Origin of the sequence: Pantoea latae (assembly GCF_002077695.1) — a bacterium.
Taxonomy (GTDB): domain Bacteria; phylum Pseudomonadota; class Gammaproteobacteria; order Enterobacterales; family Enterobacteriaceae; genus Pantoea; species Pantoea latae.
On sequence record NZ_MWUE01000016.1, the window covers coordinates 112,660 to 167,276 of the forward strand.

The 54,617-nt window shown below is 61.1% G+C and carries 57 protein-coding genes, 1 tRNA gene, 1 other RNA gene and 1 other annotated feature (1 of these 60 running past the window's edge); of the genes, 27 read left to right on the top strand and 32 right to left on the bottom strand.

What is annotated here, in order from left to right; all coding sequences use genetic code 11:
- Window positions 1-140: 140 nt before the first annotated feature.
- Entirely contained in the window at window positions 141-479 is a 339-nt protein-coding gene (glnK, locus tag B2J69_RS10955) for a P-II family nitrogen regulator (RefSeq protein ID WP_033752690.1), read from the top strand.
- Window positions 480-512: 33 nt separating this feature from the next.
- Entirely contained in the window at window positions 513-1,799 is a 1,287-nt protein-coding gene (gene amtB, locus B2J69_RS10960) for an ammonium transporter AmtB (RefSeq protein ID WP_081139323.1), read from the top strand.
- Window positions 1,800-1,891: 92 nt separating this feature from the next.
- Here the strand turns inward: amtB and tesB are convergent, their stop codons facing one another.
- Window positions 1,892-2,755: an acyl-CoA thioesterase II gene (tesB, locus tag B2J69_RS10965; protein ID WP_081139324.1), complete on the bottom strand. Its 864-nt coding sequence runs from the start codon at window positions 2,753-2,755 to the stop codon at window positions 1,892-1,894.
- A 189-nt stretch (window positions 2,756-2,944) separates the two neighbouring features.
- On the opposite strand from tesB, the gene B2J69_RS10970 reads away from it, so the two are divergent.
- A complete protein-coding gene (locus B2J69_RS10970) occupies window positions 2,945-3,502 on the top strand; it encodes a YbaY family lipoprotein (protein ID WP_081139325.1) in 558 nt (185 codons plus the stop codon).
- Window positions 3,503-3,535: 33 nt separating this feature from the next.
- Here B2J69_RS10970 and B2J69_RS10975 read toward each other — a convergent pair whose 3' ends face one another.
- Window positions 3,536-3,847 carry an MGMT family protein gene (locus tag B2J69_RS10975; protein WP_081139326.1) on the bottom strand — a complete coding sequence of 104 codons (312 nt, stop codon included), beginning with the start codon at window positions 3,845-3,847 and terminating at the stop codon, window positions 3,536-3,538.
- A 163-nt stretch (window positions 3,848-4,010) separates the two neighbouring features.
- Here B2J69_RS10975 and ffs point away from each other — a divergent pair.
- Window positions 4,011-4,107: signal recognition particle sRNA small type (gene ffs, locus B2J69_RS10980), an RNA gene on the top strand.
- A 126-nt stretch (window positions 4,108-4,233) separates the two neighbouring features.
- Here the strand turns inward: ffs and B2J69_RS10985 are convergent.
- From B2J69_RS10985 to B2J69_RS10995, 3 genes are all read right to left on the bottom strand, one after another.
- Window positions 4,234-4,452, bottom strand: coding sequence for an HHA domain-containing protein (locus tag B2J69_RS10985; protein ID WP_081139327.1), 219 nt, complete (start codon window positions 4,450-4,452; stop codon window positions 4,234-4,236).
- A 23-nt stretch (window positions 4,453-4,475) separates the two neighbouring features.
- Window positions 4,476-4,853 (bottom strand): Hha toxicity modulator TomB, encoded by a 378-nt coding sequence (gene tomB / locus B2J69_RS10990; protein WP_081139328.1) that lies wholly within the window; start codon window positions 4,851-4,853, stop codon window positions 4,476-4,478.
- A gap of 148 nt (window positions 4,854-5,001) precedes the next feature.
- Window positions 5,002-5,355: a hypothetical protein gene (locus B2J69_RS10995; protein ID WP_081139329.1), complete on the bottom strand. Its 354-nt coding sequence runs from the start codon at window positions 5,353-5,355 to the stop codon at window positions 5,002-5,004.
- Between the two features lie 351 nt (window positions 5,356-5,706).
- Between B2J69_RS10995 and B2J69_RS11000 the strand changes: the two genes are divergently transcribed.
- From B2J69_RS11000 to B2J69_RS11010, 3 genes are read left to right on the top strand one after another with little or no spacing between them, the layout of a single operon-like run.
- A complete protein-coding gene (locus tag B2J69_RS11000; RefSeq protein WP_407944740.1) occupies window positions 5,707-6,363 on the top strand; it encodes a metal ABC transporter ATP-binding protein in 657 nt (218 codons plus the stop codon).
- On the top strand, window positions 6,360-7,199 hold the full coding sequence (locus tag B2J69_RS11005; RefSeq protein WP_081139331.1) for a metal ABC transporter permease: 840 nt from the start codon (window positions 6,360-6,362) through the stop codon (window positions 7,197-7,199). Before B2J69_RS11000 ends, B2J69_RS11005 begins: the two co-directional genes overlap by 4 nt.
- Window positions 7,200-7,211: 12 nt before the next feature.
- Window positions 7,212-8,090, top strand: a complete 879-nt coding sequence (locus B2J69_RS11010) for a metal ABC transporter substrate-binding protein (protein ID WP_081139332.1) — start codon at window positions 7,212-7,214, stop codon at window positions 8,088-8,090.
- A 43-nt stretch (window positions 8,091-8,133) separates the two neighbouring features.
- On the opposite strand, the gene ykgO is transcribed toward B2J69_RS11010, so the two are convergent.
- The 4 genes from ykgO to B2J69_RS11030 form a co-directional block, all read right to left on the bottom strand.
- Window positions 8,134-8,274, bottom strand: coding sequence for a type B 50S ribosomal protein L36 (gene ykgO, locus B2J69_RS11015; RefSeq protein WP_071997379.1), 141 nt, complete (start codon window positions 8,272-8,274; stop codon window positions 8,134-8,136).
- Window positions 8,275-8,276: 2 nt separating this feature from the next.
- The gene (locus tag B2J69_RS11020; protein ID WP_081139333.1) at window positions 8,277-8,537 is read right to left on the bottom strand and encodes a type B 50S ribosomal protein L31; all 261 of its coding nucleotides are present in this window, start codon (window positions 8,535-8,537) and stop codon (window positions 8,277-8,279) included.
- A 136-nt stretch (window positions 8,538-8,673) separates the two neighbouring features.
- On the bottom strand, window positions 8,674-11,829 hold the full coding sequence (locus B2J69_RS11025; protein WP_081139334.1) for a multidrug efflux RND transporter permease subunit AcrB: 3,156 nt from the start codon (window positions 11,827-11,829) through the stop codon (window positions 8,674-8,676).
- A gap of 16 nt (window positions 11,830-11,845) precedes the next feature.
- Window positions 11,846-13,048, bottom strand: coding sequence for an efflux RND transporter periplasmic adaptor subunit (locus tag B2J69_RS11030; RefSeq protein ID WP_081139335.1), 1,203 nt, complete (start codon window positions 13,046-13,048; stop codon window positions 11,846-11,848).
- A gap of 142 nt (window positions 13,049-13,190) precedes the next feature.
- On the opposite strand from B2J69_RS11030, the gene acrR reads away from it, so the two are divergent.
- A complete protein-coding gene (gene acrR, locus B2J69_RS11035) occupies window positions 13,191-13,838 on the top strand; it encodes a multidrug efflux transporter transcriptional repressor AcrR (RefSeq protein WP_081139336.1) in 648 nt (215 codons plus the stop codon).
- On the opposite strand, the gene rsmS is transcribed toward acrR, so the two are convergent.
- Together rsmS and priC are read right to left on the bottom strand one after the other, a co-directional pair.
- Window positions 13,832-13,981: a pleiotropic regulatory protein RsmS gene (rsmS, locus tag B2J69_RS11040; RefSeq protein ID WP_081139337.1), complete on the bottom strand. Its 150-nt coding sequence runs from the start codon at window positions 13,979-13,981 to the stop codon at window positions 13,832-13,834. The genes acrR and rsmS overlap by 7 nt on opposite strands.
- A gap of 105 nt (window positions 13,982-14,086) precedes the next feature.
- A complete protein-coding gene (gene priC / locus B2J69_RS11045; protein WP_081139338.1) occupies window positions 14,087-14,608 on the bottom strand; it encodes a primosomal replication protein PriC in 522 nt (173 codons plus the stop codon).
- A 56-nt stretch (window positions 14,609-14,664) separates the two neighbouring features.
- Between priC and B2J69_RS11050 the strand changes: the two genes are divergently transcribed.
- The 6 genes from B2J69_RS11050 (at window position 14,665) to htpG (ending at window position 20,856) form a co-directional block, all read left to right on the top strand.
- Window positions 14,665-15,054, top strand: a complete 390-nt coding sequence (locus tag B2J69_RS11050) for a DUF454 family protein (RefSeq protein ID WP_081139339.1) — start codon at window positions 14,665-14,667, stop codon at window positions 15,052-15,054.
- A 141-nt stretch (window positions 15,055-15,195) separates the two neighbouring features.
- The gene (apt, locus tag B2J69_RS11055) at window positions 15,196-15,747 is read left to right on the top strand and encodes an adenine phosphoribosyltransferase (protein ID WP_081139340.1); all 552 of its coding nucleotides are present in this window, start codon (window positions 15,196-15,198) and stop codon (window positions 15,745-15,747) included.
- Between the two features lie 139 nt (window positions 15,748-15,886).
- On the top strand, window positions 15,887-17,893 hold the full coding sequence (gene dnaX, locus B2J69_RS11060; protein WP_081139341.1) for a DNA polymerase III subunit gamma/tau: 2,007 nt from the start codon (window positions 15,887-15,889) through the stop codon (window positions 17,891-17,893).
- Window positions 17,241-17,302 (top strand) — a sequence feature (DnaX frameshifting element). Its footprint overlaps the gene before it by 62 nt.
- A 55-nt stretch (window positions 17,894-17,948) precedes the next feature.
- The gene (locus B2J69_RS11065; protein WP_081139342.1) at window positions 17,949-18,278 is read left to right on the top strand and encodes a YbaB/EbfC family nucleoid-associated protein; all 330 of its coding nucleotides are present in this window, start codon (window positions 17,949-17,951) and stop codon (window positions 18,276-18,278) included.
- Window positions 18,278-18,883, top strand: a complete 606-nt coding sequence (gene recR / locus B2J69_RS11070) for a recombination mediator RecR (RefSeq protein WP_081139343.1) — start codon at window positions 18,278-18,280, stop codon at window positions 18,881-18,883. Before B2J69_RS11065 ends, recR begins: the two co-directional genes overlap by 1 nt.
- A gap of 98 nt (window positions 18,884-18,981) precedes the next feature.
- Window positions 18,982-20,856 (top strand): molecular chaperone HtpG, encoded by a 1,875-nt coding sequence (gene htpG / locus B2J69_RS11075; protein WP_081139344.1) that lies wholly within the window; start codon window positions 18,982-18,984, stop codon window positions 20,854-20,856.
- A gap of 326 nt (window positions 20,857-21,182) precedes the next feature.
- On the opposite strand, the gene B2J69_RS11080 is transcribed toward htpG, so the two are convergent.
- Window positions 21,183-22,052 (bottom strand): LysR substrate-binding domain-containing protein, encoded by an 870-nt coding sequence (locus B2J69_RS11080; protein ID WP_081139345.1) that lies wholly within the window; start codon window positions 22,050-22,052, stop codon window positions 21,183-21,185.
- 181 nt (window positions 22,053-22,233) lie between these two features.
- Between B2J69_RS11080 and B2J69_RS11085 the strand changes: the two genes are divergently transcribed.
- The 4 genes from B2J69_RS11085 to B2J69_RS11100 all read left to right on the top strand — a co-directional run bounded on the left by B2J69_RS11085 (window position 22,234) and on the right by B2J69_RS11100 (window position 26,287).
- Window positions 22,234-23,079, top strand: coding sequence for a DUF6024 family protein (locus B2J69_RS11085; RefSeq protein ID WP_081139346.1), 846 nt, complete (start codon window positions 22,234-22,236; stop codon window positions 23,077-23,079).
- A 133-nt stretch (window positions 23,080-23,212) separates the two neighbouring features.
- Window positions 23,213-23,857, top strand: coding sequence for an adenylate kinase (gene adk, locus B2J69_RS11090; RefSeq protein ID WP_081139347.1), 645 nt, complete (start codon window positions 23,213-23,215; stop codon window positions 23,855-23,857).
- A gap of 112 nt (window positions 23,858-23,969) precedes the next feature.
- Entirely contained in the window at window positions 23,970-24,929 is a 960-nt protein-coding gene (gene hemH / locus B2J69_RS11095) for a ferrochelatase (protein WP_081139348.1), read from the top strand.
- A gap of 56 nt (window positions 24,930-24,985) precedes the next feature.
- On the top strand, window positions 24,986-26,287 hold the full coding sequence (locus tag B2J69_RS11100) for an inosine/guanosine kinase (RefSeq protein ID WP_081139349.1): 1,302 nt from the start codon (window positions 24,986-24,988) through the stop codon (window positions 26,285-26,287).
- Between the two features lie 36 nt (window positions 26,288-26,323).
- Here B2J69_RS11100 and ybaL read toward each other — a convergent pair whose 3' ends face one another.
- Window positions 26,324-28,012, bottom strand: a complete 1,689-nt coding sequence (gene ybaL, locus B2J69_RS11105) for a YbaL family putative K(+) efflux transporter (RefSeq protein ID WP_081139350.1) — start codon at window positions 28,010-28,012, stop codon at window positions 26,324-26,326.
- A gap of 451 nt (window positions 28,013-28,463) precedes the next feature.
- Here ybaL and ushA point away from each other — a divergent pair, with 451 nt between their 5' ends.
- Complete coding sequence (gene ushA, locus B2J69_RS11110) at window positions 28,464-30,218, top strand: bifunctional UDP-sugar hydrolase/5'-nucleotidase UshA (RefSeq protein WP_081139351.1); 1,755 nt, start codon at window positions 28,464-28,466, stop codon at window positions 30,216-30,218.
- A 28-nt stretch (window positions 30,219-30,246) separates the two neighbouring features.
- On the opposite strand, the gene B2J69_RS11115 is transcribed toward ushA, so the two are convergent.
- Entirely contained in the window at window positions 30,247-30,681 is a 435-nt protein-coding gene (locus tag B2J69_RS11115; protein ID WP_081139352.1) for a multidrug/biocide efflux PACE transporter, read from the bottom strand.
- A gap of 88 nt (window positions 30,682-30,769) precedes the next feature.
- On the opposite strand from B2J69_RS11115, the gene B2J69_RS11120 reads away from it, so the two are divergent.
- Window positions 30,770-31,639: a LysR family transcriptional regulator gene (locus B2J69_RS11120; protein WP_081139353.1), complete on the top strand. Its 870-nt coding sequence runs from the start codon at window positions 30,770-30,772 to the stop codon at window positions 31,637-31,639.
- Here the strand turns inward: B2J69_RS11120 and ybaK are convergent.
- From ybaK to copA, 3 genes are all read right to left on the bottom strand, one after another.
- Window positions 31,636-32,115: a Cys-tRNA(Pro)/Cys-tRNA(Cys) deacylase YbaK gene (gene ybaK / locus B2J69_RS11125; RefSeq protein WP_081139354.1), complete on the bottom strand. Its 480-nt coding sequence runs from the start codon at window positions 32,113-32,115 to the stop codon at window positions 31,636-31,638. The genes B2J69_RS11120 and ybaK overlap by 4 nt on opposite strands.
- A 171-nt stretch (window positions 32,116-32,286) precedes the next feature.
- Window positions 32,287-33,087 (bottom strand): TraB/GumN family protein, encoded by an 801-nt coding sequence (locus B2J69_RS11130; protein WP_081139355.1) that lies wholly within the window; start codon window positions 33,085-33,087, stop codon window positions 32,287-32,289.
- 68 nt (window positions 33,088-33,155) lie between these two features.
- The gene (gene copA, locus B2J69_RS11135) at window positions 33,156-35,669 is read right to left on the bottom strand and encodes a copper-exporting P-type ATPase CopA (RefSeq protein WP_081139356.1); all 2,514 of its coding nucleotides are present in this window, start codon (window positions 35,667-35,669) and stop codon (window positions 33,156-33,158) included.
- A gap of 137 nt (window positions 35,670-35,806) precedes the next feature.
- Between copA and cueR the strand changes: the two genes are divergently transcribed.
- A complete protein-coding gene (cueR, locus tag B2J69_RS11140; protein WP_081139357.1) occupies window positions 35,807-36,223 on the top strand; it encodes a Cu(I)-responsive transcriptional regulator in 417 nt (138 codons plus the stop codon).
- Here cueR and B2J69_RS11145 read toward each other — a convergent pair.
- From B2J69_RS11145 to tesA, 5 genes are all read right to left on the bottom strand, one after another.
- Entirely contained in the window at window positions 36,220-36,666 is a 447-nt protein-coding gene (locus tag B2J69_RS11145) for an NfeD family protein (RefSeq protein WP_081139358.1), read from the bottom strand. The genes cueR and B2J69_RS11145 overlap by 4 nt on opposite strands.
- Window positions 36,666-37,580, bottom strand: a complete 915-nt coding sequence (locus B2J69_RS11150) for an SPFH domain-containing protein (protein WP_081139359.1) — start codon at window positions 37,578-37,580, stop codon at window positions 36,666-36,668. Before B2J69_RS11150 ends, B2J69_RS11145 begins: the two co-directional genes overlap by 1 nt.
- Window positions 37,581-37,641: 61 nt before the next feature.
- Window positions 37,642-38,499, bottom strand: a complete 858-nt coding sequence (locus B2J69_RS11155; protein ID WP_081139360.1) for a co-chaperone YbbN — start codon at window positions 38,497-38,499, stop codon at window positions 37,642-37,644.
- A 68-nt stretch (window positions 38,500-38,567) separates the two neighbouring features.
- On the bottom strand, window positions 38,568-39,341 hold the full coding sequence (locus tag B2J69_RS11160; RefSeq protein ID WP_081139423.1) for an SDR family oxidoreductase: 774 nt from the start codon (window positions 39,339-39,341) through the stop codon (window positions 38,568-38,570).
- Between the two features lie 30 nt (window positions 39,342-39,371).
- Entirely contained in the window at window positions 39,372-39,995 is a 624-nt protein-coding gene (gene tesA / locus B2J69_RS11165; RefSeq protein WP_174580897.1) for a multifunctional acyl-CoA thioesterase I/protease I/lysophospholipase L1, read from the bottom strand.
- On the opposite strand from tesA, the gene ybbA reads away from it, so the two are divergent.
- The gene (gene ybbA / locus B2J69_RS11170) at window positions 39,963-40,649 is read left to right on the top strand and encodes a putative ABC transporter ATP-binding protein YbbA (protein WP_081139361.1); all 687 of its coding nucleotides are present in this window, start codon (window positions 39,963-39,965) and stop codon (window positions 40,647-40,649) included. The two genes, tesA and ybbA, sit on opposite strands and share 33 nt — an antisense overlap.
- On the top strand, window positions 40,646-43,063 hold the full coding sequence (gene ybbP / locus B2J69_RS11175) for a putative ABC transporter permease subunit YbbP (protein WP_081139362.1): 2,418 nt from the start codon (window positions 40,646-40,648) through the stop codon (window positions 43,061-43,063). Before ybbA ends, ybbP begins: the two co-directional genes overlap by 4 nt.
- 43 nt (window positions 43,064-43,106) lie before the next feature.
- Here the strand turns inward: ybbP and purK are convergent, their stop codons facing one another.
- The 4 genes from purK to ppiB form a co-directional block, all read right to left on the bottom strand.
- Entirely contained in the window at window positions 43,107-44,171 is a 1,065-nt protein-coding gene (gene purK, locus B2J69_RS11180) for a 5-(carboxyamino)imidazole ribonucleotide synthase (protein WP_081139363.1), read from the bottom strand.
- Window positions 44,168-44,677: a 5-(carboxyamino)imidazole ribonucleotide mutase gene (gene purE, locus B2J69_RS11185; protein ID WP_081139364.1), complete on the bottom strand. Its 510-nt coding sequence runs from the start codon at window positions 44,675-44,677 to the stop codon at window positions 44,168-44,170. Before purE ends, purK begins: the two co-directional genes overlap by 4 nt.
- 131 nt (window positions 44,678-44,808) lie before the next feature.
- Window positions 44,809-45,525, bottom strand: a complete 717-nt coding sequence (gene lpxH / locus B2J69_RS11190) for a UDP-2,3-diacylglucosamine diphosphatase (protein ID WP_081139365.1) — start codon at window positions 45,523-45,525, stop codon at window positions 44,809-44,811.
- A complete protein-coding gene (ppiB, locus tag B2J69_RS11195; protein WP_081139425.1) occupies window positions 45,525-46,019 on the bottom strand; it encodes a peptidylprolyl isomerase B in 495 nt (164 codons plus the stop codon). Before ppiB ends, lpxH begins: the two co-directional genes overlap by 1 nt.
- Window positions 46,020-46,236: 217 nt before the next feature.
- Between ppiB and cysS the strand changes: the two genes are divergently transcribed.
- Both cysS and B2J69_RS11205 read left to right on the top strand, forming a co-directional pair.
- Window positions 46,237-47,622 (top strand): cysteine--tRNA ligase, encoded by a 1,386-nt coding sequence (cysS, locus tag B2J69_RS11200; RefSeq protein ID WP_081139366.1) that lies wholly within the window; start codon window positions 46,237-46,239, stop codon window positions 47,620-47,622.
- A 35-nt stretch (window positions 47,623-47,657) separates the two neighbouring features.
- Entirely contained in the window at window positions 47,658-48,755 is a 1,098-nt protein-coding gene (locus B2J69_RS11205) for an AAA family ATPase (protein ID WP_081139367.1), read from the top strand.
- Between the two features lie 26 nt (window positions 48,756-48,781).
- On the opposite strand, the gene ybcJ is transcribed toward B2J69_RS11205, so the two are convergent.
- On the bottom strand, window positions 48,782-48,994 hold the full coding sequence (ybcJ, locus tag B2J69_RS11210; RefSeq protein WP_081139368.1) for a ribosome-associated protein YbcJ: 213 nt from the start codon (window positions 48,992-48,994) through the stop codon (window positions 48,782-48,784).
- Window positions 48,994-49,860 (bottom strand): bifunctional methylenetetrahydrofolate dehydrogenase/methenyltetrahydrofolate cyclohydrolase FolD, encoded by an 867-nt coding sequence (folD, locus tag B2J69_RS11215; protein ID WP_081139369.1) that lies wholly within the window; start codon window positions 49,858-49,860, stop codon window positions 48,994-48,996. The genes ybcJ and folD overlap by 1 nt, the downstream gene beginning before the upstream one ends.
- A gap of 181 nt (window positions 49,861-50,041) precedes the next feature.
- Between folD and B2J69_RS11220 the strand changes: the two genes are divergently transcribed.
- Window positions 50,042-50,118 (top strand) — tRNA-Arg (locus tag B2J69_RS11220).
- 210 nt (window positions 50,119-50,328) lie between these two features.
- Here the strand turns inward: B2J69_RS11220 and B2J69_RS11225 are convergent.
- The 4 genes from B2J69_RS11225 to B2J69_RS11240 all read right to left on the bottom strand — a co-directional run bounded on the left by B2J69_RS11225 (window position 50,329) and on the right by B2J69_RS11240 (window position 53,460).
- On the bottom strand, window positions 50,329-50,928 hold the full coding sequence (locus tag B2J69_RS11225) for a hypothetical protein (protein ID WP_143806275.1): 600 nt from the start codon (window positions 50,926-50,928) through the stop codon (window positions 50,329-50,331).
- Window positions 50,929-51,012: 84 nt separating this feature from the next.
- Window positions 51,013-51,939 (bottom strand): alpha/beta fold hydrolase, encoded by a 927-nt coding sequence (locus tag B2J69_RS11230; RefSeq protein ID WP_081139371.1) that lies wholly within the window; start codon window positions 51,937-51,939, stop codon window positions 51,013-51,015.
- 24 nt (window positions 51,940-51,963) lie between these two features.
- The gene (locus B2J69_RS11235; RefSeq protein ID WP_143806276.1) at window positions 51,964-53,091 is read right to left on the bottom strand and encodes a serine hydrolase domain-containing protein; all 1,128 of its coding nucleotides are present in this window, start codon (window positions 53,089-53,091) and stop codon (window positions 51,964-51,966) included.
- A gap of 132 nt (window positions 53,092-53,223) precedes the next feature.
- Complete coding sequence (locus B2J69_RS11240; RefSeq protein ID WP_081139373.1) at window positions 53,224-53,460, bottom strand: DUF2171 domain-containing protein; 237 nt, start codon at window positions 53,458-53,460, stop codon at window positions 53,224-53,226.
- A gap of 318 nt (window positions 53,461-53,778) precedes the next feature.
- Between B2J69_RS11240 and B2J69_RS11245 the strand changes: the two genes are divergently transcribed.
- Window positions 53,779-54,617, top strand: partial view of a LysR family transcriptional regulator gene (locus tag B2J69_RS11245; protein ID WP_081139426.1) — the 5' portion only. 79 nt of this gene lie beyond the right edge of the window; only the first 839 of its 918 coding nucleotides appear in the window; it begins with the start codon at window positions 53,779-53,781; the stop codon falls past the right edge of the window.

The window sequence follows — 54,617 nt, forward strand, 5'->3', positions numbered from 1 at the left end:
CGCTTTCGCTCTCCTGACCCGAGCCGTACTGCGCTGCTTTTACCTCTCTTTCTGTCCCTGTTTGTATTCCTGGCACAGCCTTTGCTTCTGTCTCTGCGTGTCTGACGCGACTCACTTGTCTACTACCCGGAGGGGATGCAATGAAGCTGGTTACCGTGGTCATCAAACCGTTCAAACTGGAGGATGTGCGCGAAGCCCTCTCCTCTATCGGCATTCAGGGGCTAACCGTCTCTGAAGTTAAAGGATTTGGCCGCCAGAAGGGCCATGCGGAACTCTATCGCGGCGCCGAGTACAGCGTGAACTTTCTGCCCAAGGTCAAAATCGATGTCGCCATCGCTGACGACCAGCTCGACGAGGTGGTGGATGTGATCAGCAAAGCGGCCTACACCGGCAAGATCGGTGACGGCAAAATTTTTGTCGCTGAGCTTCAGCGCGTTATCCGTATTCGCACCGGCGAGACCGACGAAGCAGCGCTGTAATTTCGGCTACGTAATCTGATGGGATGGAAAAAAATGAATAAAGCATTCACCTTGTTGGGCCTCATCAGCCTGGCGCTGGTACCGTCGCTGGCGATGGCTGCGCCTGCCGTTGCGGATAAGGCCGATAACGCATTTATGATGATTTGCACCGCGCTGGTGCTGTTTATGACGATTCCAGGGATCGCGCTGTTTTACGGCGGCTTAATCCGCGGCAAGAACGTGCTTTCGATGCTGACGCAGGTGGCGGTGACCTTTGCGCTGGTCTGCGTGCTGTGGATTATTTATGGCTATTCGCTGGCGTTCAGCGAAGGCAACGCCTTTTTCGGCAGCTTCCAGTGGGCGATGCTGAAAAACATCGAGCTGAAAGCAGTGATGGGCAGCTTCTATCAGTATATCCACGTGGCGTTCCAGGCATCGTTCGCCTGTATTACCGTGGGGCTGATCGTCGGCGCCATCGCCGAGCGTATTCGCTTCTCCGCCGTGCTGATTTTCGTTGGCGTGTGGGTCACGCTGGCCTATCTGCCGATTGCGCACATGGTCTGGGCGGGCGGTTTCCTGGCACAGGATGGGGCGCTGGACTTCGCCGGCGGCACGGTGGTGCATATCAACGCCGCGATCGCCGGCCTGGTGGGCGCCTATCTGGTGGGCAAGCGCGCCGGCTTTGGCAAAGAGGCGTTTAAACCGCACAACCTGCCGATGGTGTTTACCGGCACCGCGATCCTTTATGTCGGCTGGTTTGGCTTCAACGCCGGCTCCGCCTCCGCCGCTAATGAAATCGCCGCGCTGGCCTTCCTCAACACCGTGGTGGCGACCGCGGGCGCGGTGCTGTCATGGACCTTCGGCGAGTGGGCGGTGCGCGGCAAGCCGTCGCTGCTGGGCGCCTGTTCGGGTTTTATCGCTGGTCTGGTCGCGATCACCCCAGCCTGCGGCTACGTGGGCGTCGGCGGCGCGCTGATTATCGGTCTGGTGGGCGGTCTGGCTGGACTGTGGGGCGTTACCTCGCTGAAGAAAATGCTGCGCGTGGATGACCCGTGCGACGTCTTCGGCGTGCACGGCGTCTGCGGCATCGTCGGCTGTATCCTGACCGGCGTCTTCGCCTCCTCTTCGCTGGGCGGCGTCGGCTATGCCGAAGGCGTCACCATGGGCCATCAGGTCTGGGTGCAGCTGTTCAGCGTCGGCGTCACCATCGTCTGGTCGGCAGTGGTCGCCTTTATCGGCTTTAAGCTGGCGGATATGATTGTCGGTCTGCGCGTGCCGGAAGAGCAGGAGCGCGAAGGTCTGGACGTCAACAGCCACGGCGAGAACGCTTACAACCAGTAAGCCGTCGGGCAAAGAAGAGCAGTGCGCTAAATAATAACAACAGCAACAAGGGGCGATGATTCGCCCCTTTTTTTTTGCCTGCGCGATCTTGCCTATTCGCTGCGCTGGCGCATGACCCCTTCCTGTACGGTAGAGGCGACCAGCACGCCCTGCTGGTTATAGAACTCGCCACGCACAAAGCCGCGCGCGCCGGAAGCGGAGGTGCTCACCACGCTGTAGAGCAGCCAGTCGCTGAAGTTGAACGGGCGGTGAAACCACATCGAGTGATCGATGGTGGCGACCTGCATATCCGCTTCCAGAAAACCCTTGCCGTGCGGCTGTAGCGCGACCGGCAGGAAGTTGAGGTCAGAAGCGTAGCCCAGCAGATACTGATGAATGCGCAGATCGGCAGGCAGGCCGCCGTTGGCGCGGATCCACACCTGACGCACCGGCTCATCGACGCGGCCTTTTAGCGGGTTGTGGATCTGCACCGGGCGTATCTCCAGCGGCCGCTCGGCGATAAACTTCTCCCGCACCTTTTCCGGCAGCAGATGCGCCATCTTCTGCGCCAGATCCTGCTCCGAGGCCAGGGTTTCCGGGCCGGGCACCTCGGGCATGGCATTCTGATGCTCGAAGCCGCTCTCTGGCGCCTGGAACGACGCGGTCATATAGAAAATCGGCTGGCCGTTCTGAATGGCGCTGACGCGGCGCGCGCTAAAGCTTTTGCCGTCGCGCAGGGTTTCCACGTCGTAAATAATCCCTTTCTTGCTGTCGCCCGGCCGCAGGAAGTAGCTGTGAAAAGAGTGGATGATGCGCGCTTCCGGCACGGTCTGTTTCGCCGCATAGAGCGCCTGACCCACCACCTGACCGCCAAACACCTGACGCAGTCCTAAATCCTCGCTCTGGCCACGAAACAGGCCCTCTTCCAGCTTTTCCAGATTTAATAAATTCAGCAGATTTTGCAGCGCCTGGCTCATAGTGCAATCCTCACAAAGTTAACCGGCTCAGTGTGAAAGATCCGACCAGTTGCCGTCAATCAAAGAGTGCGCCGGAGGGCGACAGGAAATATCTGCATTTTATGCCAGGATTAAGGACATAAGGCGAGTGAAACCCTGTACGACACATTCGCAGCCGATAATCATAGTGATCAGATGGAGACGACATCAATGAAACTCTGGCAAGTGGTAAGTGGTATTACCTTAATTGCAGCCGCCGCCGGTTGTGCCGATCACAGCAAACCGGTTCCGGTGCCGACGCTGGGCGCCAGCGCAGCAGGGCAGCAGGCGGCGATCGCGCAGCCTAACGTAAGCGGTACGGTCTATATCCGTCAGCGTATCGCGCTGCCGCCAGACGCGGTGCTGACGGTGACGCTCTCCGACGCCTCGCTGTCGGACGCGCCGTCAAAAGTGCTGTCGCAGCGCGCCGTGCACACGCAGGGCAAGCAGGCGCCGTTCCAGTTTGTCCTGCCGTTTAATCCGGCCGATATCCAGCCTAACGCGCGCATCTTGCTGAGCGCGGCGATTACCATCGACGGCAAGCTGGCGTTTATTACTGATGCCGTGAAGCCGGTGATCAATCAGGGCGGAACCAAAGCGGAGCTGCTGCTGGTGCCGGTGCCGCAAACCGCGCTGCCGACGCAGCCGGGCGCGGTCACTACCGTGCCGTCTACATCACCGACCCAGGTGACGCCATCCTCTTCGGTGCCTGCGCCGACCAGCCTGTAATCGACTCGCAGCGGGGTGTCTTCGCCCCGCTTGTCAGGGTTGCCAGCGATAGCGTGCCAGCTCCACCTGTCCGCTGTCGCTTATCTCTATGCCTTCCTCCGCCAGCGCGTCGCGCTGCCGCAGCAGATCGTCGCCCTGTAACGAGATGGCGCCGTGTCGGTTAATCACGCGATGCCAGGGAAGCTGGCTGCCTGGCGGCAGACGGCGCAAAACGCCGCCGACCTGGCGCGCGGCACGCGGCGAACCGGCGAGCCGGGCGATATCGCCATAGGTGGCAACTTTGCCAGCGGGAATAGCGGCAACGATGTGCCAGATGCGCTGCTGAAAACTCTCTTGCGGATCCATAGCGATGTCCCGGAAGCAAAATGCCACTGTAGCACAGAGAGAGGAGGCGCTGCGTTGATGCGCTGTTCAAGAAAACAACGGTCGCCCGGGCGGCGCTTGCAATTGGCCGGGCCTTCCCTGATAATGCCCCCGCCTTCGAAAGAGGGCTTGTCAATGGAGGCTCTGTTGGTCCTCCCGCAATGCTAACTTGTGAACTCGGTCAGGTCCGGAAGGAAGCAGCCGCAGCAGGTGACGCGTGTGCCGGGATGTGGCTGGCAGGGCCTCCACCACTTTCTCCCCGCCAAAAATCCTCAAGCAACGCTCATAACCGCCATTCCATGGCGAGTTACACATTTATCTGAAACAAAAAGGGCAGGTTGCAGCAAAGGGAAAGGCAAAACAGGCTATTAACGCACAAACTTCCATACCGAGCCGGGCACTTTGTCGTAAAGCTTATTCATCGTCAGTTCAGCCAGACGGTGATCGGCAGCTGAATAGAATACCGCCAGTTCATCATCAGAAAGTTCATACTTATTTTTTTCGATCACGCGCTCCAGCGTGTCGATTGAGCGGCAGCGTCTCAGCCGCATCAAATAATCGGTTTTCGTCAACATTTTATCGTTCATAAATAAACCGGTCTCATGTTTACCTAAATGGAGTGACTGGGTTGCTGAAGGTAAGCACACTCTTCGCTAAAAATATTAAATAAGCGCCGGGCGGAACGCTGCCACCGATTCAAATCTTGTGCATTGATACCGTAATTAGTAAACAGCATAAAGGTATCATCAAGATAGTCGTCGATTTGCGTAATCAGGGCTTCATCTTCAGCATGCTTTATTTTGTAATTCATCGTGAAAGAAGCGATGTGCTCAATCAAATCATTAAGCTGTAAATTGCTCTCTGAAGTCGGGTCGTTAACCCAGCCGTGGTGGCTGTCGGTCAGCGTCGCCATACTTTCATCAAACAGGCTCTCACACAAGAATTTAAGCTGGGCAATATCATGCCGTTTCGGTGAGTACTCGTCCATCTTTTTCCCCTCCATAGCTTGCACGGATGCCGCAGCGCGGCGAGTTTAGGTTAAGCGGCCAGGAAGCGATGTTGAATAGCGGTCAGAGTGAAAGACACATTAAATATACGTCACAATCATTAGATTTGCTCACCTCAATTACCAAATATTACAATTCGTCAGCAGGGGAGGGTTGCTGGTTGTCAATCAGCTCGAACTCAACTCTGCCGGGAAAAACCTGAAACATAACCTGCTCTTCACGCGTAAATGTTTCGTTTAAATCCAGACAAGGACTAAATATATGACCGCTAAATTGATAAAGCATTTTAAAACGATTGCTGGCTAACTTTTCGACAGACTTTATTTTAAAACTCTCAGGAAGTAACTGCGCGTGGGGTGAATACCATTGCAGATCCCCGGCCAGGGGCTGCGCTATTTTGGGAATATTCCGTTGGATAAACGCCGTTAATTCTGGGATGCCTGGGTTATCCCCATCGATATTGCTTTCGAGCTGTAGTGACATATCTTTTTCCGGCTCTCTGGATTGATAAACCGATCATTAGACTTATGCAACCACTTTGCAACAGGCGGATAGACGGTAAAACCTGTCATTGTTATTCGTTTAGCCTTTTTCCTCGCCAAATCAGCGCAATGGCGTATCTCTGCTACCAGCCGTCGCGGCCCGCTGATAACTTTTGAAACAGTTTGCTCTCGCCGCCCGGCTGCAGATAAGGTAGTGTATTGTTATGTTATAACATATTGAGTAGATCATGAATCAAAGTGGAATGCTGCTTTCGCTGGGCGGTCGGGTGGCGGTCGCGCTGCTGGTCATCGCGCTGCTGACGCTGGCGATGGTATGGGGAATGCGTGCGTGATGCGTTTTACCCAACTTCAGGCGGGTTATCAGAAGGTCGCGGTCACCCCGGAAATTAATGCTGAACTCATGGCGGGAAGCATGACGGCGCTAATCGGCGCCAACGGCAGCGGCAAGTCAACGCTGCTGAAAACCATCGCCGGCCTGCTGCGGCCGATAGCCGGTGCGTGCGAGCTAAGTCTGCCGCGCAAAGCGATCGGCTGGATGCCGCAGCGCAGCGAGCTGGAGACGCGCTTTCCCCTAACTGTATTTGAGCTGGTGTCGATGGGCTGCTGGCCGCGCTGCGGCTGGTTTGGCGGCATCGACCGGCAGATGCGGCGCGAAATCCATAAGGCGCTGGAGGCGGTGCAGATGCAGGCGTTCACCGGCGCGCAGCCCGCCACGCTGTCGGGCGGCCAGCTGCAGCGCGTGCTCTTTGCCCGCCTGCTGCTGCAGCGCAGTCCGCTCTGGCTGCTGGATGAGCCTTTCAACGGCATTGACGCGCAAACCGTGACGCTGCTGATGTCGATTCTGCAACGGCAGCAGCAGGCGGGCACCACGCTGCTGGTAGTGCTGCACGATCGTCCGCTGGTTGAGCGCTATTTCAGCGACGTGCTGTCGCTGGATGAGAGTCGGGATCGCCTCGCGTCCGCCTCGCTACGGCGCTTCGCATCATGACGCTTATTCAGCCGTTTATAGAGTTCGGTTTTATGCGTCGCGCGCTGGTGGCCTGTGTGGCGCTGGCCGTCAGCGCCACGCCGCTCGGCGTCTTCTTATCGCTGCGCCGTATGAGCCTGATTGGCGACGCGCTGTCGCACGCGGTGCTGCCGGGCGCCGCTATTGGCTATCTGATTTCAGGGTTGTCGCTGGTGGCGATGGGCGTCGGCGGGCTGATCGCCGGACTGGCGGTGGCGCTGCTCTCCGGTGCGGTCAGCCGCTACACGCCGCTAAAAGAGGACGCCAGCTTCGCCGGTTTCTATCTGGGATCGCTGGCGCTCGGGGTAACGCTGGTGTCGCTGCGCGGCTCCAGCGTCGATCTGCTGCACGTGCTGTTCGGCTCGCTGCTGGCGGTCGACAGCCCGGCACTGCTGCTGGTCGGCGCCATCGCTGCCTTTACCTTGCTGATGCTGGCGACGATCTACCGGGCGCTGGTGATCGACGCCTTCGATCCCGACTTTCTGCGCGCCCAGGGCAGATGGAGCGCCCCACTGGTGCATGGTCTGTTCCTGATGCTGGTGGTGCTCAATCTGGTGGCGGGCTTTCAGGTGCTCGGCACGCTGATGTCGGTGGGGCTGATGATGCTGCCCGCCGCCAGCGCCCGTTTCTGGAGCCGTCATCTGGCCTGGATGCTGGCCATCGCCATGGCGCTGGCGATCGCCGCCGCGCTAATCGGCCTGATGCTCTCCTGGCGTTACTCGCTGCCGGCCGGTCCGGCGGTGGTGCTGAGCGCCGCGCTGCTCTTTTTTCTTTCCATTCTGGCAGGACCGTGCGGCGGCATTCTCCGCCGCCATTAAACAGGGGTATAAATGAAAAGGTTACCAGTAAGTCTGGCGATCGGCGCGCTGCTGATCAGCCCATTATCTATGGCGAACACCGTTAACGCCGTCGCAAGTTTTACCGTACTGGCGGATATCGTGAAGCAGGTCGGCGGCGAGCACGTTCAGGTGAAATCGCTGGTCGGGCCGGATGGCGATCCTCACACCTTTGAACCGACGCCGCAGGACAGCCAGGCGCTGGCGAAAGCGGACGTGGTGTTTGTCAGCGGCCTGGGGCTGGAAGGCTGGATGGATCGGCTGGTAAGCGCCTCCGGCTATAAAGGCCAGCCGGTGGTCGCCTCGCGCGGCGTCTCGACGCGCAGCATGGAGGAAGAGGGGAAAACCGTCACCGATCCGCACGCCTGGAACAGCATGCGCAACGGCGTCATTTACGCTACCAACGTGATGAATGCGCTGATCAAGGCTGATCCGCAGGATGGTGACGCCATTCGCCGCAGCGGCGAACACTATATTCAGCAGCTGCAGGCGCAGGACCGCTGGGCGGAAACCACCTTTGCGGCTATCCCGGTGGCGAAGCGCAAGGTGCTGACCAGCCATGACGCTTTTGGCTATTTTGGTCAGCGCTATGGCGTGGCCTTTTTGGCGCCGGTGGGCTTCTCTACCGAGGCGGAAGCCAGCGCCAGCACGGTAGGCGGACTGATCAAGCAGCTGCAGGCCGAGCATATCCACAGCTATTTTATTGAGAACCAGACCGATCCGCGCCTGGTGAAGCAGATCGCCAGCGCGACAGGCGCGCAGCCGGGCGGCGAACTCTATCCGGAAGCGCTGTCTCAGCCTTCCGGCCCGGCGCCGACCTATATCGCGGCGTTTCGCCATAACGTTGAGGCGATGGCCCACAGCATGCAATAAAAAAAAGGCCGGGGAGTTCCCCGGCCAGCGATCACGACAGGTCCTAACGTTTTTTCTTTCTTCCCTGTACCGCCTTGAAGCGCGGATTTGATTTGCAAATCACAAATACCCGTCCGTGACGACGAACGATCTTGCAGTCCTTATGGCGTTTTTTTGCCGACGCCAGCGAGCTTAATACCTGCATCGTCATTCGCCCCCTTTTTTAAGAAAGCGGCCAAAACGCTGATTAAAGCGCGCGGCGCTGCCCTCTTTAGTGAAATCTTTTTGCTTGCCGGTGTAGTAGACGTGGGAGGCGGAAGAGACGTCCAGCGTCACGTAGGGCAGGGTTTCACCTTCGAACTCGACGGTGCGCTCGGTTTTGATGGTGGAGCCGATTTTGAAATACTTATCGACAGTGGTGTCGTGGAACACGACCGGACGGTAAGCAGGATGAATGTTCGGTTTCATAACGCCTCGCAAATGTTATGTTATAAAGTAACATTATTGTGCGCCTCCTCTTTTGGAAATGCAACCCTGATCCATTCGCTGCCGCCGCCGCCATAAAAAAAGGCCGCTTGCGCGGCCTTTTGTCATTCAGCAAAAATCAGTGTTGATGGCTCTGTTCGGTCGGATGGCCTTTTTCCAGCTCCGCTTTGTTCTTGCCGAAGCGGCGGCGTACCACCACGAAAAACACCGGAACGAAGAAGATCGCCAGCGCGGTCGCCGTGACCATGCCGCCCATTACGCCGGTACCGACGGCGTTCTGCGCGCCGGAACCTGCGCCGGTGCTGATCGCCAGCGGCAACACGCCGAGGATAAAGGCGAGCGAGGTCATCAGGATCGGACGCAGACGCATACGACACGCCTCCAGCGTCGCTTCCACCAGACCTTTGCCTTCTTTCTCCATCAAATCCTTGGCGAATTCGACGATCAGGATGGCGTTCTTCGCCGAGAGACCCACGGTGGTCAACAGACCGACCACGAAGTAAACGTCGTTACTCAGTCCGCGCAGCGTGGTGAAGATTAGCGCGCCGATGACCCCGAGCGGCACCACCAGCATCACCGAGAACGGAATTGACCAGCTCTCATAGAGCGCCGCCAGACAGAGGAAGACCACAATCAGCGAGATCGCATAGAGCGCAGGCGCCTGGTTGCCGGAGAGACGTTCCTGATAGGACATGCCGGTCCAGTCGTAGCCGATGCCCGCCGGCAGCTTCGACGCCAGCTCTTCCATCAGGTTCATGGCATCGCCGGAACTTTTGCCTGGCGCAGCCTGGCCCAGGATCTCCATTGACGGCAGACCGTTATAGCGCTCCAGACGCGGCGAGCCATACTGCCACTTCGCCGACGAGAAGGCGGAGAAGGGCACCATGGTGCCGCTGCTGTTGCGCACATACCACTTGCTGATATCGTCTGGCAGCATACGGTCTTTGGCTTCACCCATGACGTAGACCTTCTTCACGCGACCGCGATCGATAAAGTCATTAACGTAAGAGCCGCCCCAGGCCGAGCCGAGCGTGGTGTTGATATCGGAGAGCGAAACGCCGAGCGCCTGCGCTTTTTCCTGATCGATGGTCAGCTTGTACTGCGGCGTATCTTCCAGGCCGTTAGGACGCACGCCCACCAGCGTATCGCCGTGCTGCGCCACCATGCCCAGCAGCTGATTACGCGCCTCGGTCAGTTTTTCATGGCCGAGGTTGTTCTGGTCGATCAGCTCGAAGTCGAAGCCGGTGGCGTTACCCAGCTCGATAATCGCCGGCAGGTTGAACGGGAACACCATCGCATCTTTAATCTGGCCCAGCGCGCCCATGGCGCGACCGGCGATCGCCGGCACCTTCAGATCGCTGCTGCTGCGCTCATCCCAGGGTTTCAGGCTGACGAAGGCGATACCGGTGTTCTGACCGCGGCCGGAGAAGCCGAAGCCGTTCACGGTAAACACCGACTTCACGCTGTCCTTCTCTTTATTCAGGAAGTAGTCGGTGATCTGATCCATGACCTTCTGGGTACGCTCTTGCGTTGCGCCCGCAGGCAGCTGCGCCTGCGCGAGCAGCAGACCCTGATCCTCTTCCGGCAGGAACGAAGAGGGGAGGCGCAGGAACAGATAAGCCATACCCACCACGATCACCAGATAGATCACCAGATAGCGGCCGGTGCTGCGCACAATATGGCCGACGCTGTCGACGTAGTGGTTGGTGCTCTTGTCGAACAGGCGGTTAAACCAGCCGAAGAAGCCGGTGGTTTTGCCGTGATCGCCTTTCTTGATCGGCTTCAGCATCGTGGCGCAGAGCGCCGGCGTCAGGATCAACGCCACCAGCACCGACAGCGCCATCGCGGAAACGATGGTGATAGAGAACTGACGGTAGATCACGCCGGTGGATCCGCCGAAGAAGGCCATCGGGATAAATACCGCCGACAGCACCAGCGCGATACCTACCAGCGCGCCCTGAATCTGCTCCATCGAGCGTTTGGTCGCCTCTTTCGGCGGCAGGCCCTCTTCGGCCATCACGCGCTCGACGTTTTCCACCACCACGATGGCGTCATCCACCAGCAGGCCGATGGCGAGCACCATACCGAACATCGTCAGCGTGTTTATCGAGTAGCCGAAGGCGCTGATGATGGCGAAGGTGCCGAGCAGCACCACCGGCACCGCGATAGTCGGGATCAGCGTGGCGCGGAAGTTCTGCAGGAAGAGATACATCACCAGGAACACCAGCACGATCGCTTCGAACAGGGTTTTCACCACTTCGAAGATAGAGATCTTAACAAACGGCGTGGTGTCGTAAGGGTAAACCACCTTCAGGCCGGCCGGGAAGGTCGACTGCAGCTTGCCCAGCTCCGCCTTTACCGCATTGGCGGTGTCGAGCGCGTTTGCGCCGGTTGCCAGCTTGATGCCGATACCGGAAGCGGGTTTGCCGTTATAGCGCGCGATAACCTCGTAGTTCTCGCCGCCCAGCTCGATCTTCGCCACGTCGCGCAGGCGAACCTGCGAGCCGTCGGTGTTCACCTTCAGCAGGATCTTGCCGAACTCGTCGGTCGAGGTCAGACGCGTCTGCGCGATGATCGAGGCGTTAAGCTGCTGGTTCGGCGCAGCAGGCGCGCCGCCGAGCTGGCCCGCCGCCACCTGGGCGTTCTGGGTGTTGATGGCGCTGATAACGTCAACCGGCGTCAGCTGATAGTTATTCAGCTTCGCCGGATCCATCCAGATACGCATCGCATACTGCGCGCCGAAGATCTGGGTGTCGCCCACGCCGGTGGTACGGCTGATGGGGTCCTTGATATTCGAGGCGACAAAGTCAGAGATGTCGTTCTGGGTCATGGAGCCGTCATCGCTGACGAAACCCGCTACCATCAGGAAGCTGCTGGAGGATTTCTGCACCTGAATACCCTGCTGCTGCACTTCCTGCGGCAGCAGCGGCATCGCCAGCTGCAGTTTGTTCTGCACCTGAACCTGCGCGATATCGGGATCGGTGCCGGATTCGAAGCTAAGGGTCAGCTGCAGGTTACCGGAAGAATCACTGTTTGATGAGAAGTACATCAGCCCATCAATACCGTTCATATTCTGTTCGATAACCTGCGTCACAGAGTCCTGCAGCGTTTTCGCATCGGCGCCCGGATAAGCGGCACGAATCTGCACCGCCGGTGGAGCAACGTTGGGATATTGCTCGATCGGCAGTTTAAGAATCGATAGCGCACCCGCCAGCATCACGATGATGGCGATTACCCACGCAAAGATGGGGCGATCGATAAAGAACTTAGCCATGTATCAACGGCTCCTGTTAAGACGAAGATTTTTCAGCCTGAGGCTGAGATTGCGCGTTGGCGTCAGATTTCTGCTCGGCGGAGACTTCCTGCGGCGTCACCTGCGCGCCCGGTTTGGCGCGCTGCGTGCCGACGCTGATCACGCGCTCGCCCGCTTTCAGACCCGAGGTCACCAGCCATTTGTCGCCGATCGCCTGCGAAGCGTTGACGCTGCGCACTTCCACCTTGTTGTCAGCGCCGACTACCATCACGGTCGCCTGACCGGTCGGGGTACGCGCGACAGCCTGCTGCGGAACTAGCAGCGCATTCGGGTTGGTGCCTTCTTCCAGACGCGCGCGGACGAACATGCCCGGCAGCAGTTTATGATCCGGGTTCGGCACGATAGCGCGCAGGGTGATAGAGCCAGTGGTTTCGTCAACCGTGACGTCCGAGAACTCCAGCGTGCCTTTTTGCGCCGACTCACTGCCGTCCTGCATCAGCAGAGTAACGCTCGCTTTGCCGTCCACCTGCTTCAGCTGGCCAGATTCCAGCTCCGCGCGCAGACGCATAAACTCGTCGCTCGACTGGGTGACGTCGACATAGAGCGGGTCGAGCTGCTGCACAGTGGCCAGCGCGGTGGTCTGCCCACTCTGCACCAGCGCGCCTTCGGTGACGGACGATTTGCCGATGCGTCCGCTGATAGGCGAGGTCACTTTGGTATAGGCCAGATTGATGCGGGCGGTTTCGACGTTCGCTTTCGCCACCTGCACGGCGGCGGCATTCTGCGCGGCGGTGGCCACGGCGTTGTCGTAATCCTGCTGGCTGATATATTTGGTGCCGAGCAGCGGCTTGTAACGGTTAACCGTCAGCTGCGCGATGCGCGCGTTGGCTTCCGCCTGCGCCAGATCGCCTTTCGCGCTGTCGTAGCTGGCCTGGTAGGTGGCGGGATCGATCTGATAAAGCGATTCGCCCGCTTTAATATCGCTGCCTTCCACGAAATTACGCTTCAGAATGATACCGGAAACCTGAGGACGCACTTCAGCCACGCGATAGGCGGAGGTCCGGCCCGGCAGCTCCGTGGTGATCTTCAGGGGTTCGCTTTTAAGGGTGACAACCCCCACTTCCGGCGGGTGTTGCTGGGCGGCTTGTTGGGATTTATTATCATCACATCCTGTTAACACAAAGCTGCCTGAAAGCATCAGGACGGCCGCCAGAGGCGCTAATCCTCTGTTTTTATTCATAAATAAACCTCTAGTGTCCGATATCAATTGATCAATGGATCACAAACCGCTCAACCCATTGCTGCGCTAAAATCCGGGTCGTGCTATGGTACATACATTCATAAATGTATGTAAACTTGCCAGTTTGTAATAAAAGTCCCCTATGGCACGAAAAACCAAAGCCCAGGCCCTTGAAACGCGTCATCAAATTCTTGATGTGGCGCTTGCGTTATTCTCTCGCCAGGGCGTTTCTGCGACCTCGCTGGCAGATATTGCCGCGGCGGCCGGCGTTACGCGCGGCGCGATCTACTGGCACTTTAAAAATAAAGCCGATGTGTTACACGAAATATGGCTGCGCACCGACGCTGGGCTTGATGATGTGGAACTTGAGTATCAGACAAAATACCCCGGCGATCCACTCTCTGTCTTGCGCGCGATGCTGATCTATATCTTTGACGCCACAGCAAAGGATCCTCAGCGCCGCGCCCTGATGGAGATCATTTTCCATAAGTGCGAATTCGTCGGCGAAATGGCCGCGCTGCAAAATATGCAGCAGAGCCTGCTCACCGAGTGCTATGATAAAATAGAAGATGTTTTGAAAGAGTGCATTGAGGCAGGGCAATTACCGGTGGCGCTCAACACCCGTCAGGCGGCGCTGCTGCTGCGCGGCTACGTCAACGGCATGATGGAGAGCTGGCTGTTTACGCCAGAGAGTTTCGACCTGGCGGCGGCCGCGCCGCAAATTGTCGAGGCCTTTATCGATATGCTGCGCCTGAGTCCGACCCTGACCGGCGCCCGCCAGGGCTACTGACCGGCGGCGCGCTTCTTCTCAAAATCGCGCTGTACAATCGCCAGCGCCGCCAGCACGGTCTCGGTGGGCAGACGGTTCTCTTCCAGCAGCTGGATCAAATCCACCGCCAGTTTCACCTCGTCGGGTGCGTTTTCCAGTGACATTGTCGCTCCTTATATGCGCAGTTTCGCCGCCACCAGCAGCATCAGCAGCGCGCCGGCAATCATTCCCCTTTCAGGCTCCTGAATGCGTGGCGCTAAGTATAGGCGTCAAAGGGCGTCGCCGCGCAGCGAAAGCGCCCAGCTCACCGCGCTGATCGCCTGACGGCAGCGCGCCATGCGGCCCTCCAGCACCTCGAGATCCTGCTTCAGCTGCTGCTGCTGCGCCAGGCTCTCCGCCAGCGCCAGCCGCTGTTCGCGCTGGTCGATCATCGCCTGCAGCCGCCGTTCATATTCGCGATACTCTTCCAGCTTCTGCTGGCGCGGGCTGGCGATGGGGCGTTCGCGGCGCAGGCGCAGCTGCTGCGTGCTGGCTTCGCGCTGCAGAGCGGCGATCTGGTTCACCAGCTTATCAGCCAGCCAGACGCGCTCTTGCGCGTTGTCGCAGGCGCAAAAGAGCTGCAGGTTGCGTTCCGTCTCCTGCAGATAGTCCGCCAGCCGCGTGCCGGCGGTGCTGAACAGCTGGCGATCGAAGCGCGGCGTGCGGCAGCGGCCGTCGGGATGCCGCGCAATCTGCGCCTGAAGCGCCGCCAGGCAGGCGGCGAGACGCTGTTGTGTGGTGGCGTCCGCCATCATCTTTTCCTTATCTGTGCTAACGTAGCGCGGAGGCAAAGGATCCAGGCAAGGCTATGCAACGTATTTTACTGCTCACTCTCGGCTGGCTCGCCATCATACTCGGCGCGCTGGGCATTGTATTACCATTATTACCCACCACGCCATTCGTGCTGCTGGCGGCCTGGTGTTTCGCCCGCTCGTCGCCGCGTTTTCATCACTGGCTGCTGTGGCGTTCGCCGTTCGGCCGCTATCTGCGCCACTGGCAGCGTCATCGCGCCATGCCGCCGGGCGCGAAAGGGCGGGCGATTGCCGTCATGCTGGTGACGTTCGGCGTCTCGATCGGGTTGGTGAATATTCTGTGGGTGCGCGTCATGCTTAGCGTAATGCTCTGCATTTTGCTGCTGATGATGTGGCGTATTCCTGTGGTGGCGGAATCGCCCGACGATCGCGCGCCGCCGCGATAAGGTTGCAATTAGCCGGGCATTTGCTTAGATTTGGGCATCTTCGTGCGTGGCTTCCCTTTTTTTACTCTCTGCGTCTGATTCATTTCGGAATCTGACGCTATGGAAGCTGCGCGATATAAAGTTTTTACCAGGCGTAACATTATGACCGCAACTGCGCAGCAGCTTGAATTCATTAAAGAGAGCATTAAAAGCATTCCGGATTACCCGAAACCCGGGATCCTCTTCCGCGACGTCACCAGCCTGCTGGAAGATCCGCAAGCCTACGCCGCGACTATCGCGCTGTTTGTCGAGCGCTATCGCGATCAAGGCATCACCAAAGTGGTGGGCACCGAAGCGCGCGGCTTCCTGTTCGGTGCGCCGGTGGCGCTGGCGTTAGGCGTCGGCTTTGTGCCGGTGCGCAAGCCAGGCAAGCTGCCGCGCGCCACCTTCAGCGAATCCTACGAGCTGGAATATGGCACCGATGCGCTCGAGCTGCATAAAGACGCCATCAAGCCCGGCGACGTGGTGCTGGTGGTGGACGATCTGCTGGCGACCGGCGGCACCATCGAAGCGACGGTCAAGCTGATCCGCCGCGCCGGCGGCGAAGTTAAAGACGCCGCCTTTGTGATCAATCTCTTCGATCTGACCGGCGAAACGCGCCTGAAAGCGCTGGGCGTCAATTGCTACAGCCTGGTCAACTTCCCCGGTCACTGAGTGACGATGGCCTCGCCGCGCGCGAGGCCAGCAAGTGATAGGCAACGCCCGCCGTCGCTGTTAAACTACTGCAACGATATACAGGGGTTGCAGCGCGTCTGCGCTCATCTTTCCAACCACATCCAGTGATCGAATCCACATGAGCTATCAGGTACTTGCGCGAAAATGGCGTCCCCAGGCGTTTGCTGACGTTGTCGGTCAGGAACATGTCCTGACCGCGCTGGCGAATGGACTCTCACTGGGACGTCTCCATCATGCTTATCTCTTCTCCGGCACGCGCGGCGTGGGCAAAACTACCATTGCGCGCCTGCTGGCGAAAGGCCTTAACTGCGAAACCGGCATCACCGCCACGCCGTGCGGGCAGTGCGACAACTGCCGCGAGATCGAACAGGGCCGCTTTGTCGATCTGATCGAGATTGACGCCGCCTCGCGCACCAAAGTCGAAGACACGCGCGACCTGCTGGACAACGTGCAGTACGCGCCGGCGCGCGGCCGCTTTAAGGTCTATCTGATCGACGAAGTGCATATGCTGTCGCGCCACAGCTTCAACGCGCTGCTGAAAACCCTGGAAGAGCCGCCGTCGCACGTTAAATTCCTGCTCGCCACCACCGATCCGCAAAAGCTGCCGGTCACCATCCTCTCCCGCTGCCTGCAGTTTCACCTCAAGGCGCTGGATGTCGAGCTGATCCGCAACCAGCTCGACTACGTGCTGCAGCAGGAGCAGATCGAGAGCGAGCCGCGCGCGCTGCAGCTGCTGGCGCGCGCCGCTGACGGCAGCATGCGCGACGCGCTCAGCCTGACCGATCAGGCAATCGCCATGGGGCAGGGCGTGGTTGGCAGCCACATCGTCAGCCAGATGCTCGGCACGCTGGACGACGAGCAGCCGCTGGGCCTGATCGAGGCGCTGGTGGACGGCAGCGGCGAACAGGTGATGACGCTGCTTAACCAGGCCGCCTCGCGCGGCGTCGAGTGGGAGGCGCTGCTGGTGGAGATGCTGCGTCTGCTGCACCGCATCGCCATGGTGCAGCTGCTGCCCGGCTCGATCAGCGACGAAGAAGAGAGCCACGCGCCGCGCCTGCGCGAGCTGGCACGCGTGGTGCCGCCCGCTGACGTGCAGCTCTACTATCAGACGCTGCTGATGGGGCGCAAAGATTTGCCGCTGGCGCCCGATCGCCGCATGGGCGTCGAAATGACCCTGCTGCGCGCGCTGGCGTTCCATCCGCAAACGGCGATTGCCGAACCGGCCGCGCGTCCCACCCTGACGCCACAGGCGGAGCCGTCCGCTGCAGCACCGTCGCCGCACGCAGCACCGCCGCCGTCGCACGCCGTGGCGCCGCAGCAGCATGTCGCTGCCGCGCAGCCGCAGATGGCGCCGCCTGCGCCGCCGCCGGAACAGGTCGCGCCGCCGGTTGCCGCGCCGCCCGCCGCCGCGCCTGACGGCTCTTTTTCCGACACCACCAGCCAGCTCCTGCAGGCGCGCACTCAGCTGCTGCGTCAGGGGGCCAGCAAAGCAAAAAAGAGTGAGCCGGCAGCGTCTCTGACGCGGCCGGCCACCTCCGCGCTGGAGCGCCTGGCCTCGGTGACCGAACGCGCGCAGGCCGCGCGTCCGCGCGAGGCGACGCCAGCAAAAAAAGAGGCGTACCGCTGGAAGGCGCAGACCCCGGTCGAAGCGGCGCCGGAGCCGGTGGCGACGCCAAAAGCCTTGCGTTCGGCGCTTGAGCATGAGAAAACCCCTGAGCTGGCGGCGCGCCTGATGGAAGAGGCGCAGCAGCGCGATCCCTGGGCGGCGGAAATCGCCGCGCTGCCGCTGCCGAAGCTGGTGCAGCAGCTGGCGCTTAACGCCTGGAAAGAGCGCACGGAGCAGGGCGTTTGCCTGCACCTGCGATCCAGCCAGCGTCACCTGAACTCCGCCTCGGCGCAGCAGGTGCTGGCGGCCGCGCTAGGCGACGCCGCCGGCCAGACAGTTGAATTGACTATCATTGAAGATGATAATCCTGCGGTGTTGACGCCACTCGAGTGGCGGCAGGCCATTTACGAAGAGAAGCTGGCGCAGGCGCGTCAGTCTATCATTAGCGATACCCACATCCAGACGCTGCGTCGGTTCTTCGACGCCGATCTGGATGAAGAGAGTATCCGACCCGTTTGACCACGCTGCCGCTGTCTCCTGGATAGCGATGCGGCCTTAGCTGAGAGAGAAAACTATGTTTGGTAAAGGCGGACTGGGCAACCTGATGAAGCAGGCCCAGCAGATGCAAGACAAGATGGCCAAAGTCCAGGAAGAGATCGCCGCGCTGGAAGTGACCGGCGAATCGGGCGCGGGCCTGGTGAAAGTGACCATCAACGGCGCGCACAACTGCCGCCGCGTGGAGATCGACCCCAGCCTGCTGGAAGATGACAAAGATATGCTGGAAGATCTGGTCGCCGCCGCCTTCAACGACGCCGCGCGCCGCATCGACGAAACGCAGAAAGAGAAAATGGCCTCTGTTTCCGCCGGCATGCAGCTGCCGCCGGGCTTTAAGATGCCGTTCTGATGCAAACCAGTCCACTGCTTGAATCCCTGATGGAGGCGCTGCGCTGCCTGCCTGGCGTGGGGCCGAAGTCGGCGCAGCGCATGGCGTTTCAGCTGCTGCAGCGCGATCGCAGCGGTGGCATGCGGCTGGCGCAGGCGCTGACGCGCGCCATGTCCGAAATCGGCCACTGCGCCGACTGCCGCACCTTCACCGAGCAGGAGATCTGCACCATCTGCGCCAATCCGCGGCGTCAGCAGAACGGGCTGATCTGCGTGGTGGAGAGCCCGGCGGATATTCACGCCATCGAGCAGACCGGCCAGTTCGCCGGCCGCTACTTTGTGCTGATGGGCCATCTGTCGCCGCTTGACGGCATCGGCCCGCAGGACATCGGGCTGGATCGCCTTGAGCAGCGGCTGGAGAGCGAAAGCCTGAAAGAGGTGATCCTCGCCACCAACCCCACGGTGGAGGGCGAAGCGACCGCCAACTACATCGCCGAGCTGTGCGGCCAGTACGGCGTCGACGCCAGCCGCATCGCGCACGGCGTGCCGGTGGGCGGCGAGCTGGAGATGGTGGACGGCACCACGCTGTCGCACTCGCTGGCCGGGCGTCACAAGATTACTTTCTGAACGCTTGCCGACGTCGTTCGCGACGTCGGCTTGAAATTCTCCGCACCATCCCCACATCAACCTCAACCTTCGTTCAACCTGATCCTGTTGAGGTAACAATGACCATGAAAGGACAAGAGACGCGTGGCTTTCAGTCAGAGGTAAAACAGCTTCTGCACCTGATGATCCATTCCCTCTATTCAAACAAAGAGATTTTCCTGCGCGAGCTGATTTCCAACGCCTCGGACGCCGCCGACAAGCTGCGCTTCCGCGCGCTGTCGGACGCCAGCCTGTATGAAGGCGACGGCGAGCTGCGCGTGCGTCTCTCTGTTGACAAGGACAAGCGCACCCTGACCCTGTCGGACAACGGTATCGGCATGCGTCGCGACGAGGTGATTGAGAACCTGGGCACCATCGCCAAATCGGGCACCAAATCCTTCCTGGAGTCGCTGGGCTCTGACCAGGCGAAAGACAGCCAGCTGATCGGCCAGTTCGGCGTCGGCTTCTACTCGGCGTTTATCGTCGCGGATAAAGTCTCGGTGCGCACGCGTGCGGCCGGCGCGGCGGCGGACGAAGGGGTGTTCTGGGAGTCGGCGGGCGAGGGCGAATACACCATCGCCGATATTACCAAAGCCGATCGCGGCACCGAGATTACGCTGCACCTGCGCGAAGGCGAAGATGAGTTCCTCGACGCCTGGCGCGTGCGCAGCATTATCGGCAAGTACTCCGATCACATCGCGCTGCCGGTTGAAATTGAAAGCAAAGACGAAGAGAACGACACCACCACCTGGGAGAAGATCAACAAAGCCCAGGCGCTGTGGACGCGCAACAAGTCTGAGATCAGCGACGAAGAGTACAACGAGTTTTACAAGCATATCGCGCACGACTTCAGCGACCCCGCTATCTGGAGCCACAACCGCGTCGAGGGCAAGCAGGAGTACACCAGCCTGCTCTATATTCCGTCGCGCGCGCCGTTCGATATGTGGAACCGCGACCATAAGCACGGCCTGAAGCTCTATGTGCAGCGCGTCTTTATTATGGATGACGCCGAGCAGTTTATGCCGAACTACCTGCGCTTCGTGCGCGGCCTGATCGACTCCAACGATCTGCCGCTCAACGTGTCGCGCGAGATCCTGCAGGACAGCCGCGTGACCCAGACCCTGCGTGCCGCGCTGACGAAGCGCACGCTGCAGATGCTGGAGAAGCTGGCCAAAGACGACGCCGAGAAATACCAGACCTTCTGGAAAGAGTTCGGCCTGGTGCTGAAAGAGGGCCCGGCGGAAGACAGCGCCAACCAGGAAGCGATCGCGAAGCTGCTGCGTTTCGCCTCGACGCACAGCGACAGCGCCGAGCAGACCGTGTCGCTGGAGGAGTACGTCAGCCGCATGGTGGAAGGTCAGGAGAAGATCTACTACATCACCGCCGACAGCTACGCCGCAGCGAAGAGCAGCCCGCATCTGGAGCTGTTCCGTAAGAAAGGCATCGAGGTGCTGCTGCTTTCCGATCGCATCGACGAGTGGATGATGAGCTACCTGACCGAGTTCGACGGCAAGGCGTTCCAGTCGGTGAGCAAGGCGGACGAGTCGCTGAGCAAGCTGGCGGACGAAGAGAGCGAAGAGCAGAAAGAGGCGGAGAAGGCGCTGGAGCCGTTCGTGGACCGCGTGAAAACCCTGCTGGGCGACCGCGTAAAAGAGGTGCGTCTGACGCATCGTCTGACCGATACCCCGGCGATCGTCACCACCGACGCCAATGAAATCAGCACTCAGATGGCGAAGCTGTTCGCGGCGGCGGGCCAGGCGGTGCCGGAAGTGAAGTATATCTTCGAGATCAACCCGGACCATCAGCTGGTGAAACGCGTGGCGGATACCCAGGATGAGGCGCGCTTCGGCGAGTGGGTTGAGCTGCTGCTGGATCAGGCGCTGCTGGCCGAGCGCGGCACGCTGGACGATCCAAACCAGTTTATCCGTCGTATGAATCAGCTGCTGACGGCGTAATTAGTGAAAAACGGCCGGTAAAAATACTGGCCGTTGTTTGCTAAAACGGTGCTGTCGCGGGTGGCATGGCCCAATCGCAAAGACGCAAAAAGCGGCATCCCTGCCAGCTCGGCCCGCGCGATTACGCACCTCATCCCTGAGGTGCGCCCGTAAACGTGCCAACGCGTTGCGTTGTTCAAAAACGCTCCCGGCGTTTTTGTCCCTGTCGCGGGACGCTTTGCTCCTCGGGCCATGCCACCCACTCCCTGAGTTGGGTACCCGCCTTTGAGTCACACCTGACCGCGCTTAGCTACCTTTACGCGGATAATTCACGTTCTAAACAGCCCCTACTGCTGCGCCGCCTCGCGCAGCCAGTCGCGAAACAGCGTAATCTCCCCGTCGTTGCGGCGCGACTCCTTGGTCATCATCCAGGTGGCTCGGTTAACGCGCACAAAGCCGAGCGGGGCAATCAGCGATCCCTCTTCCAGCTCCTGGCGCACCAGCAGACGCGGCGCCACAATCACGCCCAGTCCGTTCTTCGCCGCCTGAATGCCGAGCGTCAGATTGTCGAAATGCTTGCCCGACCAGAAATTACCGCGCACGTTGGCGGCCGTCGACCATTCCGCCCAGGCGTGCAGACGCGTATCGACATGCAGCAAGGGCAGGGCGGCGAAATCCTGCGCGCTGCGAAAGCGCGAGGCGAACAGCGGCGCGCAGAGCGGCCCGAGATAGTCGTCGCTGATCAGCGTGGCGTCAATATCGCCATCTGGCGGCTGCTCAAAGCTGAGAATCAACACGTCGACATGCTCGCTGCGCAGCTGATCCAGCTCCAGCTGCGGCTGAAACTGCACCTCAATATCGGGATAGCGCTGGTAAAAGGTGCCGATGCGCGGGATCAGCCACTGCGACAGAAAGCTCGGCGCGCAGGAGACGTTGAGATGGTGACGCATGCCGGTGCGAATGCTGGCGCAGGTGGTGGAGAGCTCGCTAAACGCTTTCTGACAGCTGAGCAGCAGGCGCTCGCCGTGCGAGGTTAACTTCACGCGTCCGTTGGTGCGCACGAAAAGCGGCTTGCCCATCCAGCTCTCCAGCTGGCGGATCTGGTGGCTCACGGCGCTGTGAGTGACGTGCAGGCGTTCGGCCGCCACGCTAAAGCTGCTATGTAACGCCGCCTGGTGAAAATGGTGCAGCGCCCTTAGCGGAGGTAGCCGGGTCATACTCATCCCCTGTGTAAAAACCTAACAGGGATTGTCAGTTTATATCATTTTAAAGTCCAGCCGCATTCCCCTAACCTTGCCCGCTGATTATGGCGGGTTGACTCGCAGGCAAAGCTATGCGTGGTCAGCATTTGCCGTCGTTCCGCCATCACCCGACCGATAACAAGAGAATCACAACGCGATGGCACTTCACCCCTGGGCCGATCGTCCTTCCGAGGCGCGAGACCGGTTACGTACCCTGTTGTCACGCCACTACCGGCTGGAGCAGTACGACTTGTTCTTCGCGCCTTCGCTGCACGTGGCGCGCATCCTGCTGTCGCAGCTCTTTCTGCGCCAGGAGCAGGCGCGCAACCAGACGCGCTACGCCACCCACTTTCCGGTCACGGAACTCAATGTGCTGCCCGCCGTGCCGCTGATGGCGGGCAACATCAATTTCGTCGCGCATATCGAACTGCCTTACGGTCGGGTGCGGCCGCTGCACCTCTGCCAGCAGCAGGGCGTAGTCGACGTCAGCGAAAGCTTCGCCAGCGTGCTGCATGAAGAGGTGATCAACCACGCCCGGCTGTTTGTCGCGCGTCTCGATCGCCATGCCGATCTGCCCGGCGGACTGGTGCTGGTGGCGCTGCGCACCGCCGACTTCAGCACGCTGGTGCGCAGCGAGCTGCGGCTGTTCGAACAGGGGCTGCCGCTCGATACGCCGGTGCTGGCGGCGCTGGCCCGCAGCAAAGAGCAGGGCTGGCGGCCCTATAATCAGGCCAGCGTCGAGGCGATCTCCCTGAGCCTGCCGCTGCCGATCGCCTCCGGCCATCAGGCGGGCCTGCCGTTCGCCAGCTTCGCGCTGTCGCGGGCGCAGCTGGCGTCGCTGGCCCCGGCCAGCGACGTGGAGCTATGGCCGCAGCAGAGCTATCTGCTGGTGCGCGCCAGCCAGCGCGGCGGCGGCCGCAAACAGACCAACCTGACGCCGCAGATCGGCCGGCGCGTGCAGACGCTGTTCAACACCGGCGGCAAATCTGAAAAAGCGCGCTAGCCGCGCCCGCCCGCCGCACGATATGGAGAAACAGGCTGCCGCCGTCCGCACCTTTCTTGTGGAGAGCGGGTCATAATGGTATGGTCTTCGCCTTCTCAGATTGATCAATGCGATTCGCAAGGGGATTTACGCAATGCGTATTATTCTGCTCGGTGCTCCGGGCGCAGGTAAGGGCACTCAGGCTCAGTTCATCATGGAGAAATACGGCATTCCGCAAATCTCCACGGGCGATATGTTGCGTGCGGCGGTAAAAGCCGGCACCGAACTCGGCAATCAGGCGAAAGCCATCATGGACGCCGGTAAACTGGTCACTGACGAGCTGGTTATCGCGCTGGTGAAAGAGCGTATCGCACAGGAAGACTGCAAAAACGGTTTCCTGCTGGACGGTTTCCCGCGCACCATTCCGCAGGCGGACGCGATGAAAGAAGCCGGCATCAAAATTGACTGCGTGCTGGAGTTCGCCGTGCCGGACGAGCTGATTGTCGATCGCATCGTGGGCCGTCGCGTGCATGCGCCGTCGGGCCGCGTCTATCACGTTAAATACAATCCGCCGAAGGTGGAAGGTCAGGACGACGTGACCGGCGAAGCGCTGACCACGCGTAAAGACGATCAGGAAGAGACCGTGCGCAAGCGCCTGGTGGAATACCATCAGCTGACCGCGCCGCTGATCGCCTACTACAGCGAAGAAGCGGAAGCGGGCAACACCGCTTACCACAAAATCGACGGCACCCAGCCGGTCGCCGACGTCAGCAAACAGCTGGCGCGCATCCTCGGCTAACGCGCCTGGGGCTGGCAGTGCCAGCCCCTTTTGCAGTAATTGCTTTTCCCTCTCCCGGTTTCCGCTACAATTTCCCCTGTTTTCACGCATCCCCCGCTATCAAGGACTAACAATGAGGCAAGACAAGCCCGGCGTGTTACTGGTTAATTTAGGTACGCCAGACGCCCCGACCACAGCTGCTGTAAAGCGCTATCTGAAACAGTTTCTCAGCGATCCGCGCGTGGTCGATACGCCGCGCTGGCTCTGGTGGCCAATCCTCAACGGCGTCGTGCTGCCGTTTCGCTCGCCGCGCGTGTCGAAACTCTACGCCTCCGTCTGGATGGACGGCGGTTCGCCGCTGATGGTTTACAGCAAGCAGCAGCGCGAGGCGCTGGCGGCGCGCGTCGACATGCCGGTCGAACTCGGCATGAGCTACGGCAATCCCAGCCTGCAGAGCGCGGTGGATAGCCTGATGGCGCAGGGCGTAACGCGCATGATCGTGCTGCCGCTCTATCCGCAGTTCTCCTGCTCCACGGTGGCGGCGGTCTGGGACGGCCTCTACAGCGCGTTTAAAAAGGCGCGCACCCTGCCGCATATCGACCTCATCCGCGACTACGCCGAACATCCGGCCTATATCGCCGCGCTGAAAGCGTCGGTAGAGCGCTCTTTTGCGACGCACGGCCAGCCGGATCTGCTGGTGCTCTCCTTTCACGGCATCCCGCAGCGCTTCGCCAACGAGGGCGACGACTACCCGCTGCGCTGCGCCGACACCACCGCGCTGCTGCAGCAGGCGCTCGGCCTGCGCGACGATCAGATTATGATGACCTTCCAGTCACGCTTCGGCCGCGAACCCTGGCTGCAGCCCTACACCGACGAAACCATGCAGGGCCTGGCGAAAAAGGGCATTAAGCATGTGCAGGTGATGAGCCCGGGCTTTTCGGCGGACTGTCTGGAAACGCTGGAGGAGATTAGCGAGCAGAACCGCGAATTCTTCCTGCACGGCGGCGGCGAGAAGTTTGAGTATATCCCGGCGCTCAACGCCGATGCCGAACATATCGATATGATGGTGCAGCTGGTCAACGCGCGTCGTTAAAGCCGCGGCGGAGAATATGCTATTATCCTCCGCCTGTTTTTCTGACGGCACCCATCATGAAATTTCCCGGCAAACGCAAATCCAAACACTATTTCCCGGTTAGCGCCCGCGACCCGTTGCTCCATGCCGCCTCGCAGGAGGTGGAAGAGGGGAGCTGGGTGGTCGGCATCGATCAGACGCTGGTGGATATTGAAGCCAAAGTCGACGACGCCTTTCTGGTGCGCTATGGCCTGAGCGCCGGACACTCTTTAGTGATCGCCGACGACGTTGCCGAAGCGCTCTATCACGAGCTCATGCGCGATAACCTGATCACCCATCAGTTTGCCGGCGGCACCATCGGTAACACGCTGCACAACTATTCGGTGCTGGCGGACGACCGCTCGGTGCTGCTGGGCGTGATGTGCAGCAATATTCAGATCGGCGGCTACGCCTATCGCTACCTCTGCAACACCTCCAGCCGCATGGATCTCAACTATCTGCAGGGCGTGGACGGCGCCATTGGCCGCTGCTTCACCCTGATTGGCGATCAGGGCGAACGCACCTTCGCCATCAGCCCTGGGCAGATGAACCAGCTGCGCGCCGAAAGCATTCCCGAAGCGGTGATCGCTGGCGCCTCGGCGCTGGTGCTCACCTCTTACCTGGTGCGCTGCGGCGAAGGCGAGCCGATGCCGCAGGCCACGCTGCAGGCGATCGACTACGCGAAACGCCACAACGTGCCGGTGGTGCTGACGCTGGGCACCAAATATGTTATCGGCGACAACCCGCAGTTCTGGCGCGATTTCCTGCGCGAACACGTCACCATCCTGGCGATGAACGAAGAGGAAGCGCTGGCGCTGACCGGCGAATCGGATCCGCTGCTGGCGGCCGACAGGGCGCTGGAGTGGGTCGACCTGGTGCTCTGCACCGCCGGACCGACCGGCCTCTATATGGCGGGCTATACCGAAGAGGAATTTAAGCGCAAAACCAACCATCCGCTGCTGCCGGGCGCGATTGCGGAATTCAATCAGTATGAATTCAGCCGCGCCATGCGTCAGCAGGCGTGCCAGCAGCCGTGCCGCATCTTCTCTCATATCGCGCCCTATATGGGCGGGCCGGAGAAGATCATGAACACCAACGGCGCAGGCGATGGCGCACTGGCGGCGCTGCTGCATGACATCACGGCGAATAACTACCATCGGCAGAAGGTGCCGAACTCCAGCAAGCACGCGCGCGAGTACCTGACCTACTCCTCGCTGGCGCAGGTGTGCAAATACGCCAACCGCGTCAGCTATCAGGTGCTGAACCAGCATTCGCCGCGCCTGACGCGCGGCCTGCCGGAGCGTGAAGACAGTCTGGAAGAGTCCTACTGGGATCGCTAAGCAGGAAGGGCTTCCCCGGGCGGGGAAGCCGGCAAATCAGATAGGGCACTCACGCACCACCGGACGCTCGGCGATCTCCGCCTCCAGCATACGCAGCATGCTGCTGGCGATTTCCCGTTCGCCCATCACCACGCGCGTCGCGCCGCGCGCCATGATGTACTCCACCTCGTCGTCATAGTGTGCGCGCGCGATAATCTCAATCTCGTTAAACTTCTCGCGCGCGGTGGTGACGATCTCCCCTGACTCGTAGCCATTGGGAATGGTCAGCAGTAGCCAGCGCGCGCAGTCGAGCCGCGCCAGCTCCATGGTATCGGCGCGCACCGCGTTGCCCAGCACCGCCCTGATGCCCTGCTCGCGCAGCGCCTCGACGCGCGCGCGGGAGTTTTCTACCACCACGAAAGGCACGTCCGCCTCCAGCAGCTTCTGCCCCAGCAGGCTGCCGACGCGGCCATAGCCGACGATTACCGCATGATGGCAGATATCCACCGGGATCTGTTTTTCCTCTTCGATCGCCTCTTCCTGCGCCTGCTCCTGGCGGCTTTCGCTTTTCGCCAGGAAACGCTCCAGCAGGCTGAACAGGATAGGGTTGAGCATAATCGAGAGGATCGCCGCGGCCAGCACCAGGTTGCGCCCCTCGCTGCTGAGCAGATTAAGGGAGATGCCGAGCCCGGCCAGAATAAAGGCGAACTCGCCAATCTGCGCCAGGCTGACGGAGATGGTCAGCGCGGTGCGGCGCGAATGGCCCAGCAGCGTCACCAGCAGCCAGGCGGCGGCAGATTTGCCCAGCACCACAATCACCAGCGCGCCCAGCACCGCCAGCGGCTGCTCTACCAGAATCATCGGATCGAACAGCATGCCTACCGAGACAAAGAACAGCACGGCGAAGGCGTCGCGCAGCGGCAGGGTGTCGTGAGCGGCGCGGTGGCTCAGCTCCGACTCATTCAGCACCATCCCGGCGAAGAAGGCGCCGAGCGCGAAAGAGACGTCGAAAAACTCCACCGCGCCAAAGGCGATGCCGAGCGCCAGCGCCAGCACCGCGAGGGTAAAGAGCTCGCGCGAGCCGGTGGCGGCGCTTTTCGACAGGATCCACGGCACCACGCGACGGCCCACCACCATCATCAGCACCATAAAGGCGGCGACCTTGCCGATGGTCAGCAGCAGATCCCACGCCAGCAGCTGCGGGCTGGCGTTGCCCTGTTCCAGCATACCGGCGATGGCGGGCAGCAGCACCAGCGTCAGCACCATCACCAGATCTTCGACAATCAGCCAGCCGATGGCGATCTGTCCGCGCTGGCTGTCAATCAGCTGACGCTCCTCCAGCGCGCGCAGCAGCACCACAGTGCTGGCGGTGGAGAGGCAGAGGCCAAACACCAGGCCGGTCATTAGCGACCAGCCCAGCCAGGCGGAGAGGCCCATTCCCAGCAGCGTGGCGACGGCGATTTGCGCCACGGCGCCGGGAATGGCGATGCTCTTTACCGCCATCAGATCCTTCAGGGAGAAGTGCAGGCCGACGCCGAACATCAGCAGGATGACGCCCAGCTCCGCCAGCTCCGGCGCCAGGTTGGTATCGGCGACAAAACCCGGCGTGAAGGGACCCGCCAGCACGCCTGCCAGCAGGTAGCCGACCAGCGGCGAAATGCGCAGGCGGTTTGCGATCATGCCAAGGAGAAACGCCAGGACCAGTCCCCCGACGATGGTGGTGATCAACGGTGTGGTGTGATGCATGCCTGTCTCCTTGTGTGCAAATGTGTCTGCCTGTAACAATTGAGTTTAAGATAAACAGTGCTTTTTCGCTGGGTTTTTTGCGGGATAATAAGAAAAAAGTTTGAAAATGAGAGGAAAACGAGGTCGAAGGGCTATTTTATCGGGTTTTCGTTAACTGGAGGCGCTATCAGGCAAGTCAGCGAAGCGCATCAATACACTATGCTGCGGCAAAATAGCCGATGGATGCCTTCGATAAGGCAAGGTTGCGCCTAGAAAAAGGCAAAGGTAGCGTGGGCACGGCGTTGGATGCGATTTATAACAGAGAGTATCTTTTGAATATCAAGGTTAAAGCAATTTCAGGGCCAGCGATATCAGCGTTTCATCTTGAGTTAGCCTGCGGAATATGCGACACAGTGGGTCAGCATGCTGATACCACCCGGAACGGGCACTTCATACAATAAGGAGACAGGCTTTGCTGTTATCACGATGGGCCGCCACCGGCCTTGCGCTGCTGGCGCTGGCGCCCGCGCTTTCTCAGGCCGCCGAGGCGGATCGCACCTACCGCTTTAGCATTCTCCATACCAATGATGAGCACGGCCATTTCTGGTACAACGCGCAGGGCGAATATGGCCTGGCGGCGCAAAAAACGCTGATGGACACCCTGCGCTACGACGTGCAGGCCAAAGGCGGCGGGGCGCTGATCCTCTCAGCAGGCGACGTCAACACCGGGGTGCCGGAGTCCGACGAGCTGTCCGCCGAGCCTGATATTCGCGGCATGAACCTGATCGGCTATGACGCGATGGCGCTCGGCAATCATGAATTCGATAACCCGCTCGAGGTGCTGCGCCAGCAGGAGAGCTGGGCGCGCTTTCCTTTTCTCGCCGCCAACCTCTATCAGAAAAGCACCGGCGAGCGGCTGTTTAAGCCCTGGGCGATATTTAATCGCATGGGGCTGAAGATCGCCGTGCTGGGCCTCGCCACGCCTGATACCGCGAAGCTGGCGAATCCAGCGCACTTGCGCGACGTAGAGTTCCGCGATCCCGTTAGCGAGACGGAAAAGGCGGTGGCGGAGCTGCGCGCCGGCGAAAAACCAGACGTGATCGTGGTGCTGAGCCATCTCGGCTATGACGACAACGGCGAGCACGGCAGCAACGCGCCGGGCGACGTCACGCTGGCGCGCAGCCTGCCGCCCGGCACCGTGGCGATGATCGTCGGCGGCCACTCGCACGATACGCTGTGCATGGCGAAAGCCAACGAGCGGGAAAAAGCCTGGCAGCCGGGCGCGGCCTGCCAGCCGGACAAGCAGAACGGCGTCTGGATTATGCAGGCCGGCAAGTGGGGCGAATATGTCGGCCGCGGCGATTTTACCTGGCGCAACGGCGAAGTGGCGCTGGAGTCCTACGCGCTGGTGCCGGTTAACCTCAAGCATCAGATTAAAAACGCCGACGGCAGCGAAACCTGGCTCACCTGGCAGCAGGAGATCCCGAAAAACACCGCCATGATGAAGCTGCTGATGCCTTATCAAAAGCGGGCCGAGGCGCGTCTGAATGTCGATGTAGGCAGCGCACAAGGGCAGTTTAACGGCGAGCGTGAACAGGTGCGTTTTACCCAGACCAATCTCGGCCAGCTGATTCTGCGCGCGCAGATGGCGAAAACCCAGGCGGATTTCGCCGTGATGAGCGGCGGCGGCATTCGCGCGTCGCTGCCCGTCGGCAAGCTGAGCTGGCGCGATCTGCTGCAGGTGCAGCCGTTCGGTAATCAGGTGGTGTCGGTGACGCTGACCGGCACCGAGGTGAAAAAGTATCTCGACGTGGTGGCCAACATTAAACCGGACGCGGGCGGTTTCGCGCAGTTCGCGCGCGTTAGCCTGGTCGCGGACGGCAGCACCGTGAGCGATGTACGCATCAACGGCCAGCCGCTGCAGGAGAATAAAACCTACCGCTTAGCGACCAACAGCTTTAACGCGGCGGGCGGCGACGGCTATCCACGCATCGATACGCACGCAGGCTACCAGAATTCAGGCAGCATCGATGCCGAGGTGCTGCGCGATTACGTTAAAGCCCACTCGCCGCTGAAAGCCGCCGACTACGCGCCGACGGAGACGATTCATACGCTGACGGAGGCGGAGAAAAAGGCGCGCGATAAGCCGCACAAGCGCAGCTATCCGCAGATGATTCTGGCGTGGATCTGGCCATGGGGACGGGAAACGGCGCATAACGCGCCGTAAAATTTCTCTAAAGGCGGCGCTAAACTTATCAAGCCTCGCAGCCCTTACGCCCAAACCAGCGCGGGCGCAGCCTGTCCCAGGCCCAGTTGTAGGCCATGGTGTAGGGCAGGAAAAAGAGGAAAAACGCCACCTCCAGCAGCAGCGCCTGCCACAGGGAGATGCCGAGCATCCAGGCGGCGATCGGCAAACCGATCAAAATAAAGCCGCCTTCAAACAGCAGCGCGTGCAGGACGCGGATCAGCACGCCGCGATGCACCTTGCCCGGCGGACAGATCCTGTCAAACATCGCGTTATAAATCATATTCCACAGCATCGCCACGGTAGAAAGCATGATCGCCAGCGCGCCCATCTCGAACAGCGGCTTCGCCATCGCCCAGGCCGCCAGCGGCGACACGGTCAGGATCGCCAGGGTTTCGAACCCCAGCGCATGTAAAAAACGTTCTTTCAGCGAACGGGTACGCATTGTTAACCTCCATCAGTCAGGCGGGCATTCTGGCAGCCTGCAGTGATAAGATAAAATGATGACCTATCGATAAAAGCGATGGATGAAGATGCGTTATTCCCCTGAATCACTGGAAGCCTTTGTGCAGACCGTCAGCAGCGGTTCTTTTTCTGCGGCGGCGCGCGCGCTGGGCAAAAGCCAGTCCACCATCAGCACGGCGGTCGCCGGGCTGGAAGACGATCTCGGCGTGACGCTGTTCGATCGCCGCGGACGTCAGCCGATCCTGACCGATCAGGGCAGAGGCGTGCTGGCGCAGGTGCAGCAGATTCTGGCCGCCAGCGAACGGCTCGACGCGCTGGCGATCAGGCTGGCGCAGGGCGTCGAGCCGCGCCTGAGTTTTGCCGTCTCGGACTTCTGGCAAACCCAGCATCATGAACAGCTGCTAAAGCAGTTTGACGCACAGTTTCCGGAAATCGAGCTGGAGTGCATGATCGCGGAGGATGCCGACGTGCTGGATCTGCTGCAGGCGGGACGGGTGCATCTCGGCGTGGTGCGCGCGCAGCCGGCGCTGCCGCCCGATATCGCCGTGGCGCGGCTGCAGGTCAATGCGGAGATGGCGATCTATATTCATCGAGACCATCCGCTGGCGCAGCAGCCAAGGCTAACAGAAAGCGCGCTGGAGCAGGTGCGTCAGCTGCGACTCAACACCTGGGTCGAGCCGAACGCGGTGGCGCCGCCGGGACGCGTCTGGTCAGCCCCGACCTATCTGCTGCTGCTGGAGATGGCGGAGCAGGGGTTTGGCTGGAGCGTGCTGCCGCGCTGGCTGGTCACGCAGTTTGGCCATGAGGTGCTGAAAGAGCTGGCGCTGCCGGGCTGGCCGCAGCATATTGCGGTAGAAGCGATATGGTCACGGCGTAATCCGCCCGGGCCGGCGGGGCGCTGGATGATCGATCAGCTCTGCGCCCAGCCGCGCGCTTAGTCGCGTCGGGCGATATCCGCCAGCGTGGCGTCGAGCAGGCGCGCCAGATCCTGCGCCGTCAGTTCCAGATCCAGACCGCGCTTGCCGCCGGAGACGAAAATAGTGGCGAAGTCGGCGGCGGAGCGATCGATCACCGTTGGCAGGCGCTTTTTTTGCCCCAGCGGGCTGATGCCGCCCACCAGATAGCCGGTCACGCGCTGCGCCAGCTGGGGATCTGCCATATCCGCCTTTTTCGCGCCCAGCGCTTTCGCCACCTTTTTCAGATCGAGCTGGCTGGAGACAGGGGTCACCGCCACCGCCAGCTGCTTCGGCTCGCCGTTCAGCGCCACCAGCAGCGTTTTATAGACCTGGCGCGCGTCAAGGTTGAGTTTTCTTACCGCTTCGTCGCCAAAATTTGTTTCGGCGCTATCATGTTCGTAAGGATGAAGCGTAAAGGTGACCTTTTGTTTTTCCAGCAGTTTTACAGCAGGCGTCATAAAAATCTCCTTATAAGAAAAATCTTATTCCTAAATTAAATAAATTAATGGTGGCGAAAGTTTGTGCTTTGCGCGAGAATTGGCTTCGCGCCAGCTGAAAGGCTGAGCGATAACCAAAATGATAAACAAATTCCTCTTTGAAGGGCCGATAGCAATACCGGCCTTCTTTTTTTATTGCTGTAGCAGCGTCGGCAAATTCTCTTCACCGTAAAGATGCAGCGCCCCCACCGCCACCACATAGCGTCCGGCCGGCAGGGCGCGCAGTCGATCGCGCCATTCCTTGTTGCGTCGGGCAATCAGCGTATCGTTTAGCGCCGAGCTAAAGGTTGAAGGCAGCGCGATGCGCGGCTGGCGCGGCGGCGCGTCAAGCCACCAGCTCACCATCATCTGCAGCAGCCGCGCGTTAGTATGCCAGTGCGTCAGCGTATCCTGCAGCAGCGCCATGCCGTCGTCCGGCAGGGATTTCAGCAGCGCGATTTGCACCTCCGCGGCCTCCAGCTCAATCACCGGTTTATTCAACTGCTTCGCCGCCTGCAGCAGCTGATAGTCGATGCCGTAGTCGGGGCGTAATCCCAGCCGCTGCGCCTGCTGCGCCTGCAGCATCAGCGCAATCTGCCAGGCGGGCAGGGTGTCGAGCATCGTCGGCGACAGATGAAGTTCGCCGCATAGCGCCTCAAAACGCGAGCGGTCGTCAGCCGTCAGCCGCCTCTCCAGCGGCTCGCGCGGATCGATGTCGTCAAACGGCGAGCCGCCCTGAGTAATATCCGCCTCGACAATCAGCGCATCCGCCTTTTGCAGCTGCCGCAGCAGCCGCGCGGGCAGCGGCTGCATATCACGCGTGCCCATATGAATGCTGCCGACCAGATGCAGCAGACGATGGTCCAGCCGGATATCCTGGGCGGGCCAGCGATAGCTGGCGGGAAAGAGCCGGCCGATCAGCCCCTGCACACTGCGCCACATGCTGCCTGTCATTCCCTGTCCTTACTCAGTCAAAACGCCATGCTAGCGATTCCCGCCGCTGAAAAACAGGGCAATAGCGGCTATTGTCGTGGCCGCGGGCAGAAGCGCAGCAGCCGGTTGGCGTTGCCGACCACGGTAATCGAGGAGAGCGCCATCGCCGCGCCCGCCACCACCGGGCTGAGCAGCGCGCCGGTCAGCGGATAGAGCGCGCCCGCCGCCAGCGGAATGCCCAGGCTGTTATAGATAAACGCCCCCAGCAGGTTCTGACGAATATTGCGCAGCGTGGCGCTGGCCAGCGCCAGCGCGTCGGCGACGCTGTTGAGATCGGCGCGCATCAGGGTGATGGGCGCGGTTTCCACCGCGACGTCGCTGCCGCCGCCCATGGCGATGCCGACATCCGCCTGCGCCAGCGCCGGGGCGTCGTTAATGCCGTCGCCCACCATAGCGACGCGACGTCCCTGCTGCTGCAGCGCGGCGATGGTCTGCGCTTTCGCTTCCGGCAGCACGCCGGCAATCACCTCGTCGATGCCCGCTTCCTGCGCAATGGCGCGCGCGGTCTCTTCCCGGTCGCCGGTCAGCATCATCAGGCGGTAGCCCGCCTGACGCAGCCGCGCCAGCGCCGCTTTGCTCTCTGGCCGCAGACGATCGCGCAGCGTAATCAGGCCAATGAGTTCGCCCGCTTGCGCCAGCAGCACCGGGGTGGCGCCCTGACGTGACAGCCGCTCGATATCCGGCTGCGCCTGCTGCAGATCGACAGCGTTATCCTGCATCAGCGCCGCGTTGCCCAGCAGCAGCGCCTTGCCGTCGAGTATGCCGCTGACGCCTTTGCCGCGTATTGTACGAAATTGCGCTATCTCGCCGCTGCTCGCCGCGCCTGCCGCCGCGACGATCGCCTGCGCCAGCGGATGACTGGCGTTTCGCTCCAGCGCGGCGGCGGCCTGCACCACCGCGTCGCGCGACCAGTCGCGCCACGTCAGCACCTCATCAAGCTGCGGCGCGCCGGCGGTGAGCGTGCCGGTTTTATCAAACACCAGCGTATCGATGCGGCTGGCGCGCTGCAGCGCGTCGGCGTCGCGCACCAGCACGCCTAATTCGGCGGCGCGCCCGACGCCCGCGATAATCGACATCGGCGTCGCCAGGCCCAGCGCGCAGGGGCAGGCGATAATCAGCACCGTGGTGGCGATCACCAGCGTGTAGGCGATCTGCGGCTGTGGGCCGAACAGATACCAGATCGCCGCGCTGATCAGCGCGATGGCGACCACCACCGGCACAAATACCGCCGAAATGCGGTCGGCAAGGCGACCGACGTCGGGCTTGCTGCTTTGCGCCTGACGCACCAGATGGATAATGCGCGACAGCGCGGTGTGCTGGCCCGTTGCGCGCGCCACAAAGCGCACCGCGCCGTCCTGCACCAGCGTGCCGGCATAGACCTTGTCGCCGACGCGCTTGCCCTGCGGCACCGCCTCGCCGGTCAGCATCGCCTCGTCGAGCCACGCCTCGCCCTCGCTGATTTCGCCGTCCACCGGCACGCGATCGCCCGTGGTGAGGCGCAGCGTCATGCCCGGCTGCACCGCGCTGAGCGGCACCTGCACTTCGCCCTGTTCGCTGACGAGGCGCGCCTGCGCGGGCGTCAAATCGAGCAGCCGCTCAAGCGCTTTAGAGGAGCGCTGGCGCGCGCGCTGCTCCAGCGCGTGGCCGAGGTTGATCAGGCCGATAATCATTACGCTGGCTTCAAAATAGAGATGCCGCGCCTGCATCGGGAAAAAAGCGGGCCAGAGGGCGACGCTAATGGAGTAGATCCAGGCGGCGGCGGTGCCGAGCGCCACCAGCGTATCCATGGTGGCGCTGCCGTTGCGCAGGCTGCGCCAGGCGCTGCGATAAAAATGGCCGCCAGCCACCACCATAATCAGCAGCGTCGCCGCGCCAATGGCGAGCCACAGGCTGCGGTTGGCGTCGCTGAGCATCATATTGTCGCCGAGCATGCCCCAGATCATCAGGGGCGCGCCGAACGCCAGCGCCAGCGCCGCCTGCCAGCTAAAGCGGCGCATCGCTTTGCGCGCGCTGCTCTGCTGTTTGTCGCGTCGCTCCTGTTCATCCTGCACCGGCTGAGCGTGGTAGCCGGCCGCGTCAACCGCCTCGACCAGCTGCTGCGCAGAGACGTCGCCCATTACCAGCGCGCTGCGTTCGCCGAGGTTGACGCGCGCCTGAGTCACGCCGGGCACCTTCTCCAGCGCTTTTTCCACCCGGCTGACGCAGCTGGCGCAGCTCATGCCGTCAATAAGCAGAAACTGCGCGTTTTCAGGCTGCTGTGCCGGTTGGGTTTCTGCCACCGTTGTCAGCGCCTCCGGCGGCGGCTCTGAAGCTGTCAACGGCTCAGGCTTTGGGTGGCTGTCGCCGTTCAGCGTGGCGTGATAGCCCGCCTCTTCCACGGTGGCAATCAGCGCGGCGGCATCGGCGCTGCCTGTGACCTGCGCCTCCTGCTGGGTGACGCTGGCCTGTTCGACATCATCGCGCTGTTCAAGCGCCTCTTTAACGCGTTTTACGCAGTGGCCGCAGGAGAGACCTTCCAGCGCCAGAGAAATGGTATGAGACATATCAGGCTCCTGTTGTGTTGCCGTTAACAATGCGAGCTTTTTATCACTCGTGTTACAGGCTAAACCTTCCATCAAGGGGAAGGTCAAACTATTTTTAAGAGCACGGGCCGCGATCGATTTTTTACCGGGAGAGCAGAGTGAACATCAGCGATGTGGCGAAAAAAACCGGGTTGACCAGCAAGGCGATCCGTTTCTATGAAGAGAAGGGCGTGGTGACGCCGCCACTGCGCAGCGACAACGGCTATCGCCGCTACAGCGCGCATCATCTTGATGAGCTAAATTTACTGCGCCAGGCGCGACAGGTGGGCTTTACCCTCGATGAGTGTCGCGAGCTGGTGACGCTGTTCAACGATCCGACGCGTCACAGCGCCGACGTCAAGGCGCGCACGCTGCAAAAAGCGGCAGAGATCGCCACTCATATCGACGAGCTGCAGGCGATGCGCATGCGGCTGCTGGCGCTGGCCGACGCCTGTCCCGGCGACGAGAACGCAGAGTGCCCGATCATCAATAACCTGGCAGGCTGCTGCGGTCGTAAAGAGGGAAGGGCGGACTAGCGCGGCCTGATATGCAGCGTAATGCCCTCAATGCCCGTAACGATAACCCTGGCGCCTGCGGGCAGATCCTGGTCAGCCTGCACGCGCCAGCTGCTGTCGCCCAGCTTCACATGGCCGATGCCGTTCACCAGCGGCGCATCCAGCGTCAGCAGCGAGCCGATCAGCTGCGCGCCGCGCTGGTTAAGCGAGTTGGGCTGCTGGCTGCGCTCGCGATGGCGCATCCAGCGATACCAGAGATAGACGCAGACCAGCGTCAACACGGCGAACAGCGAGCCCTGCGCCGTCCAGCTAAAGGGCGCCAGCCACTCCACCACGCCGACCAGCACCGCCGCGATGCCGCTCCACAGCAGGTAGCCGCTGGTGCCGAGCATCTCCGCCGCCAGCAGCAGGCCGCCCAGCGTCAGCCAGAACCAGTGCGGATGGGCGACGATCTCCATCAGCATCAGCGTGTCGACTCAGAGGAGGAGCCTTTCAGCAGTTCGCTGATGCCGGCAACCGATCCCAGCAGACTGCTGGCATCCAGCGGCATCATCACCACCTTGCTGTTGCTGGCTTCGCCGATTTTCTGCAGCGCGTCGGTGTATTTCTGCGCCACGAAGTAGTTCACCGCCTGGATATTGCCCGCGGCGATCGCTTCAGAGACCATTTTCGTCGCGGCGGCTTCTGCTTCTGCCTGGCGCTCGCGCGCCTCGGCCTGCAGAAACGCCGAGGTGCGTTCCCCTTCGGCTTTCAGGATGCGCGACTGCTTGTCGCCTTCGGCGCGCAGGATCGCCGCCTGGCGCACGCCTTCCGCCGCCAGAATATCGGCGCGCTTGGTGCGCTCCGCCTTCATCTGCGCGTTCATGGCGGCGATCAGCTCCTGCGGCGGCCGCACGTCGCGGATCTCAATGCGGGTGATCTTGACTCCCCAGGGATTGGTCGCCTCGTCGACGATATGCAGCAGCCGGGTGTTGATGTTATCGCGCTGCGACAGCATCTCATCCAGCTCCATGCCGCCGAGGACGGTGCGGATATTTGTCATGGTGAGATTGATGATCGCCAGCTCAAGGTTGCTGACCTCATAGGCGGCACGCGCCGGATCCACCGCCTGAATAAAGCAGACGGCGTCGATGGTGACGTTGGCGTTGTCTTTGGAGATCACTTCCTGCGAGGGGATGTCGAGCACCCGTTCCATCATATTGATCTTGCGACCGATACGATCCATAAAGGGCACCACCAGGCTCAGGCCCGGTTGCAGCGTGCGGGTGTAGCGCCCGAAGCGCTCCACGGTCCACTGATAGCCCTGCGGCACGATTTTAACGCCTGCCCATACCGTGACCAGCGCCAGCACGATCAGCGCGGGAATGACTGTCAACATATAACCTCCAGATTGTTAGATAACGGGCCGAGTCGCTTCGGCCCGATGCCGCGGGGGCGACTCAGTAAAGCAGCGAGTAGAGCTGACGGCGATAGCGAGCGGCGAGCGCGTCGCCGGTGCCGAGCGCCGCCAGAATCTCCTGCAGCATTTTACGAACCTGACCCTCACCCGAATTTAAATCACGCTTCAGAAAGCCGAGCAGCAGCTCCAGCGCCTCTTCGTTGCGTCCGACCTGATGCAGCTGTAATGAGAGCTTAGCCGCCAGTTCTGCGTTAGCCGGATCGCGCTCCAGCTGCGCCTGTAGCTGCTGAATTTCCGGCGTATCCGCCGCCTGCTTCAGCAGATCGATCTGCGCCATCAGGCTCTGATAGCGCGTATCCTGATCCTGCAGCGGCACCTTCGCCAGCACCTCTTCCGCTTCGTCGCTGCGGTTCAGGGTAATCAGCACCTCTGCCAGCAGGAAGCCGATTTCGCTCGCCTGGTGACTAAGCTGCCAGGCCTCTTTCAGCAGCGGCAGCGCCTCCAGCGGCTTGCCTTCGTCCATCAGCGCCAGCGCCTGCTGCGCTTTCAGCTCCTCTTCGCGCGGCAGCACTTTTTCCAGCAGCGCGCGGACCGCTTCTTCCGGCTGCGGCCCCTGGAAGCCGTCGACCGGCTGGCCGTTCTGGAACAGATAGACCGTGGGAATCGAACGCAGGCCAAACTGCGACGCCACCATCTGTTCTTTGTCGCAGTCGAGCTTCGCCAGAATAAACTGGCCGGCGTACTCCTGCGCCAGCCGCTCCAGCAGCGGCGTCAGCTGCTGGCAATGTTGGCTGCGATCCGACCAGAAATAGAACAGCACCGGGATCTGCATGGACTGTTCCAGCGTCTGATGCAGGTTGGATTCGTTGATGTCGATAATCGAAGCTTGTGGTGACATGACTAAGTCTCTTGGCAGAAAGTGTTTAAAGAATATGGGGCCAGACGGCCCCGCTTCAAGATGAATTCTCAGCGGCTGCTCAAAATGCGATCCAGCATCCAGCCCGGCAGCACTCTTTTCAGGATGCTCATCGCATGTGCGACCAGCGTCACCGGATAGCGCAGGCGCGGACGCGGGCTCTCCAGCGCGTGGTGCAGCTTGGGCAGGATCGCCTGCGGCGGCAGGGTGAAACGCGCGGCGATGCCGGGATTGCGTACCGGTTTGCCCGGCTCGCCCTGAGTGACGTTATCGGTAAAGCGGCTGTGGATCGGCCCGGGCTCGATCAGGCTGACGCGCACGCCGCTGCCGCGCAGTTCAAGGCGCAGCGCGTCGCTCCAGGCCTCCAGCGCATATTTGCTGGCGGCGTAGGCGCCGCGGCCGGGCGTGGAGATCAGCCCCATCACCGAGCTGGTGTTGACGATACGCGCGTCGCCGCTCGCCTCCAGCGCCGGCAGCAGCCGCATCGTCAGCTGATGGGTGCCGAAAAAGTTGGTGGAGAACTGCTTCTCCAGCTGCTGGCGCGACAGGGTGCGCAGCGGGCCGTAAAGGCCAAAGCCGCCGTTGTTGAACAGTGCGAACAGGCGATGATCCGTTAGCGCGAGGATCTCATCGGCCGCGCGGTCGATGCTTGCCGCGTCGTCGAGATCCAGCGCGACGCCGATAAAGCCCTGCGCGCGCATCTGCGTCACATCTTCTGCCTTGCGGCAGGCGGCGATCACCCGATAGCCGCGCGCCTGCAGATCCTGCGCCGCGACCAGCCCGATACCGCTGGAGCAGCCGGTGATGACAATGGTTTTTTGCATATCTTTACCCATAAAAAGCGCGCGCCCCGGTTACTCGTGCTTAACTAAGGGAGCCAGTTCTTTCGCCATCAGCTCGGCGATAAAGGGCTGCGCATCGGGGTTAGGATGAATGCCGTCCTGCTGCATCCATTCCGGTTTCAGATAGACCTGCTCCATAAAAAAGGGCACCAGAGGAATGTTGTACTGCTGTGCCAGTCTGGGATAGATCCCGCTGAACGCTTCCGTATAACGCCGCCCGTAATTGGCGGGCAGGCGAACCTGCATCAGCAGCGGTCTGGCGTTCGCCGCCTTCACGTCGTCGATGATCTTACGCAGATCCTGCTCGATTGCCTGCGGCGGAAAGCCGCGCAGTCCGTCGTTACCGCCCAGTTCGATTAACACCCACTGCGGCTGATGCTGTTTTAATAGCGCCGGTAAGCGCGCCAGCCCCTGCGCGGCGGTATCGCCGCTGATGCTGGCGTTTACTACTTCAGGCTGCTGCCAGCTGTTGTTCAGCAGGCTCGGCCAGGCCGCGCTGGCCGACATGCGATAGCCGGCGCTCAGGCTGTCGCCTAACACTAATAAGGTGCTCGCAGCGGAGACATGCGACACCAGCAGAAGAACGGAAAACAGGAAAGCGTAATGCCAGCGGAAAACATTCTTGAAGTTCATCATCTTACAAAGTCCGTCGGTCAGGGAGAGCATCAGTTGATCATCCTCACCGGAGTTGACTTCATTGTCAAACGGGCCGAGACCATTGCGCTGATCGGCGAGTCCGGCTCCGGCAAGTCGACGCTGCTGGGCATTCTGGCCGGGCTCGACGACGGCAGCAGCGGCGAGGTCAACCTGCTGGGGCAGCCGCTGCATCAGCTCGATGAAGAGCAGCGCGCCGCGCTGCGGGCGACGCAGGTCGGCTTCGTGTTTCAGTCCTTTATGCTGGTGCCGACGCTTAACGCGCTGGAGAACGTGCAGCTGCCTGCGCTGCTGCGCGGCGAGAGCGACCGCCAGAGCCGCGAGCAGGCGCGCGAGCTACTAACCCAGCTGGGGCTGGCCGAGCGTTTGTCCCATCTGCCCGCGCAGCTTTCCGGCGGCGAGCAGCAGCGCGTGGCGCTGGCGCGCGCCTTCAGCGGGCGTCCCGGCCTGCTGTTCGCCGACGAGCCGACCGGCAATCTGGACCGTAAAACCGGCGACCGCATCGCCGATCTGCTGTTTTCCCTCAACCGCGACTACGCCACCACGCTGATTCTGGTGACGCATGACGAGCAGCTGGCGGCGCGCTGCGACCGTCGCCTGCGGCTGCGCGACGGCAAAGTGTGGGAGGAGCAATGATCTGGCGCTGGTTCTGGCGCGAGTGGCGCTCGCCCTCGCTGTTGATCGTCTGGCTGGCGTTGACGCTGGCGGTGGCCTGCGTGCTGGCGCTCGGCGCCATCAGCGACCGCATGGAAAAAGGGCTGAGCCAGCAGAGTCGCGACTTTATGGCGGGCGACCGCACGCTGCGCAGCAGTTCGGCCGCGCCGGACGCCTGGCTGGCAAAGGCGCGCGAGGAGGGGCTGCGCGTTAGCGGTCAGCTCAGCTTTATGACCATGACCTTTGCCGGCGAGACGCCGCAGCTCGCGGCGGTCAAGGCGGTGGATAACCGCTACCCGATGTTCGGCGAGCTGCAGACCGAACCGGCGGGTCTGAAACCGGCACCCGGCACCGCGCTGGCTGCGCCGCGGCTGATGGCGCTGCTTAACCTCAAGGTGGGCGACCGGCTGGACGTCGGCGACGCCAGCTTGCGCATCGTTGGCGAAGTGATTCAGGAGCCGGACGGTGGCTTTAATCCGTTCCAGATGGCGCCGCGCCTGCTGATCAATCTTGAGGATGCGCCAAAGACCGGCGCGATCCAGCCCGGCAGCCGCCTGACCTGGCGCTATAAGTTCGCCGGCAATCCGCAGCAGCTGGCGCGCTATGACAGCTGGATCCAGCCGCAGCTAAAGGCGGATCAGCGCTGGATCAGCGTTGAGAATTCCGAAGACGCGCTGGGGCGCTCGATGCAGCGCGCCCAGCAGTTTCTGCTGCTCTCCGCCTTGCTGACGCTGCTGCTGGCGATCGCCGCCGTCGCGGTGGCGATGAGCCACTACTGCCGCAGCCGCTACGATCTGGTGGCGGTGCTGAAAACCCTGGGGGCGACCCGACATGCGCTGCGGCGGCTGATTATCGGCCAGTGGCTGGCGGTGCTGCTGCTGGCGGCGCTGTGCGGCGGGGCGCTGGGGCTGGGCGTCGAGGCGCTGCTGATGCAGATGCTGAAGCCGGTGCTGCCGGCGACGCTGCCGCCCGCCAGCGGCTGGCCGTGGCTCTGGGCGATCGGCTCGCTGTTTGTGATTTCGCTGCTGGTGGGGCTGCGTCCCTATCGGCTGCTGCTGGCGACCCAGCCGCTGCGCGTGCTGCGCCGCGACGCGGTGGCCGATATCTGGCCGCTGAAGCGCTATCTTCCGGCGATGGGCGCGGTGGTGGTGGCGCTGCTGGCGCTGCTGGTGGGCGGCAGTAAAATGCTCTGGGCGCTGCTGGCGGGCGTGGCGGCGCTGGCGGGCGTGCTGGCGCTGCTGGGCTGGGGCGCGCTGTTGCTGCTGCGGCGGCTGACGGTGCGCAGCCTGGCGATGCGGCTGGCGATCAACCGGCTGCTGCGTCAGCCGGGCATGACGCTAAGCCAGCTGGCGGCGTTTTCGCTCTCCTTTATGCTGCTGGCGCTGCTGCTGGTGATGCGCGGCGATCTGCTGGATCGCTGGCAGCAGCAGCTGCCGCCGGACAGCCCTAACTATTTCCTGCTCAATATGACGCAGGAGCAGGTGCCGCAGGTGCGCGCTTTCCTCGCCGCGCATCAGGTAAAGCCGGAGACCTTCTATCCCGTGGCGCGCGTGCGTCTGACCTCTCTGAACGGCAAAGAGGCCGATCCAAAGCTGGATAACGCCCTGAACCGCGAGCTGAATCTGACGTGGATGCGCGAGCGGCCCGATCACAATCCGCTGGTGGCGGGCAGCTGGCCGCCGAAGGCCGGCGAGGTGTCGATGGAGGCGGAGCTGGCCGGTCGGCTGGGCGTGAAGCTGGGGGATACGCTGACCTTTACCGGCGACACCCAGGCGTTTAGCGCGACCATCAGCAGCCTGCGCAAGGTGGACTGGGAGAGTTTGCGGCCAAACTTCTTCTTTATTTTCCCGCCCGGCGCGCTGGATGCGCAGCCGCAAACCTGGCTGACCAGCTTCCGGCTGGAGAACGATACGGCGCTGCTGGCGCAGCTTAATCGCGCCTTTCCCACGCTGAGCCTGCTGGATATTGGCAGCATTATGCGGCAGATCGGTCAGGTGCTGACGCAGGTGAGCCAGGCGCTGGAAATTATGGTGGTGCTGGTGACCTTCTGCGGCGTGCTGCTGCTGCTGGCGCAGATTCAGGTGGGGATGCGTCAGCGGCGTCAGGAGCTGGTGGTCTGCCGCACGCTGGGCGCCAGCAAAAAGCTGCTGCGCGCGACGCTGTGGTGCGAGTTCGCGCTGCTTGGCGTGGTCTCCGGCGTGGCGGCGGCGCTGGGCGCGGAAGCGGCGCTCTGGGCGCTGCAGCGCAAGATTTTCGATTTCCCGTGGCAGCCTGACTGGACGCTGTGGCTGGCGCTGCCGCTGAGCGGCGCGCTGCTGCTCTCGCTGTGCGGCGGCTGGCTGGGTGTGCGGCTACTGCGCGGCAAGGCGCTGTTCCGGCGCGCGGAGTCAGCATAAAAAAAGCGGGCCAGGCCCGCTTGTTGGCTGTTACGCTGGCTAATCAGAACTTCTCTACGGCCCAGGCGATGCCGCTGGCGTACTCCGGCGGCAGCATCGGCACCAGCGCCTCTAGCGCCGCCGTCAGCCGCGCGCTGTCGCTGTCGGTCAGGTTCAGATGGCCGACCTTGCGGCCAGGCCGCACCTCTTTATCGTACCAGTGCAGATGCACCAGCGGCTGCTGCAGCCAGTCGCTGTTCAGCGCGGTGCCGATCAGGTTCACCATCACCGACGGCGCGAACACCACCGGCTGCGGCAGCGGCAGACCCAGCACGGCGCGCAGGTGCAGTTCGAACTGGCTGATCGAGGCGCCGTTTTGCGTCCAGTGCCCGCTGTTGTGCACGCGCGGCGCCAGCTCATTGATCAGCAGGCCCTGCGGCGTCACGAAGCACTCCATCGCCATCACGCCGACATAGTTCAGCTCTTGCATAATGGCGCTGAGCATCGCTTCGGCCTGCGCCTGCTGCGCGGCATCCGCCTGCGGGAAGGCGACGCTGGTACGGAGGATCCCCTCCTGATGCAGGTTGTGGGTCAGCGGGTAAAACACCGTGCGGCCATCCTGACCGCGCGCGCCCACCAGCGACACCTCGCCGAGAAAATTGATGCCCTGCTCGACGATGCACTCGCCGTAGCAGTCGTCCGGCAGCGTGTCGGTCTCATCCGCGCGCAGTCGCCACTGACCGCGGCCGTCATAGCCGCCGGTGCGGCGCTTAACGATCGCCAGCTCGCCCAGCGAGGCGAACACCTGCGGCCACTCGCTTTTCGCCGCCAGCAGCTGCCAGGGCGCGGTGGCGAGATGCAGCCGATCGAGCAGCTGTTTCTGCGTCAGGCGATCCGCCAGACGCGGGAAAATATCGCGGTTAACAAAGGCGGGATGCACCGCCAGCTCGCGCGTCAGCGCGGTCTCCGGCCAGCGCTCGATCTCGGCGGTGATCACGCTCTGCGCAATCGGCAGCGCCTCCGGCTCGGCGTCAAGGCCGACCGGGTAAACGGCAATGCCCAGCGGCTCGCCCGCCTGACGCAGCATGCGGCCCAGCTGGCCGTTGCCCAGTACGCAAACCGGCTTCATGCATCCTCCCGCGGGTCCGGGTTATTCAGCACCTCGTCGGTCTGCGCCTGACGCCAGGCGCCGAGGCGCGTCGCCAGCGCCGCGTCGTGGATCGCCAGAATCTGCGCCGCCAGCAGGCCGGCGTTGGCCGCGCCCGCTTTGCCGATCGCCAGGGTGCCGACCGGAATGCCGCGCGGCATCTGCACGATAGAGTAGAGGCTGTCGACGCCGCTCAGCGCCGCGCTCTGCACCGGCACGCCCAGCACCGGCACCAGCGTTTTCGCCGCCAGCATGCCCGGCAGATGCGCCGCGCCGCCCGCGCCCGCGATAATCACCTGATAGCCGTTATCTGCGGCCGTTTCGGCAAAGCTGAACAGTTTGTCCGGCGTGCGGTGCGCAGAGACCACTTCGACATGGAAGGGCACGTCCAGGCTGGTAAGGATCTCCGCAGCGAACTGCATGGTGGACCAGTCACTTCTGGAGCCCATTACAATAGCAATGCGGGCCGGGGCGGCGTTGGATGACATGCGGTCAACTCCTGTGAATAAACAAACGAACCTGGCCGGTCGGTCAGGTAAAGAAGGGCACAGAGAATAGCATGAGAAAGAGAGAAGGAAAACGGTTGCGTCGCCGCGATTCCGGCGCGTTCAGCGAGAATTTAAAAGTCGAATTCAATCAGGCTGACGCCGCTGGCGTCGAGCTGGATCATCGAGCCGCGCTGGTGCCACGCGCCCAGAACCGCGCGCTCGGCGGGCTGGCCCTGTAAGGCAAAACGGTGGATCGCCGGACGATGGGTGTGGCCGTGGATCATCAGGCTGACCTGGTGGCGCAGCATCGTTGCCTCAACCGCCTCGGCGTTAACGTCCATAATGGTCTGCGACTTGTGCTGATTTGCCTGTTTGCTGCCGTCGCGCATGCGCGCGGCGATGCGCTGGCGCAAAGCGAGCGGCAGGGCGAGAAACAGGCGCTGCAGCCAGCGCTGATGCACTTTGGCGCGAAAACGCTGATAGCCGACGTCGTCGGTGCAGAGCGTATCGCCATGCAGGATCAGCACGCGATGACCGTAGCACGCCAGCACCTGCTCTTCCGGCAGCAGCGTCATGTTGCTGGCGCGGCCGTAAGCTTTGCCAAGCAGAAAGTCGCGGTTGCCATGGATAAAGAAGACCGGCACCGGCAGCGCACGCAGCGCGTCGGCGACCTGCTGATGCAGCGGATTGGGATCGTCGTCGCCGATCCAGGCTTCAAACAGATCGCCCAGGATATAGAGTGCGTCGCAGTGCACCGCTTCGCGCGCCAGAAAATGCAGAAAACCGGCGGTGATCGCCGGTTCTTCCTGGCACAGATGCAGATCTGCGATAAACAGGGTGCGCGACATTACTCGCTGACGGTGACTTTCTGGATGACGACGTCATCTTTCGGTACGTCCTGGTGCATGCCGCTGCGGCCGGTAGAGACCGCTTTGATTTTCTCAACCACGTCCATGCCTTCAACCACTTCAGCAAACACGCAGTAGCCCCAGCCCTGCAGGCTTTCGTCGCGGAAGTTCAGGAAGTCGTTGTCAGCAACGTTGATAAAGAACTGCGCGGTCGCAGAATGGGGGGCAGAGGTGCGCGCCATCGCCAGGGTGCCGCGGGTGTTTTTCAGGCCGTTGTTCGCTTCGTTGCGAATTTCCGCTTTGGTGGCTTTCTGCTTCATGCCCGGCTCAAAACCGCCGCCCTGGATCATAAAGCCGTTGATAACACGGTGGAAAATGGTGTTGTCGTAAAAACCTTCACGGCAGTATTCGAGGAAGTTTTGCACGGTAGCAGGCGCTTTATCGTCGAAGGTTTTAATTACGATGTCGCCGTGGTTGGTCTGGAAGGTAACCATCATTCTCGTCCTGTAAAGGTTGTCGTCAGTCGTCTGGTCGTCGCAAAGCGCGCTGACCATTTTAGTCGACGCCTCTTATATCATAAATTCCAATGACGCGTCAGCACGCCCGCGGCGCTGTCGGCACGCTGCCGTCGCGCAAGCGCGAAAAATACGGCACAATAACTGAATAACCTGATAAAAGTGTTTACCGCACACGTCTAAACGGAACTGTTCAATGCTAAAGATTTATAACACCCTGAGTCGACAGAAAGAGGAATTTAAACCTATCCATGCTGGCGAAATCGGCATGTACGTGTGCGGTATCACGGTGTACGACCTCTGTCATATTGGCCACGGACGCACCTTCGTGGCGTTCGACGTGGTATCTCGCTACCTGCGCTACAGCGGCTATCGCCTGAACTACGTGCGCAACATCACCGATATTGACGACAAAATCATTAAACGCGCCAATGAGAACGGCGAGAGCATCGAAACCCTGACCAACCGTATGATCGGCGAAATGCATAAAGATTTCGCCGCGCTGGGTATTCTGCCGCCGGATCAGGAGCCGCGCGCCACGCGTCATATCGCGGAGATTATCGAGCTGGTGGAGCGTCTGATCGCACGTGGTCACGCCTATGTCGCCGACAACGGCGACGTGATGTTCGACGTGCCGAGCGACGCCGATTACGGCGCGCTGTCGCGTCAGGATCTGGAGCAGCTGCAGGCCGGCGCGCGCGTGGAAGTGGCCGAAGTGAAGCGCAACCCGATGGATTTCGTGCTGTGGAAAATGTCGAAAGCGGATGAGCCGGCGTGGCCGTCGCCGTGGGGCAATGGGCGTCCGGGCTGGCATATCGAGTGCTCGGCGATGAACTGCAAACAGCTCGGCGCGCATTTCGATATTCACGGCGGCGGCTCGGATCTGATGTTCCCGCACCATGAGAATGAGATTGCTCAGTCGACCTGCGCCCACGACGGCCCGTACGTCAACTACTGGATGCACTCCGGCATGGTGATGGTGGATCGCGAGAAGATGTCGAAATCTCTCGGCAACTTCTTCACCGTGCGCGACGTGCTGCAGCACTACGACGCCGAAACGGTGCGCTACTTCCTGATGTCCGGCCACTACCGCAGCCAGCTTAACTACGGCGAAGAGAACCTGAACCAGGCGCGCGCGGCGCTGGAGCGTCTCTACACCGCCCTGCGTCACACCGACCCGAACGTCGCGGCGGCGGGCGGCGAAGCCTTTGACGCGCGCTTCCGCGCGGCGATGGACGACGACTTCAACACGCCGGAAGCCTACTCGGTGCTGTTCGACATGGCGCGCGAGGTTAATCGCCTGAAAGGCGAGAACAGCGATGCGGCCAACGCGCTGGCGGCAAAGCTGCGCGAAATTGCCAACGTGCTGGGCATTCTGCAGCAGGATCCCGAGCAGTTCCTGCAGAGCGGCGCGCAGAGCAACGCCGACGAAGTGGCTGAGATCGAGCACTGGGTGCAGGCACGCGCCGACGCGCGTAAAGAGAAAAACTGGGCGCAGGCTGATATCGCGCGCGACAAGCTCAACGAGCTGGGCGTGATTGTGGAGGATGGGCCGCAGGGCTCCACCTGGCGTCGTAAGTAACCTCAACGGAGAGGGCGCGCTGGCGCCCTTTTTTTATGCCGGTTGAAAAGATTGAGATCCACGGCTTTCGTTCGGTGCGCCAGCTGTCGCTGACCCTGGGGCAGTTGAACGTGATCAGCGGCCCCAACGGCTGCGGCAAATCGAACCTCTATAAAGCGGTCAGGCTGCTGCACGACGCCGCCAGCGGACGGCTTGCGGCGGCGCTGGCGGAAGAGGGCGGCATTCAGAAGGTCATGTGGGCGGGCGGCCTGCGGCGCGGCGATCGGCGCCACGATGCCAGACGCCTGACGCTGGCGGCGCAGATGGACGATCTCGACTATCAGCTCGACATCGGCTTTCCGGAACCGCTGGCTACCTCGCTGTTTAACCTCGACCCGCTGGTAAAAGAGGAGCGCATCTGGCTGAGCGGCCAGCGGCGACGGCCCGCCTCCTGCATTATGCAGCGGCAAAATCAGACGGCGTTTCTGCATAACGTCGACGGCGAGCGCGTGGCCTATCCGGCAACGCTGCATCCCGAAGAGTCGCTGTTCGGCCAGCTGGGCGAGCCGCATCGCTATCCCGAGCTGTCGCAGCTGCGCGAACGGCTGCGCCAGTGGCGCTTCTATCATGAATTCGCCGTCTGGCCCGGCTCGCCGATCCGCGCGCCGCAGACGGGTGTGCGATCCCCGGTGCTGGCGCATGACGGCAGCAACCTCGCCGCCGCCTGGGCGACTATCGTCGAGCGCGGCCATCATGAGCTGCTCTATGCGGTGACCGCGCAGGCGTTTCCCGACAGCGAGTTTCACGTTGAGGTGCAGAACGGCCGCTTTCAGATGCAGATGTCGCGGCGCGGGGTGCTGCGCCCGCTCGACAGCGTCGAGTTCTCGGACGGCACGCTGCGCTTTCTTTGCCTGGTGGTGGCGCTGCTCAGCCCAAGGCCGCCGCAGTTTATGGCGCTCAACGAGCCGGAGAACAGTCTGCATGAGGATTTATTGCCGGCGCTGGCGCACCTGATTGCCGAAGCGAGCCAGTTCTGTCAGCTCTGGATCACCAGCCATTCGCCGCGCCTCGCGCATCTGATTGCGCAGCATGCGCCGGTGAATCATATTCGGCTGGAGCAGTGTGAGGGCGAAACGCGTATCGCGGAGGAGTAGAAGGGCGTCCCGCAGGACGCCTCTTTTCAGGCGGTAACGGTGATGCGCTGTCCGGCAAATTCGACGGTCTGGCCGGCCAGGATTTTGCAGCGCTTGCGCGTTTCTACCGCGCCGTCGACGGTGACTTCGCCGTCGGCGATAACGATCTTCGCCTGCGCGCCGCTCTCTACCCAGCCTTCCAGCTTCAGCAGATCGCACAGGTCGACATGCGGGTGTTTACCCAGGGCAAAAGTCGCCATTATGCTTCCTCTTTATCATGGTAAGTTTCGCACGCGTGCAGCGTGTTTTCGATCAGCGTCGCGACGGTCATCGGCCCCACGCCGCCCGGCACCGGGGTGATGTAGGAGGCGCGCTCGGCAGCCGCGTCGAAGTCAACGTCGCCCACCACTTTGCCGCTCTCCAGTCGGTTGATGCCGACGTCGATTACCACCGCGCCCGGCTTAATCCAGTCGCCCGGGATAAAACCGGGTTTGCCGACTGCCACCACCAGCAGATCCGCGTGCTCGACGTGGTGACGCAGATCTTTGGTGAAGCGATGCGTTACGGTGGTGGTGCAGCCCGCCAGCAGCAGCTCCATGCTCATCGGGCGGCCTACGATGTTGGACGCGCCAACCACCACGGCGTTCAGGCCGTAGGTATCGATATTGTAGCGCTCCAGCAGCGTGACGATGCCGCGCGGCGTACAGGGACGCAGCGTCGGCGCGCGCTGGCAGAGACGGCCAACGTTGTAGGGATGGAAGCCATCGACATCTTTATCGGGCGTGATGCGCTCCAGCACTTTGACGTTGTCGATGCCGGCCGGCAGCGGCAGCTGTACCAGAATGCCGTCGATCTCATGGTCGTTATTGAGATCGTCAATCAGCTGCAGCAGCTCGGCTTCGCTGGTGGTGGCAGGCAGATCGTATGAGCGCGACACAAAGCCGACCTCATCGCAGGCGCGACGTTTGCTGCCGACGTAGATTTGCGAAGCGGGGTTTTCACCTACCAGAACGACCGCCAGTCCCGGCGCGCGTTTACCGGCTGCCAGACGCTGCTTTACTTTTTCCGCAACCTCAAGGCGCACCTGCTGCGCAATCGTTTTACCGTCAATAATTTTTGCTGCCATCAGAGAGGAAATCCACTGTGTTGTGTTGAATCGGGGAAAGGCGCCTATTCTGTCAGAAGCGTGAGGCGCTGTCAGGTTCTGAATTATCGCGGGTTGTCTGATTCTTCGGCATACGCGTCGCAGGGTCGGCCAAAAGCGTTGACTCGTTGAGGTCTCGCCGTATAATCCTCGCCATCCCCGTGCGCCCTTAGCTCAGCTGGATAGAGCACCGGCCTTCTAAGCCGTAGGTCACAGGTTCGAATCCTGTAGGGCGTGCCATTTTCTCTTCTGCTGCAGCCTGCTTCACGTTGCGAAATCGCCATTCCCTCGCGTCGTTCTGACGTCCTCATGTTCTTTAGCGCATGCTTTTTTAGAAAGACGGCGTAAAGCCTGTAAAAGCGGTTTGCTGCCCGTTTATAACACTCACTGTTTCCCCCTTTTTCCCGCATAAAAAAACCGCCTTTCAGCGGTTTGCTTTTACGCCAGCCCTTAAACGGGATTGCGATACTCCTCAAAAGAGCGCGGTTTGGGATCGCCCGCTTTACGGTAGTCATCGTCATTTTTCTGACGTTCCGTAATATACATCAGCGTTTCCTGCAGTTGTCGCTGTTCTTCTACCGGCATGGTATTAATCACGCCGCTATCCAGCAGCGCCTGAATTTTATTGATAATTTCCACGGCAAAGCCGAGGAACTCGCTGTTGCTAAGAATTTCATTGCGATACACCTCGCTTACATCCTGCTGCGTTTCCAGGCGCGCTTCCAGATCCTTTACCTGCACGGCGTAGCTGTCGAGCTGGGCCTGAATATCATCCGGTACGCTGGCGCCATTTTCAGCCAGCGTCTTCAGCGCGTTAATCGTATCAATTGCCTGTTGAGCTAAATCTGAAGCAGTGGTCATATCGTCTTTCCTTTCAGGAATATGAAATAAGGAGTGGAACAGGGCGTGTATAGCGAAATCGCGACGACGATAATCAATATTTAAAGGCTCATCGGCTTCGCCTGATTCACTATGAGGGGAGTGTGGCATAGCGATTTTTTGCCGTCTTTGCCGGGCTGTTGTGCTGGCCGGTAACAAGATTTCAGGCATCCTGCCCGAAAAGTAAGGCAGCGGAAGAGCGAGGCAGGCTCTGCGCAGGATGACCGGCGCAGGGCCTGAAACAAAAGGGAAGCGCTACAGGCTCTCTGTTAAGCGCTGCGCCGCCAGAAAAGCGCTTAGCCGGTCGAGGAACATCTCCGGCAGCTCTTCCTGCGGCGAATGTCCGCAGGGCAGCGCCTCGCCGCTCACCTGCTGCGCCCGATCGCGCCAGGTGTCCACCACGTCGTAGAGTTCTCCGACCGTTCCTTTCGCCCCCCACAGCAGCAGCAGCGGACAGGCGATGCGACGGCTGTCCGCTGCGTCATCTTCCAGATCGATGGTCGCGGCGGCGCGATAATCTTCGCAAACCGCATGGATCATCTCGGGCTGCTGATAACAGCGCAGATAGTCGTTGAAAATCGCCTCCGGGGTGGCGCCAGGGGTTTTTAGCTGGCCGTCGAGATGCTTACGCAGAAAAAAGGCGGTGTTGTTGGCGATCAGGGTTTCAGGCAGCGGCGCGGGCTGGATCAGGAAAAACCACCAGAAATAGCGGGTGGCGAACGCTTTATCGGTCAGCGCATACATGGTGGCGGTGGGCGCGATATCGATAAACACGCAGCAGTTCAGCTGGTCGGCATGATCGCGCGCCAGGCGGTGGCCCACGCGACCGCCGCGATCGTGGCCGACAAACGCTACCTTGTCATAGCCCAGCGCGGATATGAGCAGGCTGATATCGTCCGCCATAACGCGCTTCGAATAGGGGCGATGACGCTCATCGCTGGCGGGTTTGTCGCTGTCGCCGTAGCCTCGCAGATCGGGCAGTATCACGCGATATTTTTCTGCCAGGCGCGGCGCGACCTTGCGCCAGGTAAGGTGGTTCTGAGGATGGCCATGAAGCAGTAGCAGCGGCGCGCCCTGGCCACCCGTGGCTACGCGCAGCGTAACGCCGTTGGGCAGCGTGACATCCTGCAGCTGGAATCCTGCAATAAAAGGCGATTCGCCACGTTCCACTATCGGATGCATTATTTTCTCCCTGAAAAGTCAGGATCATCGGTGATGGCGCGCGCATATCGCCTGCGCCAGCCTGCCTGCGTCGGATTGCCGGAAAAAGCGGCTGGCGCTGTCGGCCTGCGGGGTGGCGTGCATGGAACCCACGTTGGTCAATATCGTCAGCGTACAGTCCGCTTTTTCATACCACCATGCGCAGGCGCTAAAGCCCAGCACATTGCCGCCGTGTCCAGAAGCCGTGCCCCAGGCGCTATCGATGTTGAACAGGCTTAACCCCATCTTGTCGTTATCCGCCGGCAGCCAGCGCTGCATCTCCCGCATACTCTGCGCGCAGAGCAACCGCCCGTTTCTCAGGGCGAGCATAAACGTCATAAGATCCTGCGCGGTAGAAAGGATGCCGCCGGCGGCCCACTCTACCGAGAGGTTGCTGGCGGAGACATCGATCAGGCCGCCAGAAATGGGCTTCATATGCGGTGAGAGGCCCGCGTTGCGCAAAAAGTCAGGGTCGAGCCGGTGGTAACGGCGCGCTATCTTGCGGCTGTCTGCAGGGCTATAGCCCTCAAGAAAGGTGTGCTGCAGCGCAAGCGGCTGAAAAATTCTCTGGTACAAAACCGCTTCCAGCTTGCTTTGCGCAATCGTCTCAATTAACAGACCCAGCAGGGTGAAATGGGTGTTGGAGTAGTGGAAGGCTGCTCCCGGCACGAAGCGCGCGGGTTTGTCGCGGATATAATCAAGGCTTTCCGCCGGACGCCACGTTTTTTCCGGCGTGAGACGCTGTCCACGCGCGTCGGCAATCCAGGCCGGTTCATCTTCCCAGCTTCGCATTCCGGCATAGTGCGACAGCAGTTGTCTGGTGGTCGCGCGCTGCGCATTGGCGATCCCCGCGAGCCGCTTCGCGTCCAGCCAGCGTGAAACCGGCGCGTCGAGCGGTAACTGGCCCTCTTCACAGAGCTGAAGCAGCAGCACGGCGATAAAGACTTTGGTGATACTGCCGATGCCAAACGCCGTGTCTGGCGTGTTGCTGCGCTGCTTTTCCACGTCAGCATAGCCCGCAGCCGCCTGCCAGATCGTTTCACTGCCTTTGCCAATCGCCATTGAGAGAGCCGGAAAACGGCTTTCCGTCTGCTGAGCAAGCAACGCATGCAGGGCGTGTTCAGGTAACAGCACGTTTTCTCCCGGTAGGATCGACTTGCGCGCACGCAAATACGTCAGAAGAAAATAGTCAATCGCAGCAGTAAAGAGAAGGGGATTAAGCGCGAGCGCGGCGTTGAGAATAAAATCAACGCCGCGACTAAACTATTATGCGGTCTGCCACTCTTTTTCCACGTCCGCTTTCGACTTAGACAGAATAACTTTATTGTCGTCGACATCTTTTACCCAGCTGAACGGGATAATGTGATGTTTACCGCCCGCTTCCGGATCGCTTTTCGCCAACTTAATTTTGTCATCGCCGTCAAAATGGTCAACAATACCAACGTGTTCGCCGTTAGCGTCAACAACCTGCGCGTGATCTAAAACTTTTGATTTGTCTACCATAGTTCCTCCGTTGAAAATGCAACCTTTCGGTCTCGGGAATAATTCTGCTTCGTGACTCTTTAAGCGTGGCCGTTAAAAGCACATTCGGCAAGTTATTCACAAAATGAAATATCTGCTGTGTTTTTTACAGGCTTAAATAACGTTATCTGTTTTACGCGTTTATTCTGACGCGCGTATAGCCTAATTTAACGCCTGCGCCGCAGGTGCAGCAGGATAAAAATAAGTGAGGCGCGGCAAAGAGTCCTGCAATCGAGACGATTGCCTGTAAAATAGCGTGCTCTCACACAGTCTGGCAGGGCGCGACGCGATATGAAACCGATGACGTTAAACCTCGATCTTCACGATCTCTACGCTTTTCAGGCGCTGGCGACGTGCAAAAGCTTTAAGCTGGCCGCCGAAGCCGTGCACATTTCCCAGCCTGCGCTGAGTCGACGCATCGATAAGCTGGAAACCTCCCTGGGTGTAAAACTGTTTGAAAGAACCACGCGCCGCGTCAACCTCACCCTGGCGGGAAGAAGCTTTGCGCCCAGGGCGCAGCAGCTGCTCAGGGATTTAGAAAGCGCGCTTGCCGAAATCGGCGATATCAACCCGAACCGCGCCGGGCTGGTGACCGTGGCCTGCGTGCCGTCCGCCGCCTACTATTTTATGCCGACGGTAATTGCGCAATTTCAGACTCACTATCCACGCGTGCGCATCAAACTGATCGACGCCAGCGCCGGCGAGGTTTACGACGCGGTGATCTCAGGAGAGGCGGATTTTGGCCTGAGCTTTACCGGTTCACCTCAGCCTGATATCCGCTTTTTACCGCTGGTGGATGAGGCCTATGTGGCCGTCTGTCCGCGTCAGCATCCGCTGGCAGAGAAGAAAAGCGTGACCTGGCGCGAGTTTTATCGCTATCCCTATGTCTGGCTCGACAAAACGTCCGGCAACCGCAATCTGCTCGACCAGGCGCTGGCGGGAATTGTTCCTGAGCGGGCCAGCGTCTGTGAGACGCGTCATGTCACCACGCTGCTGGGGATGGTGGAAGCGGGGCTGGGCATCGCCGCAGTGCCCTCAATGGCGATGCCGAAGTCGGGCCATCCTTTTTTGTCAGCGATAGCGCTGACGGAGCCGACCGTGCGCCGCACGGTCGGCATAGTGAAGCGCACCGGACAGGA

Coding starts and splice junctions, on each gene's coding strand:
- glnK (WP_033752690.1), top strand. CDS start 141: ATGAAGCTGGTTACCGTGGTCATCAAACCGTTCAAACTGGAGGATGTG.
- amtB (WP_081139323.1), top strand. CDS start 513: ATGAATAAAGCATTCACCTTGTTGGGCCTCATCAGCCTGGCGCTGGTA.
- tesB (WP_081139324.1), bottom strand. CDS start 2,755: ATGAGCCAGGCGCTGCAAAATCTGCTGAATTTATTAAATCTGGAAAAG.
- B2J69_RS10970 (WP_081139325.1), top strand. CDS start 2,945: ATGAAACTCTGGCAAGTGGTAAGTGGTATTACCTTAATTGCAGCCGCC.
- B2J69_RS10975 (WP_081139326.1), bottom strand. CDS start 3,847: ATGGATCCGCAAGAGAGTTTTCAGCAGCGCATCTGGCACATCGTTGCC.
- B2J69_RS10985 (WP_081139327.1), bottom strand. CDS start 4,452: ATGAACGATAAAATGTTGACGAAAACCGATTATTTGATGCGGCTGAGA.
- tomB (WP_081139328.1), bottom strand. CDS start 4,853: ATGGACGAGTACTCACCGAAACGGCATGATATTGCCCAGCTTAAATTC.
- B2J69_RS10995 (WP_081139329.1), bottom strand. CDS start 5,355: ATGTCACTACAGCTCGAAAGCAATATCGATGGGGATAACCCAGGCATC.
- B2J69_RS11000 (WP_407944740.1), top strand. CDS start 5,707: ATGCGTTTTACCCAACTTCAGGCGGGTTATCAGAAGGTCGCGGTCACC.
- B2J69_RS11005 (WP_081139331.1), top strand. CDS start 6,360: ATGACGCTTATTCAGCCGTTTATAGAGTTCGGTTTTATGCGTCGCGCG.
- B2J69_RS11010 (WP_081139332.1), top strand. CDS start 7,212: ATGAAAAGGTTACCAGTAAGTCTGGCGATCGGCGCGCTGCTGATCAGC.
- ykgO (WP_071997379.1), bottom strand. CDS start 8,274: ATGCAGGTATTAAGCTCGCTGGCGTCGGCAAAAAAACGCCATAAGGAC.
- B2J69_RS11020 (WP_081139333.1), bottom strand. CDS start 8,537: ATGAAACCGAACATTCATCCTGCTTACCGTCCGGTCGTGTTCCACGAC.
- B2J69_RS11025 (WP_081139334.1), bottom strand. CDS start 11,829: ATGGCTAAGTTCTTTATCGATCGCCCCATCTTTGCGTGGGTAATCGCC.
- B2J69_RS11030 (WP_081139335.1), bottom strand. CDS start 13,048: ATGAATAAAAACAGAGGATTAGCGCCTCTGGCGGCCGTCCTGATGCTT.
- acrR (WP_081139336.1), top strand. CDS start 13,191: ATGGCACGAAAAACCAAAGCCCAGGCCCTTGAAACGCGTCATCAAATT.
- rsmS (WP_081139337.1), bottom strand. CDS start 13,981: ATGTCACTGGAAAACGCACCCGACGAGGTGAAACTGGCGGTGGATTTG.
- priC (WP_081139338.1), bottom strand. CDS start 14,608: ATGGCGGACGCCACCACACAACAGCGTCTCGCCGCCTGCCTGGCGGCG.
- B2J69_RS11050 (WP_081139339.1), top strand. CDS start 14,665: ATGCAACGTATTTTACTGCTCACTCTCGGCTGGCTCGCCATCATACTC.
- apt (WP_081139340.1), top strand. CDS start 15,196: ATGACCGCAACTGCGCAGCAGCTTGAATTCATTAAAGAGAGCATTAAA.
- dnaX (WP_081139341.1), top strand. CDS start 15,887: ATGAGCTATCAGGTACTTGCGCGAAAATGGCGTCCCCAGGCGTTTGCT.
- B2J69_RS11065 (WP_081139342.1), top strand. CDS start 17,949: ATGTTTGGTAAAGGCGGACTGGGCAACCTGATGAAGCAGGCCCAGCAG.
- recR (WP_081139343.1), top strand. CDS start 18,278: ATGCAAACCAGTCCACTGCTTGAATCCCTGATGGAGGCGCTGCGCTGC.
- htpG (WP_081139344.1), top strand. CDS start 18,982: ATGACCATGAAAGGACAAGAGACGCGTGGCTTTCAGTCAGAGGTAAAA.
- B2J69_RS11080 (WP_081139345.1), bottom strand. CDS start 22,052: ATGACCCGGCTACCTCCGCTAAGGGCGCTGCACCATTTTCACCAGGCG.
- B2J69_RS11085 (WP_081139346.1), top strand. CDS start 22,234: ATGGCACTTCACCCCTGGGCCGATCGTCCTTCCGAGGCGCGAGACCGG.
- adk (WP_081139347.1), top strand. CDS start 23,213: ATGCGTATTATTCTGCTCGGTGCTCCGGGCGCAGGTAAGGGCACTCAG.
- hemH (WP_081139348.1), top strand. CDS start 23,970: ATGAGGCAAGACAAGCCCGGCGTGTTACTGGTTAATTTAGGTACGCCA.
- B2J69_RS11100 (WP_081139349.1), top strand. CDS start 24,986: ATGAAATTTCCCGGCAAACGCAAATCCAAACACTATTTCCCGGTTAGC.
- ybaL (WP_081139350.1), bottom strand. CDS start 28,012: ATGCATCACACCACACCGTTGATCACCACCATCGTCGGGGGACTGGTC.
- B2J69_RS11115 (WP_081139352.1), bottom strand. CDS start 30,681: ATGCGTACCCGTTCGCTGAAAGAACGTTTTTTACATGCGCTGGGGTTC.
- B2J69_RS11120 (WP_081139353.1), top strand. CDS start 30,770: ATGCGTTATTCCCCTGAATCACTGGAAGCCTTTGTGCAGACCGTCAGC.
- ybaK (WP_081139354.1), bottom strand. CDS start 32,115: ATGACGCCTGCTGTAAAACTGCTGGAAAAACAAAAGGTCACCTTTACG.
- B2J69_RS11130 (WP_081139355.1), bottom strand. CDS start 33,087: ATGACAGGCAGCATGTGGCGCAGTGTGCAGGGGCTGATCGGCCGGCTC.
- copA (WP_081139356.1), bottom strand. CDS start 35,669: ATGTCTCATACCATTTCTCTGGCGCTGGAAGGTCTCTCCTGCGGCCAC.
- B2J69_RS11145 (WP_081139358.1), bottom strand. CDS start 36,666: ATGCTGATGGAGATCGTCGCCCATCCGCACTGGTTCTGGCTGACGCTG.
- B2J69_RS11150 (WP_081139359.1), bottom strand. CDS start 37,580: ATGTTGACAGTCATTCCCGCGCTGATCGTGCTGGCGCTGGTCACGGTA.
- B2J69_RS11155 (WP_081139360.1), bottom strand. CDS start 38,499: ATGTCACCACAAGCTTCGATTATCGACATCAACGAATCCAACCTGCAT.
- B2J69_RS11160 (WP_081139423.1), bottom strand. CDS start 39,341: ATGCAAAAAACCATTGTCATCACCGGCTGCTCCAGCGGTATCGGGCTG.
- ybbA (WP_081139361.1), top strand. CDS start 39,963: ATGCCAGCGGAAAACATTCTTGAAGTTCATCATCTTACAAAGTCCGTC.
- tesA (WP_174580897.1), bottom strand. CDS start 39,995: ATGATGAACTTCAAGAATGTTTTCCGCTGGCATTACGCTTTCCTGTTT.
- ybbP (WP_081139362.1), top strand. CDS start 40,646: ATGATCTGGCGCTGGTTCTGGCGCGAGTGGCGCTCGCCCTCGCTGTTG.
- purK (WP_081139363.1), bottom strand. CDS start 44,171: ATGAAGCCGGTTTGCGTACTGGGCAACGGCCAGCTGGGCCGCATGCTG.
- purE (WP_081139364.1), bottom strand. CDS start 44,677: ATGTCATCCAACGCCGCCCCGGCCCGCATTGCTATTGTAATGGGCTCC.
- lpxH (WP_081139365.1), bottom strand. CDS start 45,525: ATGTCGCGCACCCTGTTTATCGCAGATCTGCATCTGTGCCAGGAAGAA.
- ppiB (WP_081139425.1), bottom strand. CDS start 46,019: ATGGTTACCTTCCAGACCAACCACGGCGACATCGTAATTAAAACCTTC.
- cysS (WP_081139366.1), top strand. CDS start 46,237: ATGCTAAAGATTTATAACACCCTGAGTCGACAGAAAGAGGAATTTAAA.
- B2J69_RS11205 (WP_081139367.1), top strand. CDS start 47,658: ATGCCGGTTGAAAAGATTGAGATCCACGGCTTTCGTTCGGTGCGCCAG.
- ybcJ (WP_081139368.1), bottom strand. CDS start 48,994: ATGGCGACTTTTGCCCTGGGTAAACACCCGCATGTCGACCTGTGCGAT.
- folD (WP_081139369.1), bottom strand. CDS start 49,860: ATGGCAGCAAAAATTATTGACGGTAAAACGATTGCGCAGCAGGTGCGC.
- B2J69_RS11225 (WP_143806275.1), bottom strand. CDS start 50,928: ATGCCTGAAATCTTGTTACCGGCCAGCACAACAGCCCGGCAAAGACGG.
- B2J69_RS11230 (WP_081139371.1), bottom strand. CDS start 51,939: ATGCATCCGATAGTGGAACGTGGCGAATCGCCTTTTATTGCAGGATTC.
- B2J69_RS11240 (WP_081139373.1), bottom strand. CDS start 53,460: ATGGTAGACAAATCAAAAGTTTTAGATCACGCGCAGGTTGTTGACGCT.